The sequence below is a fragment of the Tepidisphaeraceae bacterium genome, assembly GCA_035998445.1.
Taxonomy (GTDB): domain Bacteria; phylum Planctomycetota; class Phycisphaerae; order Tepidisphaerales; family Tepidisphaeraceae; genus DASYHQ01.
In genome coordinates this window covers 1-57,671 of sequence record DASYHQ010000037.1, presented here as the reverse complement: position 1 = coordinate 57,671, position 57,671 = coordinate 1, and the positions used below count along the sequence as shown (strand labels likewise).

At 64.2% G+C, this 57,671-nt stretch carries 43 protein-coding genes; 23 read left to right on the top strand and 20 right to left on the bottom strand.

Annotated features, from left to right (window positions below):
* Positions 1-184: 184 nt before the first annotated feature.
* The 3 genes from VGN72_15160 to VGN72_15150 form a co-directional block, all read right to left on the bottom strand.
* Positions 185-1,513 carry a nucleotide sugar dehydrogenase gene (locus VGN72_15160; GenBank protein ID HEV7300703.1) on the bottom strand — a complete coding sequence of 443 codons (1,329 nt, stop codon included), beginning with the start codon at positions 1,511-1,513 and terminating at the stop codon, positions 185-187.
* 314 nt (positions 1,514-1,827) lie between these two features.
* Entirely contained in the window at positions 1,828-3,723 is a 1,896-nt protein-coding gene (locus VGN72_15155; GenBank protein ID HEV7300702.1) for an alpha-glucosidase/alpha-galactosidase, read from the bottom strand.
* A gap of 226 nt (positions 3,724-3,949) precedes the next feature.
* On the bottom strand, positions 3,950-5,485 hold the full coding sequence (locus tag VGN72_15150) for a hypothetical protein (protein ID HEV7300701.1): 1,536 nt from the start codon (positions 5,483-5,485) through the stop codon (positions 3,950-3,952).
* A gap of 139 nt (positions 5,486-5,624) precedes the next feature.
* On the opposite strand from VGN72_15150, the gene VGN72_15145 reads away from it, so the two are divergent.
* From VGN72_15145 to VGN72_15105, 9 genes are all read left to right on the top strand, one after another.
* Positions 5,625-6,506 (top strand): helix-turn-helix transcriptional regulator, encoded by an 882-nt coding sequence (locus VGN72_15145; protein HEV7300700.1) that lies wholly within the window; start codon positions 5,625-5,627, stop codon positions 6,504-6,506.
* A 223-nt stretch (positions 6,507-6,729) separates the two neighbouring features.
* Positions 6,730-7,161: a hypothetical protein gene (locus VGN72_15140; GenBank protein ID HEV7300699.1), complete on the top strand. Its 432-nt coding sequence runs from the start codon at positions 6,730-6,732 to the stop codon at positions 7,159-7,161.
* A gap of 101 nt (positions 7,162-7,262) precedes the next feature.
* Positions 7,263-7,529, top strand: a complete 267-nt coding sequence (locus tag VGN72_15135; protein ID HEV7300698.1) for a ribosomal protein L7/L12 — start codon at positions 7,263-7,265, stop codon at positions 7,527-7,529.
* An 85-nt stretch (positions 7,530-7,614) separates the two neighbouring features.
* The gene (locus VGN72_15130) at positions 7,615-8,592 is read left to right on the top strand and encodes an AEC family transporter (GenBank protein HEV7300697.1); all 978 of its coding nucleotides are present in this window, start codon (positions 7,615-7,617) and stop codon (positions 8,590-8,592) included.
* A gap of 423 nt (positions 8,593-9,015) precedes the next feature.
* Positions 9,016-10,944 carry a rhamnogalacturonan lyase gene (locus VGN72_15125; GenBank protein HEV7300696.1) on the top strand — a complete coding sequence of 643 codons (1,929 nt, stop codon included), beginning with the start codon at positions 9,016-9,018 and terminating at the stop codon, positions 10,942-10,944.
* A gap of 46 nt (positions 10,945-10,990) precedes the next feature.
* Positions 10,991-12,244: a rhamnogalacturonan acetylesterase gene (locus VGN72_15120; GenBank protein HEV7300695.1), complete on the top strand. Its 1,254-nt coding sequence runs from the start codon at positions 10,991-10,993 to the stop codon at positions 12,242-12,244.
* Between the two features lie 39 nt (positions 12,245-12,283).
* A complete protein-coding gene (locus VGN72_15115) occupies positions 12,284-13,129 on the top strand; it encodes a rhamnogalacturonan acetylesterase (protein ID HEV7300694.1) in 846 nt (281 codons plus the stop codon).
* A gap of 43 nt (positions 13,130-13,172) precedes the next feature.
* Entirely contained in the window at positions 13,173-14,213 is a 1,041-nt protein-coding gene (locus VGN72_15110) for a LacI family DNA-binding transcriptional regulator (protein HEV7300693.1), read from the top strand.
* A gap of 37 nt (positions 14,214-14,250) precedes the next feature.
* The gene (locus VGN72_15105; protein ID HEV7300692.1) at positions 14,251-16,074 is read left to right on the top strand and encodes a hypothetical protein; all 1,824 of its coding nucleotides are present in this window, start codon (positions 14,251-14,253) and stop codon (positions 16,072-16,074) included.
* Between the two features lie 19 nt (positions 16,075-16,093).
* Here the strand turns inward: VGN72_15105 and VGN72_15100 are convergent, their stop codons facing one another.
* From VGN72_15100 to VGN72_15090, 3 genes are all read right to left on the bottom strand, one after another.
* On the bottom strand, positions 16,094-17,029 hold the full coding sequence (locus VGN72_15100) for a glycoside hydrolase family 43 protein (protein ID HEV7300691.1): 936 nt from the start codon (positions 17,027-17,029) through the stop codon (positions 16,094-16,096).
* 139 nt (positions 17,030-17,168) lie between these two features.
* Positions 17,169-18,071: a prepilin-type N-terminal cleavage/methylation domain-containing protein gene (locus VGN72_15095; protein HEV7300690.1), complete on the bottom strand. Its 903-nt coding sequence runs from the start codon at positions 18,069-18,071 to the stop codon at positions 17,169-17,171.
* Positions 18,072-18,601: 530 nt separating this feature from the next.
* Complete coding sequence (locus VGN72_15090) at positions 18,602-19,696, bottom strand: LacI family DNA-binding transcriptional regulator (GenBank protein HEV7300689.1); 1,095 nt, start codon at positions 19,694-19,696, stop codon at positions 18,602-18,604.
* A gap of 246 nt (positions 19,697-19,942) precedes the next feature.
* Here VGN72_15090 and pelA point away from each other — a divergent pair, with 246 nt between their 5' ends.
* Entirely contained in the window at positions 19,943-21,064 is a 1,122-nt protein-coding gene (pelA, locus tag VGN72_15085; protein ID HEV7300688.1) for a pectate lyase, read from the top strand.
* A 10-nt stretch (positions 21,065-21,074) separates the two neighbouring features.
* Here pelA and VGN72_15080 read toward each other — a convergent pair whose 3' ends face one another.
* Both VGN72_15080 and VGN72_15075 read right to left on the bottom strand, forming a co-directional pair.
* A complete protein-coding gene (locus VGN72_15080; protein ID HEV7300687.1) occupies positions 21,075-21,353 on the bottom strand; it encodes a DUF6171 family protein in 279 nt (92 codons plus the stop codon).
* Positions 21,350-22,879, bottom strand: a complete 1,530-nt coding sequence (locus VGN72_15075) for an alpha-N-arabinofuranosidase (GenBank protein HEV7300686.1) — start codon at positions 22,877-22,879, stop codon at positions 21,350-21,352. The genes VGN72_15080 and VGN72_15075 overlap by 4 nt, the downstream gene beginning before the upstream one ends.
* 105 nt (positions 22,880-22,984) lie before the next feature.
* On the opposite strand from VGN72_15075, the gene VGN72_15070 reads away from it, so the two are divergent.
* Positions 22,985-23,821, top strand: a complete 837-nt coding sequence (locus VGN72_15070) for a helix-turn-helix transcriptional regulator (GenBank protein HEV7300685.1) — start codon at positions 22,985-22,987, stop codon at positions 23,819-23,821.
* A 91-nt stretch (positions 23,822-23,912) separates the two neighbouring features.
* The gene (locus VGN72_15065) at positions 23,913-24,770 is read left to right on the top strand and encodes an endonuclease/exonuclease/phosphatase family protein (protein ID HEV7300684.1); all 858 of its coding nucleotides are present in this window, start codon (positions 23,913-23,915) and stop codon (positions 24,768-24,770) included.
* An 11-nt stretch (positions 24,771-24,781) separates the two neighbouring features.
* Here the strand turns inward: VGN72_15065 and VGN72_15060 are convergent, their stop codons facing one another.
* From VGN72_15060 to VGN72_15020, 9 genes are all read right to left on the bottom strand, one after another.
* Positions 24,782-25,495: a cysteine hydrolase gene (locus tag VGN72_15060; protein ID HEV7300683.1), complete on the bottom strand. Its 714-nt coding sequence runs from the start codon at positions 25,493-25,495 to the stop codon at positions 24,782-24,784.
* A gap of 315 nt (positions 25,496-25,810) precedes the next feature.
* Positions 25,811-26,800 carry an ABC transporter substrate-binding protein gene (locus tag VGN72_15055; protein HEV7300682.1) on the bottom strand — a complete coding sequence of 330 codons (990 nt, stop codon included), beginning with the start codon at positions 26,798-26,800 and terminating at the stop codon, positions 25,811-25,813.
* Positions 26,801-26,954: 154 nt separating this feature from the next.
* On the bottom strand, positions 26,955-27,818 hold the full coding sequence (locus tag VGN72_15050) for an ABC transporter ATP-binding protein (protein HEV7300681.1): 864 nt from the start codon (positions 27,816-27,818) through the stop codon (positions 26,955-26,957).
* Positions 27,815-28,717 carry an ABC transporter permease gene (locus VGN72_15045; protein HEV7300680.1) on the bottom strand — a complete coding sequence of 301 codons (903 nt, stop codon included), beginning with the start codon at positions 28,715-28,717 and terminating at the stop codon, positions 27,815-27,817. Before VGN72_15045 ends, VGN72_15050 begins: the two co-directional genes overlap by 4 nt.
* A 5-nt stretch (positions 28,718-28,722) precedes the next feature.
* Entirely contained in the window at positions 28,723-29,211 is a 489-nt protein-coding gene (locus VGN72_15040; protein HEV7300679.1) for a nucleoside deaminase, read from the bottom strand.
* Between the two features lie 15 nt (positions 29,212-29,226).
* Complete coding sequence (locus VGN72_15035; GenBank protein HEV7300678.1) at positions 29,227-30,201, bottom strand: ABC transporter substrate-binding protein; 975 nt, start codon at positions 30,199-30,201, stop codon at positions 29,227-29,229.
* Positions 30,202-30,690: 489 nt separating this feature from the next.
* Positions 30,691-31,590, bottom strand: a complete 900-nt coding sequence (locus VGN72_15030) for a hypothetical protein (GenBank protein ID HEV7300677.1) — start codon at positions 31,588-31,590, stop codon at positions 30,691-30,693.
* Positions 31,591-31,688: 98 nt separating this feature from the next.
* Positions 31,689-33,839, bottom strand: a complete 2,151-nt coding sequence (locus VGN72_15025) for a response regulator (GenBank protein ID HEV7300676.1) — start codon at positions 33,837-33,839, stop codon at positions 31,689-31,691.
* A gap of 104 nt (positions 33,840-33,943) precedes the next feature.
* Positions 33,944-40,435 carry a HAMP domain-containing protein gene (locus VGN72_15020; protein HEV7300675.1) on the bottom strand — a complete coding sequence of 2,164 codons (6,492 nt, stop codon included), beginning with the start codon at positions 40,433-40,435 and terminating at the stop codon, positions 33,944-33,946.
* A gap of 305 nt (positions 40,436-40,740) precedes the next feature.
* Between VGN72_15020 and VGN72_15015 the strand changes: the two genes are divergently transcribed.
* From VGN72_15015 to VGN72_14990, 6 genes are all read left to right on the top strand, one after another.
* Positions 40,741-41,241: a hypothetical protein gene (locus VGN72_15015; GenBank protein HEV7300674.1), complete on the top strand. Its 501-nt coding sequence runs from the start codon at positions 40,741-40,743 to the stop codon at positions 41,239-41,241.
* A gap of 63 nt (positions 41,242-41,304) precedes the next feature.
* Positions 41,305-41,709 (top strand): hypothetical protein, encoded by a 405-nt coding sequence (locus tag VGN72_15010; protein ID HEV7300673.1) that lies wholly within the window; start codon positions 41,305-41,307, stop codon positions 41,707-41,709.
* Positions 41,702-41,962: a DUF5985 family protein gene (locus VGN72_15005; protein HEV7300672.1), complete on the top strand. Its 261-nt coding sequence runs from the start codon at positions 41,702-41,704 to the stop codon at positions 41,960-41,962. Before VGN72_15010 ends, VGN72_15005 begins: the two co-directional genes overlap by 8 nt.
* A gap of 39 nt (positions 41,963-42,001) precedes the next feature.
* The gene (locus VGN72_15000) at positions 42,002-42,271 is read left to right on the top strand and encodes a DUF5985 family protein (protein ID HEV7300671.1); all 270 of its coding nucleotides are present in this window, start codon (positions 42,002-42,004) and stop codon (positions 42,269-42,271) included.
* A 77-nt stretch (positions 42,272-42,348) separates the two neighbouring features.
* Positions 42,349-43,212: a dienelactone hydrolase family protein gene (locus tag VGN72_14995; protein ID HEV7300670.1), complete on the top strand. Its 864-nt coding sequence runs from the start codon at positions 42,349-42,351 to the stop codon at positions 43,210-43,212.
* Between the two features lie 198 nt (positions 43,213-43,410).
* A complete protein-coding gene (locus VGN72_14990) occupies positions 43,411-44,235 on the top strand; it encodes a GDSL-type esterase/lipase family protein (GenBank protein HEV7300669.1) in 825 nt (274 codons plus the stop codon).
* Positions 44,236-44,628: 393 nt separating this feature from the next.
* On the opposite strand, the gene VGN72_14985 is transcribed toward VGN72_14990, so the two are convergent.
* Positions 44,629-44,886, bottom strand: a complete 258-nt coding sequence (locus VGN72_14985; GenBank protein HEV7300668.1) for a hypothetical protein — start codon at positions 44,884-44,886, stop codon at positions 44,629-44,631.
* 40 nt (positions 44,887-44,926) lie between these two features.
* On the opposite strand from VGN72_14985, the gene VGN72_14980 reads away from it, so the two are divergent.
* Complete coding sequence (locus tag VGN72_14980) at positions 44,927-48,151, top strand: hypothetical protein (GenBank protein ID HEV7300667.1); 3,225 nt, start codon at positions 44,927-44,929, stop codon at positions 48,149-48,151.
* A gap of 65 nt (positions 48,152-48,216) precedes the next feature.
* On the opposite strand, the gene VGN72_14975 is transcribed toward VGN72_14980, so the two are convergent.
* Together VGN72_14975 and VGN72_14970 are read right to left on the bottom strand one after the other, a co-directional pair.
* Positions 48,217-49,008 (bottom strand): sugar phosphate isomerase/epimerase family protein, encoded by a 792-nt coding sequence (locus VGN72_14975; GenBank protein ID HEV7300666.1) that lies wholly within the window; start codon positions 49,006-49,008, stop codon positions 48,217-48,219.
* 154 nt (positions 49,009-49,162) lie between these two features.
* A complete protein-coding gene (locus VGN72_14970) occupies positions 49,163-52,969 on the bottom strand; it encodes a hypothetical protein (GenBank protein HEV7300665.1) in 3,807 nt (1,268 codons plus the stop codon).
* A 442-nt stretch (positions 52,970-53,411) separates the two neighbouring features.
* On the opposite strand from VGN72_14970, the gene VGN72_14965 reads away from it, so the two are divergent.
* The 4 genes from VGN72_14965 to VGN72_14950 form a co-directional block, all read left to right on the top strand.
* Positions 53,412-55,082 carry an alpha-amylase family protein gene (locus VGN72_14965; protein HEV7300664.1) on the top strand — a complete coding sequence of 557 codons (1,671 nt, stop codon included), beginning with the start codon at positions 53,412-53,414 and terminating at the stop codon, positions 55,080-55,082.
* Entirely contained in the window at positions 55,079-56,053 is a 975-nt protein-coding gene (locus VGN72_14960; protein ID HEV7300663.1) for a TIGR03885 family FMN-dependent LLM class oxidoreductase, read from the top strand. The genes VGN72_14965 and VGN72_14960 overlap by 4 nt, the downstream gene beginning before the upstream one ends.
* Positions 56,054-56,302: 249 nt before the next feature.
* On the top strand, positions 56,303-56,803 hold the full coding sequence (locus VGN72_14955) for a chemotaxis protein CheW (GenBank protein ID HEV7300662.1): 501 nt from the start codon (positions 56,303-56,305) through the stop codon (positions 56,801-56,803).
* Between the two features lie 52 nt (positions 56,804-56,855).
* Positions 56,856-57,671 (top strand): MCP four helix bundle domain-containing protein (locus VGN72_14950; protein ID HEV7300661.1); only part of this gene is annotated, 816 nt, incomplete at its 3' end.

The following is a 57,671-nucleotide window of genomic DNA, read 5'->3' as shown; positions in this document are numbered from 1 at the left end:
TCTCCAACCGTGGCATGGGCGTCTCGCCCATGCGTGTGGATTGAAAGGGAAGCTTCATTTAAGGGCAGACCGCTTCGACCCAGCAGCAGCGATGAAAAACATCCTATGGCCTCATTAAAAGCATGGGCGAGACGCCCATGCCACGGCCGGATTGGTCGTCTACGTAGCTTGGGGCAGTTCAGCACTACGCGGACACGATGTGATTCCGCCGGCCCTTTACGCCCGCCATGGCGTTGCGGGTATCGACAATCAGTCGCGAATGGTCAGCCACGAACTGCCAGTCATAAGCGGCGTGGTGCGTCGCGATCAGTACGCAGTCATAACTCGCCAGCGACTCGCTCGTCAGCGGTACGCTTTCCATCCGCAAGTCGTGATGCCGCATCTTGTGCGTCGCCGCGACGTGGGGGTCGTTGTAGTCCACCTCGGCGCCAAGGTCGATCAGCTTCTCGATCAACTCGAAGCTCGGGCTCTCTCGGACATCATCCACGTCGGGCTTGTACGCCAGCCCCAGCACCAGGATGCGGCTGCCCATGACGGCCTTGCCCTGGCCGTTCATCGCGAGCATCGTCCGCTGGACGACCCATTCGGGCATGGCGTGATTGATCTCGCCGGCCAGTTCGATGAAGCGCGTCGGCATGCCGACCTCGGCGGCCTTCCAGGTCAGGTAGAACGGGTCGATCGGGATGCAGTGCCCGCCGAGCCCGGGGCCGGGGTAGAACGCCTGAAACCCGAACGGCTTGGTGGCGGCGGCGCGGACGACCTCCCACACGTCGATGCCCATGGCGGTCAGCACCATCTTCATCTCGTTCACCAGCGCGATGTTCACCGCGCGGTAGATGTTCTCCAGCAGCTTGGCGGCCTCGGCGACCTCGGCATTGGCGACGGGGATGACCTGGGCGATCACCTTCTCGTACAGCGCCGTCGCCAGCACGCCGCTGCGCGACTCGATGCCGCCGACGAGCTTCGGAATGGTCTGCGTATTGAAGTCCTTGCGGCCGGGATCCTCCCGCTCGGGCGAATAGGCGAGGTAGAAGTCCTTGCCGCAAATCATGGGCTTGCCACCGGCCGTCTGGCGCGCCTCGAACTTCGGCAGCATGATCTCGCGCGTCGTGCGCGGGTACGTGCTGCTTTCCAACACGATCAACTGCCCCTCGCGCAGCGTCTTGGCGATGTCGACGGCGGTGTTCTCGATGTACGACAGATCCGGCTCGCGGTGCGTGCCGAGCGGTGTGGGAACGCAGACGATGATCGCGTCGCACTCGCCAAGGCGGGCCGCGTCCGTCGTCGCATCGAACCGCCCCGTGGCGACCATGTCGCTGACAAGCGCGTCGCCGAGATGCTTGAGATAGTTCCGGCCCGCCTTGAGCTGCTCGATCTTCTTCGGGTCCACGTCGAACCCGATGACCGGAAAGCCTCCCTTGCAGAACGCCGCCAGCAACGGCAGGCCCACGTACCCCAACCCGATCACCCCAACGACGGCCGTATTGTTATCGATCTTGTCACGCAAATTCATGGGACGTCGATTGTAACCGAGGGGCCAGCGTAAGTTGAGGAAAGCGCCCATAAATGGGCGACGGACACGGATGGGAGATCACGTACGACGATCATCCTCCGGCCCCTCTCCCGGTACTCCGGGAGAGGCTGGGTGAGGTGATTCGGGATCGTGAGCGACCAAGTCTGTACGGAAATCGATGCGAGCCGTGAATTGATATCCACAACTCATGATGGAACATGCAAGATCGACGATCGCTCGTCGTTCCAAATCACCCTCACCTAACCTCTCCCGGAATACCGGGAGAGGGACCAGGCAAGGCGCGTGCGGCCTGCCTAGAAGTTCGCCTTCGGCACCGCGACGCCGAAGCCCCAGCCGGCGGTGAGGTTGGTGATCTTCACCACGATCCGGTTGACGCCGGCCTTGAGGTAGATCGGGGCCTCGTCGGAGTTGGGGCTGTAGCCGCGCATGGCCTCCATCGAATGCACGACTTTGCCGTTCAGCCAGATCATGATGCCGTCGTCGCTGCCGCAGCGAAGCACGGTCTCGCGGGCGTGGATCGACTCGACCTCGGCCACCGCATAGGCGACGCAGTAATCGGTCGCGCCCAGCGCCCGGGCCAAGTCGACCAACCCGTTCTTGGTAGATGCTTGCACCGGCTTCCACTTCAGCGACGCGTCGCCGATCTTGTAGGCCGCCTTCAGGTCGATCGCGGCATCCGGTTGCTTGGTGAAGTCGTCCTCGAACGGCGTCTTCACGTCGAGGTTGACCTTGCCCTTCTCGGTTCCCTTGAACGGGCCGATGACGTGCCAATCGGTGATGTAATCCTGACCTGCCTTGGCCTGCGTGTCGTCCCAGCTCTTGCGCAGCACTTTGGGGTCCACCTTGCCGAACGACTGGCCGCTGGTCGGCACCAGCGTCTTCACGGTGTCCAGTTCCGGCAGGAAGCCGCCGTTTTTTTCGAAGCCGTGGGCGGCGATCAGTTCGTCGCACAGCTCGCGGATCTTGTCCATCGGCATGGTGGCCGCCGTCAGCGGGTCGAACATCGCCGCCTGGTAGATGTAATCGCGGCGGCCCTCCAGCGCGGCGCGGATGAACAGCTCGTGCTGCGTGACGTGCGGGTTCATGTACGCCACCAATTGCGGCGGCAGCTCGCCCACCGTGGTGAACTGCAGACCGCTGCGGTCGACGAGCGTCGGCACTTCCGCGATCGCGTTGCGCGGCAAGTTCGAGATCGCGCCGTTGTTGGGCATATTGCCGTAGACCACGCTGGGCGTGTTGGTGACGATGCTGTGGATGATCGTGCTGCCGTACTCGTGGCTGCGGTGCACGTTCATCGGCTCGTCGCTCTTGCTGAACGTCTTCATGCGCTCGAACTCGTCGACGATGCCGTCGCAGCGGCGCAGGTACTCGTCGATCGGCACGTCGTACTTCTGAATCACGTCCTTGCCATGCGGGATGAAGTGGGCGCTGTACTCGGCGTTGTGCTCCGAGCTTTCGGTGACGAAGTGGCCGAGCATCTTCATCATCTCGAAGCGCACCTTGTTGGTGTTGTAGACCTTGGGGTCGTTCATCGCCTCGAACAGGCGCGGGTAGAGGCTTTGGCCGTCCTTCTCCATCTTCAGGTAGAAGGCCATGTGGTTGATGCCGGCGCAGATGAAATTCGTGTCCTCGGGCTTCTCGTTGATGTAGCCCATGAGCTGGTTGTAGGTGCCCTGCACGCTGTGGCACAAACCGACCGCACGGATGTCGCTCGTGCGCGTGATCGTCTGCATGTTCATGCTCATCGGGTTGCTGTAGTTCAACAGCGTGGCCTTTGGGCAAACGGCCATCATGTCTGTCACGAGCCCTTTGAGCATCGGAAACGTGCGCAGCGCCCGGAAGAACCCGCCCGGCCCGGTGGTGTCGGCAATCGTGAAGTTCAGGCCGTACTTGCGGGGAATCTCGAAGTCGACCAAGGTCGAATCGAACCCGCCGATCTGCACCATGTTGATGACGAAGTCGGCCCCCTCCAGCGCCTTGCGGCGGTCGGTGGTCGCCTCGATCTTCGGGTTGGCCCCCAGCGCCTTGCCCACCTTGCGACACAGATCGGCGCCCACCTGCAGGCGCTCTTCATCGATGTCCATGTAGCTGAACGTGGCATCCTTGAACTCGGGGAACCCGAGGATGTCGCCGGTGAGGTTCTTGGAGAAGACCACGCTGCCGGCGCCGATCATTGCGACTTTAATCATGATTGCTGTCTCGTGTTAAGTTCGGGCTCGTTGCGACTCGTCGCGTTCCTGTTCATCGGAACAGGCCGCCATCATCCCCCGTCATCCCGATGGGAGCCTTGGCGACCTGAGGGATCTCGAATGGACTAACGATTCTCGTCCGGTCGAGATCCCTCCCGTCGCCTTAGGCTCCGCTCGGGATGACATCTATTTACCTTCGCGTCATCCGGACGCCATGATGCGTGGCTTACTTATACCCCGGCAGGAATTCCTTCTCCGCGTCGAACATCTCGTAAGTCATCTTGCGGATCTCGCGCGGGCTCAGGATCGCGCTCGTGAGCGGGTCGAGCAGCAGCGCGTGGACGGCCGCTTCCTTGCTGCGTTCGATGCAGGCGGTGGCGGCCAAATCAAAGTAGGCCATCTGGCTATGGCAGATGTGGGCCATCTGTGACGGCAGCGCGCCGTAGCGGGTGGGGTTGACGCCGTTGCGGTCGACCATGCACGACACTTCCACCGCGCCGTCGCCGGGCAGGTTGGTGATCAGCTTGCCACCCTCGCCGCTGCCGCGCTGGCCGGGGCGTTCGGCGTTGTTCATCACGTTGCCGTGGATGCGCACCGGCGTGTCCTTCTCGCGCGCCTCGATGATCCAGCTGGCGTATTCCCACGAGCGCTTCAGTTCGGTCTTGGTCTCGCCGCTGACGAGCTTGTTGCGATTCTCGTCGGCGTTCTTGCGCCAATCGGGCCAGTTGCTGGCGTAGAACCGGCTGCCACCCTCGTAGCCCAGGCGCAGCAGCTTGCGGCCTTCGTCGTTCTTGCGGTAGTACGGCAGGTATTCGGACAAATGGCCGCTGGACTCGGTGATGAACGCGCCGAACTGCACGCACATGTCCTTGCGGATCAGATCGCCCTGCTTCCAGGTCTTGTCCTTGCTGTCCTTGGACCAGTGCCACTTCTCATCGGTCTTGTACGGCGCCAGCCCCGCCTCGGCCTCGGCGACGCCTTCCTCGATTTGCTTGGCGAACTTCTCGTACAGCGTCTTCGTGTACAAATTCTCGCCGTTGTGCTTCAGCTTGGTGAACCACGCCAGGTGGTTTACGCCCGCGCATTCCCATTCCATCTCGTCGTACGGCACCTCGGCGTACTTGGCCAGCAGGTGACTGGTGCCCTGCACGCTATGACAAAGCCCCACCACCGGAATCTCCGGCACCGCGCGCCCCGCGGCCAGCACGAGCATGCTCATGGGGTTGGTGTAGTTCAGCATGATCGCCTGCGGCGCCAGCTCGCGCAAATCGCGCAGGATGTCGAGGAAGACCGGCACGGTGCGCAGGCCCTTGAAGAGCCCCCCAGGCCCGAGCGTGTCGCCGATGCACTGGTCGACGCCGTACTTCAGCGGGATGTCGTTGTCGAACGCCACGCAGGCCATGCCCGAAACTTCCACGCAGCAGATCGCGTAGTCGGTCCCCGGAATCACCTCACGGCGGTTGGTGGTCGAGCGCACGGTCCAACCATCGCTGCGGCCGGCGTCGGCGACCAGCTTCACGATCACCTGGTGCATCGTGGTCAACCGCTCGCGGTCAACGTCGACCAGGCGAAACTCGCCGCGCTCGGCGCCGGGCGTCAGCAGCACGTCCTTGCACAGCGTGGGGCAAAAGCCCGAGCCGGCGCCGAAGAACGTGACGTGGATCGGCCGGGTGAACTTGCCGCGCAGCCCCTCCTGCGAGTCGGCGGCCTTCGTGTGAGCGGCGTGGCCCTTGCTGGTCTCTTCGAGCGTCTCGGTTGCCATGTTTTGCGTCCTTTGTGGATGAGTGAACCATCGCGAGCGGGAACGTCTGCCCAACCGCGATAACCCTATGGTGAACAGGCTACCATCGCCTTCACAACTAGGAATAGCACGCCGCAGACTAATATAGTACATTTGTGATGTGGCCGAGCAGGATAAACCGATCGTGTTACCGGACGCGGCGATCGGTCACGCCGCCAGCCCGTGGACGCGCACGAACGAGCCGTTGATCTGGTTCCACGGCTGCGGTCACGAGACGCGCGGGCCCGAGTACGGCTTCAACGCCTTCACGCGCGACGACGCGGCCCACCTCGTGCTGCAGCTCACCCTGACGGGACGCAGCTTCTACCAGCCGCAGCGCGGCGAACGCATCGCGTTGCAACCGGGCGATGCGTTCATGGACGTCATCCCCGGGCCGTTCTCGTATGGCTACCAGTACCACCACGACGAGCCGTACGAGCTGATCTTCGTCTCCACCACCGGCCCGGTCGCGATGCGCTGGGCCAAGCGCATCGCCCGCAACTTCGGGCAGGTGTTGCGCTTCGGCGATGCGGCGCCGGTGTCGTTGATGCGGGAGATCGTCCGCCGATATGCCGAGGGCACGCTCGGCGACCGTTACGTGACGAGCGGGCTGCTGTACCAGTTGTACATGGCGGTCTTCAGCACGCTGTCGACGTCGCGCGTGGCGACCGACCCGCGCATCGGCCGGGCGATCGGGCTGATCGCCGCGCGGGCCACGCAGGCGGACTTCAACATTCTGGCGCTGGCCGAGGAGTTGGACTGCTCGCGCGAGTACCTGGCCCGCCGCTTCCACGCCGCCGTCGGCGTCACGCCCAGCGACTACCTCGCCCAGCACCGCCTGCGCCTGGCCGCCGGGGCGTTGCGCGCCAGCGACGACAAACTGGAAACGATCGCGAGGCGGTCGGGCTTCAGCAACGCCAACTACCTCTGCCGCATCTTCAAGAAACACACCGGCGTCACCCCTGCCACGTTCCGGGCGCGGCCGTGGATGGCGACGCCGTAGGGTGTTCATGGATCGAGCGAGGGGCTTCCGGTCCCTCTCCCGCGTGCGCCGGGAGAGGCCAGGTGAGGGTGCATTTTGAAATGCTGACGATTCCGGTAGATCAGATCACCCTCACCCTAACCCTCTCCCGGCGTACCGGGAAAGAGGATCAGATCCCTAGCGCCGTTTTGTTCAAATCCCCCGAAACCCGTCCCGCCGAGTCCGCTGCACCTAAGATGCGAACATGATCAGCCCCACCCGCCGCCGGCTCTATCAGAAGTGGTTCCTCGCAGCGGCGATCTACAACCTGGTTTGGGGCGTGCTGGTGATCCTCTTCCCGCGCGTGCCGTTCCGGCTGGCGGGCATTGAACTGCCGCAGCCGGACGCGCTGGCGGTTCAGTTCTGGCAGTGCATCGGCATGTTCGTGATGGTCTTCTCGATCGGTTACTGGTACCTGTCGCGCGATCCGGAACGTTACGCGCCGTTTGCGCTCATCGGCCTGCTCGGCAAGATCTTCGGGCCGATCGGCTTCCTCTGGGGCTGGTCGACCGGGCAAATGCCGGGCGTGGTCGGGCTGACGCTGCTGACCAACGACCTGCTCTGGTGGCCGGTGTTCGGCATGTTCGTTTACGAAGCCTTCGTGCGCGACGGCAACGCCTACCCCGCGGCGCGGTGACGGGCCTGCGCCGACGGCCGTCCCACTCTGTGTTAAGCTTTGCGCGCGGGTGGCCGTTGAACCGGTCGCCAAACGGTGCAGACCAAACATCGGGGACGCGAATGGGCGCAACACTGTCGGATGGCGATAGAGCAAAAATTCAGGCGTTGATCTTCGCCGGGCGCAAGATCCAGGCGATTAAGCTGTACCGCGGCGCCACGGGGCAGGGATTGAAGGAAGCGAAGGACGCCGTCGATGCGATGACGGCCGAGCTGCGAGCGAGCGACCCCGAGAAGTTTTCCGCGTCATCGTCAAAGTCCGGCTGCATGACGATGATCGCGATGCTGGTCGCCCCCCTCGCCGCCGCCGCCGCGTTCCGATGGCTTTGAACGATCAGTCCCGCACGATCATGCGACAGCTTGCCCAGCCACGCTAAGTTGCTTCGCCCGATGGCCGTCCGATCGCATCGCCCTCATGTTCACCTCAATCCTCCTCGACGTCTTCGCCCCGATCATGCTGATCATCGGCTTGGGCGTGCTCGTACGGCGGAAGTTCACGCTGGACATCAACACGCTGTCGAAGCTCAACATCTACTTTCTGGTCCCCGCGTTCATCTTCCACTACGTCTCCACCAGCACGCTGCCCTGGAGCGACATGGGCGGCATCGTGCTGGTAACAATGCTGCAGTGCATGACGCTGGGGCTGGTCGTCGTGGGCATCGGCCGCCTGCTGCACATCAGCCGGCCGACCCTGGCGGCGATCGCGCTGGCGACGATGTTCTATAACAGTGGCAACTACGGGTTGCCGCTGGCGGAGCTGGCCTACCCGGGCCGCGGTACGGTGGGGAACGGCGCTGCGGTGCAGGCGTTCGTGCTGATGACGATGAACTTGCTGAACTTCACCGTCGGCCTCTGGATCGCCGCCGCCGCCAAGCCGGTGTCGCTTTGGACGAACGTGAAGCGCATCGTGCGCTTACCGATGCTGCCGGCGCTGGCCGGCGGCATGCTCTGCAAGCTATACCTCGATGGCGACGCGTCGCGCACGCTGCCGATCGTCATCGCCAAGCCGGCCGCCTACATCGCGGGCGCGCTGGTGCCGGTGGCGCTGTTCACGCTGGGCGCGCAATTGGCCGCCCGCCCGCGGTGGCCGAGGTGGCGACCGGTGGGCATGGTGCTGTTTTTGCGGTTGATCTTCGGACCGATCCAGATGGCGGCGCTGCTGTACGCGTTGCACCGCACGGGTTACCGCAGCGTCGACCTCTGGGGCGAGAACGCCTGGCCGGCCGAGCTGCTGATCCTCACCGCGGCCGTGCCGACCGCGGTCAATACGCTGCTGATGACGCTGGAGCTCGACGGCGACGCCGACCTCGCCGCCGACTGCGTCTTCTGGACGACCGTCTTCTCCTGCGTCACGCTGCCGGTGTGGCTGCTGGTCATCCGCAGCGTGTTTTAGGACGCCACCATCAACGTCGCAGTGTCGAACTGCACGTCACTGTTCGCGATGTACTCGTCGCCCGGCCCGGCGAAGGTAAGGGAGGTCTCGCCCCAATTCTGGGCGGTGTTGCCAGCGACGTTCAGCAGACCTTAGGTCGCGAAGCGACCGGTGCGGAGCGTGTCGTTGCGAGTGCTGCCGGTCGTCTTCGTGAACACCAGCGTGGCCCCTTTGACGACCGCACCCGCAGGCAAGGTCGCGCGCGAATGGTCCCGTTTTTTGGTGCGGTCTGGATCACCGGCACTCGGCGCGCCGCAGTCGAGTGATTTTCACCTTTATCGCAATAATTACCACTCAAAATTGCATAAATTATTGCAAACCTCCTGTGGTGAGGTATTCTGTTGGAGGACTTCCACTCTTTCTGCTGACGATTGGAGGCATTTCTTGTTTCGTAAGCATCTATATACAATCGCTTTAACCGCAGGTCTGGCCTTGGCGACCACCGATGCGCTCGCCGAGCGCCTGATGGAGCGGCTGAACCGCGGTGCGGTCGTGGTTCGCTTGGAAGGTGGCCGAGTCTGGCTCAGTTGGCGGCTGCTGGGGACGGACGATTCCACGGTTGCTTTCAACGTTTACCGCGCCAATGCCAAGGGCGAGCCGAAGCGCCTGAACGCCCAGCCGATCACCGACGTGACGAACTTCATCGACGCCGCCCCACCAACGGGCTCGGCTGTGGCGTACACGGTGCGGGCGGTGGTGAACGGCGCCGAGATCGCCGACGCGCCCACGGCGCCTGCGCTGTCGATCGATTCGGCGGACAAGCCGTACCTGTCGTTGCCGCTGCAGTCGATCGACGGCTACTTGCCGAGCGATGCGTCGGCAGGCGACCTCGATGGAGACGGGCAATACGAGATCGTCCTCATGCAGAGCGGCGTAGCGAAGGACAACTCGCACTCCGGCGTCACCGACCCGCCGATCCTGCAGGCATACAAGCTCGACGGCACGCTGCTCTGGACGATCAACCTTGGCCGCAACATTCGCGCCGGCGCCCATTACACGCAGTTCCTCGTCTACGACTTCGACGGTGACGGCCGCTCCGAGTTGATCTGCAAAACCGCCGACGGCACGACCGACGGCAAGGGCAACGTCATCGGTGACGCCAACGCCAACTGGGTCAACGAGGCCGGTCACATCCTGGCGGGGCCCGAACTGCTGACCGCGTTCGATGGGCTCACCGGCGGCGCGATCGACACCGTGAAGTACACTCCCGCCCGCACGAACACCAATCCCGAGCAACCCGACCCGGCCGAGTACAAGGCGCTATGGCGCGACTCGTACGGCAACCGCTCCGAACGCTATCTGGCCACCGTGGCCTATTTGGATGGCAAGCGCCCCTCGGCCGTCATGTGCCGTGGCTATTACGAGCGCACTGCACTGAGCGCCTGGGACCTGAAGGACGGCAAGCTCGTTCAACGATGGTTGTTCGACACGGGCGCCGATCCGTCCAACCCGTACTTCGGCCAGGGCAATCACAACCTGTCGGTTGTCGACGTCGACGACGATGGCAAGGACGAAATCGTCTACGGCGGCTGCGTGATCGACGACGACGGCACGGGCCTGTTCTCCACCGCGTACGGCCATGGCGATTCGATGCACGTGGGCGATCTGGTGCCGTCGAACCCCGGCCTGGAGATGTTCCGCATTCAAGAACGCTTCGACGATGCCGGCGCGCACATGATCGCGCTGAAGACCGGCAAGACGCTGTGGAAGAAGCCCTCCGTCGCCAAGGCCAAGACGGGTGGCGACAAGAACGAAGGCCCGGGCCGCGGTGTCGCGTTCGATATCGACCCGCGCCACCCCGGCGCCGAAAGCTGGGTTGCGGGCGCCGGCATCGAAGGCGTGTGGGACGCCAACGGCAACGAGATCGGACAGACAAAGCCCGCCAGCTGCAACTTCCGCATCTACTGGGACGGCGACCTCTACGACGAGCTGCTCGATCGGAACCACGTGAGCAAGTGGAACGTGCAGTCGCAGACGACCGACCGCATCTTCACTGCAGAGGGGTGTACGAGCGTCAACGGCACCAAGGCCAACCCCAGCCTGTCGGCCGACCTTTTCGGCGATTGGCGCGAAGAGGTGATCTGGCCGACCACCGGTGGCAAGGAGCTGCGGATTTACACGACCACCATCCCAACGTCGCACCGGTTCTACACGTTGATGCACGACCCGCAGTACCGCCTGTCCATCGCGTGGCAGAACGTCAGCTACAACCAGCCGCCGCACGTGGGTTGGGACATGTCGACCGGCAAGCAGCCCAAGGCCGCCATCGTGGTGGCCGAACCGGCCGGTACGACGTCGTCACGTGCTGATTGATTTGAGGGAGCTTCCGTTGATCCGTACCTCGCTGCCCAATCTCACAATGATGATCATGACAAGCATTGGCATCTCCGCCTGCTCAGCAGCTTCCGTGGCAGCTGCGGCGCCGATGCGCTTTCAGCTCGCTGGTGACCCGACGAACGGCGATTACGTTCAGGTCGCGCCGGGCACAGGTTACGACGAGGCCGAGGGGTATGGTTACGAGCCCGATGCGTCCAACCAGTTTTCCGTGCGCGTACCGACAGAGGGCAACTATCGCGTGCGCGTGACGTTCGTCGAAACCCAAGCCACCGGCCTGACCATTAAAGCGGAAACCCGGCGGCTGATGGTCGAACGCGCGCAGGCAACCGCTGTCGAACCTGCCACGGCAACCTTCCTGGTCAACGTGCGCAGTCGGGCAATCGGTAGTGGTGGCGATGAGGTCCGGCTGGGCGAGCGCGACCGCGGATCGCTGAACTGGGACGACAAGCTCACGCTCGAGTTCCTTCCGAGCGTCACCCCCGTGCGTACCGTGGAGATCGTGCCCGCGACCGACGTCACTACCATCTACATCGCCGGCGACTCCACCGTTGCCGACCAGCGCGACGAACCCTACGTCGGCTGGGGCCAGATGCTGCCGCGGTTCTTCAACGACACCGTCGCCGTCGCCAACCATGCCGAGTCGGGGCGCGCGCTTCGCAGCTTTCGCGCGCAACGCCGCTTCGACAAGATCATCAGCCTCGCGCGGCCCGGCGACTACGTCTTCATCCAATTCGGTCACAACGACATGAAGGAGAAAGGTGAAGGCATCGGTGCGATGACGAGCTTCAAGGCCGACCTCGAATCCTACGTGCGCGAAGTCCAAGCAAAGGGCGCAACACCGGTGCTGGTGACGTCCATGTACCGCCGGCGGTTCTCGTCGGATGGCAAGTTGCAGGATTCGCTCGGCGACTACCCGCGCGCCACGCGGGCCGTTGCCGCAGAGCAGAACCTAACGCTGATCGACCTGCACGAAATGTCCGGCACGCTCTTCACCACGCTGGGCGAGGCGGACTCGAAGCGTGCGTTCCTGCATTACCCCGCCAACACGCTTCCCGGCCAGTCCGCCCCGCTGAAGGACGATTCGCACTTCAGCGCGTACGGCGGCTACGAGTTGGCACGCTGCGTCGTCGAAGGCATTCGCACCAGTGGCCTGAAGCTGGCCGATCAGCTGTCACGCGACGTGACCCCGTTCGACCCGGCCAAGCCCGACGACGTCGACGCCTTCAACCTGCCCGCCAGCGTCGCCCGATCGTCCGAGGTTCCAGAAGGACGCTAAGCCTGTACCGAACCGTTCATCCCGATTGGAGAGTTCAACATGTGGAAGTTCGACACGTTCTGCATCGCCGTCCTGCTGACCGCAACGCTCGCGGCCTACGTGAACGGCCAGGCCGCCCCCACCACAGCGCCGGCCGATTCCAAGGCAGACGCGGATGCACGGCCGACGCTTTGGATCATCGGCGACTCCACGGTGCGCAACAACACCAAGGGCCAGCGCGGCTGGGGCGACCCGATCAAGGAACTGTTCGACGAGTCGCGCATCAACGTCGTCAACCGCGCGATCGGTGGCCGGTCGAGCCGAACGTTTCGCACCGACGGCCGTTGGGAGCAGATTCTCAGCGAAGGCAAACCCGGCGACTTCGTGCTGATGCAGTTCGGCCACAACGACCCCGCCCCGCTGTCCGGTGACAACCGCGAGCGCGGCACGATTCGCGGCGTGGGCGATGAAAGCCAGGAGGTCACGCTGACGCTGAAGGAAGGCAAGAAGGAAGTCGTGCGCAGCTTCGGCTGGTACATGCGCGCCTACATCAACGAGGCAAAGGAAAAGGGCATGACCCCGATCGTCTGCTCGTACGTGCCCCGCGCCCCACGCGGCACGCCCGAGAAGCCGGCCGTCAGCCCGACGCCGACCGCTGAGCCCACTAGCTACGCGCTGTGGGCCAAGCAATCGGCCGCGGCCGCCGGCGCGACGTTCATTGATCTGCACAACCTGATCGTCACCAAGTATTCGCAGCACACGCCGACCGAGATCAAAGAGCGGTTCTTCAGCGAGGCCGACTACACGCACACGAACGACGCCGGCGCCGCGCTAAACGCCGCCTGCGTGGTCGAAGGCATTCGCGCGGGCGATTTGCCGTTGAAGGACTACCTGAAACGACCATAACGGCCGCGCTCGAAAGCGGTTGCCTCGCACCAAGGATGTACCTATGTCGATGAAGAAAGTGGCCGAGCTGGCCGGCGTGTCGATGTCGACGGTTTCGCGCGTCGTTAACGACCACCCCAGCATCTCTCCCAACACGGCACAGAACGTGCGCGCGGCGATGGCGACGTTGAACTTCCGCCCGGTCGTTCGGCGTAACCGGATCGATGGTGGCTCGGCGGCAAGCACGCTGCTCATCGCCTACGTCGTCTTCGGCGATTCGGGACGATCCACCGCGCCGGCGTTCGAACAGTTGATCGGTGGCGTGTCGGAGGTGGCCGACGGGCGGAACGTCGACCTGATCTTCAGCTTCGCATCCGACCTGGCGCACATCTCACCGCGCGTGCTGAACGGCGACGTCGACGGGCTGCTGCTGGGCGGTAACCGGCCGGGGCCCGAGATCCAGCGCCGGCTCGAACACCTGCCGAGCGTCTGGCTGATGGGCAACCGCCAGCGCCCGCTGTGGGGCCACCAGGTGATGCCCGACAACTCCGCGATCGGCAGCATCGCCGCCGACTATCTCGCCGATCGCAATCATGACCAGGTGGTCGGCATGACGGCCTCGAACAGTGGCTGGTCGCTGAAGTTTCGCGCTCTTGAGTTTGAAGAGGCATGCAAGGAGCGCGACATGCGCGTCACCCTGCTGAACGCGATCGAGCCCGAGGCCGCCGGGTCCTGGAGCCCCGCGCAACTGGCGATCACCGGGGCGCAGCTGGTCGACCAGATGCTATCGATGACGCCGCGCCCCACCGGCATCTTCATCTCTGAAGACCGCCTGGTGGCAGCCGTCGACGCGGCGCTGACGGCGCGGGGCGTGTCGCTCGGGCCCGACGGTTCGATCGACGTAATCTCGTGCAACAACGAGCGTCAGTATCTGGCCGGCCTGCAAATGCGGCCCGCGACGATCGACATCAACGCCGCCGCGATCGGGCGGCACGGCATGGAATTGCTGATCGACCTGATCCGCAACCCCTTTTCCGCCGGCCGCACGCGCGTGATGATTGCGCCGAAGCTAATCGAGCCGTCGCGCATCGCCTTGGCGGTGTGATACGTGATGCGCCTCGTGTTCCCTGAGATCAACATCCATGAAATCACGCCTCCCACTCGTTCCCCCGACCGAGCTGCGCGATTTCTCGTTGATCCCCTTCTGGTTCTGGAACGACGCGCTGGACGAGCAGGAGATCGTTCGCCAGATCCGCGACTTTCAGGCGCACGGCGTCCACGGGTTCCTGATCCACCCGCGCGTCGGCCTGCCGCGCGACATCGCGTTCATGAGCGACCGCTTCCTGCACTTCGTGCAGATCGCCGTCGCCGAAGCCGCACGATTGGACATGCGCGTCGTCCTGTACGACGAGGGCATGTACCCGTCCGGCTCGGCCAGCGGGCAGGTTGTCGCGACAAACGCCGCCTACCAGTGCCGCGGGCTGAGCGCGGCGGAATCTGACGACGCTGCGCTGCCGCTGCTGTCAGCGGGTCAGACGCACATCGCGACGGCGCGCCGCGCGAACGGGCGATGGCTGCACGTGATCGATCGGCCGGTGGATTCGGTCATTCGCGGGCTGCACTATCTCAACGACGCGCCGACCAGCACGCACAGCGACGCCGCCGAGGAAACGCCACCGGCCGCCGACCTGTTGAACGCCGCCGCGGTGCAGTGCTTCATCCGCCTCGTCTACGATCGGTTTTACGACGCGCTGCGGCCTTACTTCGGCAAGACGATCATCGGCCTCTTCACCGACGAGCCCGATTTGCTCGGCCGGCTGCGCGAACCGCGGGCGCTGGTGCGTCCCGGCACGTCGGACATTTTGGCCCACGTGAACGCCCATCTGGGTTACGACTTCGCGCCCCACTTGCCGGCGCTCTGGTTTGATGACGAGCCGGATGCCGCCCGGTATCGCGCCGACTATGCGCGGGCCGTGAATCATCGGTTGGAACAGACCTACTACGCCCCGCTGTCGCGATGGTGTGCGGCGCACGGCGTGTCCCTCATGGGCCATCCCGCACAGCCGGACGAGATCGGCCTGATGAAGTACTTCCACGTGCCCGGGCAAGACCTCGTGTGGCGGTGGGTGATGCCCGGCGAGGCGAACGCGCTCGAGGGACCGCAATCGACGCAGGCCAAGTGCTCGTCGTCGGCGATGATCCATTTGGGCCGCCGGCGGAACAGCAACGAGTTCTGCGGCGCGTACGGCCATGAACTGACCTTCCCGCAGATGAAGTGGCTGGCCGACTGGTGCCACATTCGCGGCGTCAACCAGCTGATCCCGCACGCGTTCTACTACAGCGTTCGCGGCCCGCGCCGCGACGAGCGCCCGCCGGATGTTGGGCCCAACAGCCCATGGTGGGACAGCGATTTCCCCGCGCTGGCCGACCACTGCGCCCGCCTGTGCTGGCTGAACACCGATTCGGTTCACCAGTGCGACGTCGCCATCCTCGGCTGGCCCGATCACCTGCCCTGGCGCGCCGCCAAGGCGTGCTTCGAGCGTCAGATCGATTTCAACTACTTGGACATGCAGGACATCATCGACGGCCGTGCGACTGTCGACGAACAGGGCGTCCACATCGGCGACATGCACTACAAGGCGATAGTGATAGACGCGCCCGACGACGCGCCCGCGGTCTGGCCTGGCGTGACGAAGATCCTTCAGACGGCTGACTTGGAACGGCGGTTGATCCACTATCGCGACGCGATTGATTGCGTGAGTTCGATCGATGCCATCGTCGAGCCAGACGTACTACTCGAACCCGCCCAACCCAGCATCCGCGTCCGCCACGTGGTGAAGGCGGGCCAACATTACCGCATGTTCTTCCACGAGGGGATGGAAGCGTCCGTGCAGTTCATCGCGCGCAGCCGTAATGGTTGGACGAGCGACGTGCGACTCAACCGGTGGGAACTGGCCGTTCTGTAAACTGCAGTCGCCGTCTTCGCTATCGGCCGACCAGCGGCACATCGAACAGCGGCGCGCCATCCTTTGACCAGATGATCGGTTGAACGCGCGTGTGCCGGTTCGGGTCGAATAGTGGTTCGCCTTCAATGTCACGATAGTCGCGCGCGTGGTAGACCAGCAGATCGGTCTGGCCATCTTCTGAAACCGTGAAGCTGTTGTGGCCGGGCCCGTACTCGCCCGCCGCCTCCGATGAGCACTTCACCGGCGTCGGCACTTTTTTCCAAGACGCAGGATCGAGCAGGTCGGCATCTTCAGCGGCCGTCAGCAGGCCCATGCAATAGTTCGCGTCGGTCGCGCTGGCGGAGAAGGTCATGAAGACTCGCCCGTTGCGCACCAGCACCGCAGGCCCTTCGTTCACGTGATGGCCGATTCGCTCCCACGCATGCGTGGGACGCGCGATCGCCACCTGCTGGCCGGCAATCTTCAACGGCCCGTCCATCGCCGCCAGGTAGATCGACGTGCCCGGCCCGATTGCCGGATCGTTCTGCGCCCAAGCCAAGTAGCGTGTGTTGCGATGCGTGAACGTGGTCGCGTCGAGCGCGAACGATTCCCAGCTGGTGCGAATCTGCCCGCACTCCCTCCACGCGCTGTCCAGCGGGTTGGCCGCGTCGCAGGCTAAGGCGTAGATGCGGATCTCAAACGCCCGCTCGGCATGACCGGCGGCGAAGTACACGAACCAGCGGCCGTCGATGACGTGCAGTTCGGGCGCCCAGATGTACCCGCCCATCGCTCCTTCGCTGTGCTTGCGCCAAACCACGACCGGCTCTGCCGTTGCCAGCGCAGCGATCGACCGGGCACGCCGAAGCTCGATGCGGTCGTACTCCGGTACGGACGCGGTGAAGTAATACCAGCCGTCCACGTGGCGGAGGACGAAGGGGTCGGCGCGTTGGAGGATGAGGGGCGCTGATCTGGACATCGCCGTTCCTTACCAGTGGACGCGGGCCGGCGGGTGCACTATCCGACCGTACCAACGAAAAACCGGCCGTGATCGGATGGGCCAATCATGGCCGGTTTGGACGGTCGCTACTACGTTGCGGTCGACATCGCCAGGCGATTCAGTACTGGTTGACCGAGATGTGGCCACCGGGGATGTCGCTGTAGTTGCGCCACAGGCGCCAGCGCCAGTAACCGGTGCCCGGGCTGGAGTTGCTGGGGGCGCGGCCGTCGGGTGCCTGCGTCGTGCGCTTCGGATCCTGACCGTTGGCGAGCGTCTCGAGGCGATCGCGGAAGTCGTCCATGCGTTCCTCGAAGTCGCCGATCGGGAACGACCGCAACGCGTTGACCAACGTGCGATCGGTGACGGAGGAGACGTGACCGTCGCTGTACGCCAGGTTAACCGTCGCCACGCCGTTGCGGAGGTGCGAGAGCGAACCGACATCGGTCAGCAGATCCATGACGAGCGTCTTGGTCTTGGGCATGTGGACGAGCTTCTTGTACGCCGTCACCGTGGGCCAGCCACCGTTGTAGAAGGCCCAATGGGGGTTGAAGGCGTACGTGCTGTTCATGAACGCCCAGTGGTTTGAGGCCTGCGTCGGTTCCTGTCCCGGGCAGAAACGAACCATGTAGACGGGCTTGTACTCTCCGTACCAGTAGAAGTCGTAAAGCGGGGCCTTCTTCCCGAGGTACCCAGTGATGATGAGCCGACCGATGTTCGCACCGGGATCGGTGGCCGGTGCGGTGGTGCCACCGCCTAACGTTACGTACGACGCCATCGACGCCCGATCGAAAGGGGTTGCCAGATCACCGTCGCCTTGCCGCTGCGGCAGGTATCCCTTGTTGTCACCGGCGTACATGATCGACGCCATGGCGATCTGGCGCAGGTTCGACGAGCAGGCGACGATCTGCGCCTGATGACGGGCCTTGGACAGCGACGGGAGCAGGATCGAGATCAACAACGCGATGATGCCGATGACGACCAGCAGTTCGACCAGCGTGAATCCAGTTCGTTTCTGACGCATGACGTGCCTCCGAAAAGACGCAGAGGGGACCAGAACGAGTGTTCCAAAGTGCGAGTGGCGACGGCCACCGCAGCCTGAGTTCGATGTGAGAGACAGCCATGGTTCCGGCCACAAGGCCCGCCATGCTTTCTCGTACGTTTACACTATGACACAAGTTTTATGAGAGGCAATGAAAATTCATGATAATAATCACGGTAATTTTCATCTAGAGGTTTCCCCGCATGCGGAGGCCCACATAGGCCAGCTTGGCGAATAGCCAAAAATAGGCTTAAATCGTAGATTTAGGGCCTGAAATAGCACCAACAGAACGCAGATGAAACTATCGCACAACTTGATGAGTTATGAGCATCAAGGCAGGCGGGCAGAACCCCTGTGTGGGCCAAGGACGTGTCAGCCCGAAGGGAGGCTTGCCGCCCTGACACCTCTCCCAAGGCCCGAGAACCGTCCGTCGATTGAGATCCCTCAGGTCGCTTAGGCTCCCATCGGGATGACACGTGCGTGCGAGGCGACAAGGGTTTGTCCGTTAGCCTTTAGGCCATGCCGGCCATGGCCGAGCGCGTACGACCATGCTTGGCCGTGGGATCGGTGGGGGAAGCGGCTGGTGCGGGCACCAGCGAGGGCTCGACCATGCAGGTGATGCGCTCGGGGGCGTCGGGGTTGGCCATGCGCCAGACGAGTTGCTCGACCCCCTTGCGACCGATGGCGGCCACCTGGATGTCGATGGTCGCGGGCTTGGGGGCGAGGCCGGCCAGGTAGGGTTGCTCGTCGTTGCAGGAAATGACCTCGACACCGCCCGGCCCGATCACGACGCCCTGCGCCTGCAGTTCAGGCTGCAATAGAGCCGCCTGCATGTCGTCGGCCACGAACAGGCCGGTCGGCCGATCAGGCAGCGCCAGGTATTGCTGGACGACGGACCGGATCACCTCCGGGTCGTGCGTGCGCCAGTACGCGCCGGACTCCTCGCTCACCGCCCGTTCGACCACCTGCACCTCACCGCCACCTTCAGCGGCCGTCATGTTGAAGGCGTGCGCGGAAACCTTGAAGGGCCAATGACCTGCGTTCACGTTCAGAAATGCCAGCTTGCGATGGCCCCGCTTCAGCAGGTATCGGGCCGCCACCTCGCCCACGACGTAACTGTCGGGCATCACCTTATCCCCAAAGGTCGGCCGATGCCGATTGCCCATCAGCCATACGGTCGGCAGACGGCTCAGGCGATCGCAGATCGCCTGCGAGGGCGCCGCCCCGTGCAACAGCACCCCATTGATGCCCTGCTCAGCGATGCGTGCCGGCAGGCGGGTGGGATCGGGCACGTGACTAAAGACAAGGTTCAGGTTGGCCTGTGACGCCGCCAGCGACACCCCGTACAACAACCCTTCAAACGCCGGCGTCGCCCGGGCTTCCGACGTGCCGAACACCAGGAAGCCGATCGTCGGCATCGCGCCCGACCCGTTCCGCTGGGGCTTTGGACCGGGCCGTCGTTCCGACGGTGCATAGTTGAGCTTGGCCATCGCATCGCGCACCGCCTGCATGGTTTCCGGGGCCACGCGTGGTTGATTGTTCATCACCCGCGAAACCGTCGAAACCGAAACTTTCGCCAAAGCGGCTACTTCGTTGATCGATGCCATAAGAGATGTCCTATGCGAACCATTATCGAAAGCCGCAGCAGCATGGTCAATGAAATTTTCACAAACTCGACCGCCAGCAATGTTACAGCCTGAATCCCCTTAAACGTATTCCAGCGATAACCTTACGAAACTACCGAATTCCTCCTCGTGAAGAATGATGGAGGCACCGCCTGCTAATTTTCCTTTCAGTTGCAGCCGTAGATTATGATCGTGCAGCCAACTCATTTCTGAACGGCGAGGCAGCCCATGAGATTGAAACTGCGCGTAAACCTGCGTTTGCTAGGCATTGCGGTCGCCTTGCTCTGCATCACCTATTCACAGGCTGTCGCCATATCGGTTCAGGCATTGTCCGGCCGTTCCGATGCGTGGCTGGCGTCTGAGGAAGGCCGCCGCGTGATTGGGAACATCATCACATGGCAAATCGCAACGGGTGGATGGGCCAAAGGTTATGACGCCAGCCGTGCGCGCAGCGACAACGAGCCGCACGGCGATTGGAAAGGCGTCGCGACAATCGACAACGGCTCAACCTACAGCGAACTGCGCCTGCTCGGGCGGTCCCTCCGGCTGAAGCACGACCCGCACGTGCTAACAGCATTCAACCGCGGGTTGGACGCCCTCCTGAAAGCTCAGTACGCCAACGGTGGCTGGCCGCAGCGGTTCCCACCGCCCGCGAAGGGGTATGGACGGTACATCACCTTCAACGATGGCGCGATGGTCGCGGTGCTACGGTTGATGCGCGATGTCGCGACGACCGATTCATTCGGGTTCGTCGACCCCGGCCGCAGGTCCAACGCGCAGGCCGCGTTTGATCGCGGCATCGACTGCATCCTCCGCTGTCAGGTCATCATCGACGGCCGCCCCACCGGCTGGTGCGCCCAGCACGACCCCGACACATTTGAACCGATGGGCGCGCGGGCGTACGAGCTGCCCTCGCTCAGCGGCTTCGAAGGGGCCGGCGTGGCATTGCTGCTGATGGAACTGGACGCCCCCGACGCCCGCATGCGCGCCGCGATCACCGGGGCGGCGGAATGGTTTGCCGTCGTCGCCGTGAAGGGCAAGCGTCTGGAAGAGCGCAAGAACCCTGGCGGATCGCGGAACCTATTGCTGGTGGATGATCGGAATTCGACGATCTGGGCACGCTTTTACGATCTGAAGACCAACCGCCCGCTCTTTGCCAATCGCGACGGGCAGGCGTTGCAGGATTACGACCAACTGCCGGCAGAGCGTCGCGACGGTTACCGCTGGTTCGGCCCCTGGGGACAGCGCGTCGCAGATAGCTTCGCGACGTGGAAAGCAAAGCATCCAACCGACGAATCGAAGGCGTCCGCAGCCGCGCCGCACAAACAGTGGGACGTGACCGCCGACTGAAAAGGCCGTTTCACGCCGAGTTCCATACCGGCATCACCGCGGGGCATGCCTTGCCCGCCAGTTTGGCGCGAACGGCCACCAGGCACCCGCAGTGGCGGCAGGTCGTGCCGTACTTCAGGTCGGGGCAAGTGCCGCACGCGTTCATGCGATGCGCGTACGTCGCGTCGTCCACGATGGTCGCCGCGGGGTTGGCCGACAGGTAATCCGCCAGCAACCGCTGCACTTCGCCGGCGGCCAGGCGTACGGTCGCACTGCAGCCGCGGCAGGAATCGTCGGTGGTGGCGTTCATCGCACCTCCAGCACCGCAACCGAGCGCGCCGGCAGCATGCCGGAGATCGTCGACCCGCTGAGCTTCAGGCTATCGAACGCGGTCGGCTTGACGGCGTCCGGCGAGTCGAACGTGTTCAACGCGTTCATCGCCGGCGCCGTCAACACCCGCCCGCGGACGCTGGTGACGCCCACGCCGCGAAAGTCGATCGCGATCTCCGCGGCGTCCTGCTCGTGTAAGTTGCACAACGACACGTGGATGCGCCCCTGCTCGTCGCGCGATGCCGATGCGCTGACCTGCGCCACCGCCGACAGCATGTCATAACCGCCAGCCCCGGCCGTTCCGGTCACCCGCGCTGCGGGCAGGTAGCCGGCGGCGGCCTGTACGGTCGTCGGCAGCAGCGTCGCGTCCTGGTGCACCTTGTACATCTCGAACACGTGATAGGTCGGCGTGAGCAGCATCTTCCGGCCTTCCGTCAGGATCATCGCCTGCATCACGTTCACGGTCTGCGCGATGTTGGCCACCTGCATGCGGTCGGCGTGGTTGTTGAACACATTGAGGCTGAGCCCCGCTACCACGGCGTCGCGAATCGTGTTCTGCTGGTACAGAAAGCCGGGGTTGGTGCCAGGTTCGACGTCGAACCAAGTGCCCCACTCGTCCATCACGATGCCGACGCGCTTCTGCGGGTCGTAACGGTCCATAATGGCCGACGTGCCGCGGATGAACGTCTCAATGTTCGCCGCCTTCTGGATCGTCACACGCCAGGCGTTGGTGTCGAAATCCGTCGCCGAGCCTTTCTTGGCCCAATCGCCGGGCACGGTGTAGTAGTGGACGCTGAGCCCATCCATGAACCGGCCAGCGTCGCGCATCAGGATGTCGTTCCATTCGTCGGTCAGGCCGCACGCCACCTTGTACAGCTTGCCCTGCGGCGTGAAGTGCCGGCAGTAGCTGGCGTACTGGCGATACAGGTCGGCGTAGTACTGCGGGCGCATGTTGCCGCCGCAGCCCCAGTTCTCGTTGCCCACGCCCCAGAAGCGCATCGGCCAGGGCTGCTCGCGCCCGTTGCTGCGCCGCAGCGACGCCATCGGGCTTTCGCCGGGCATGGTGATGTATTCGAGCCACTCGGCCATCTCGCGCACGGTGCCACTGCCCACGTTACCGGCGATGTACGGCTCACACGGCGCGCCGGGCAGCGACAGCTGCTCGCACAGGTCCATGAACTCGTGCGTGCCGCAGGCGTTGCTTTCGGTGACGCCGCCCCAGTGCACGTTGACGATGCTCGGCCGCTTCTCGTGCGGACCAATGCCATCCATCCAGTGGTACGTGTCAGCAAAGCACCCGCCGGGCCATCGCAGGTTGGGAATGCGCAGTTGCTTCAGCGCCGCGACCACATCGTTGCGGAACCCGCGCGTGTTGGCGATCGGTGAATCTTCGCCCACCCACAGCCCTTCGTAGATGCACCGCCCGAGGTGCTCGGCGAAGTGGCCGTACAGGTGCCGCGAGATCTTCTGCTGTCCCAAGTCCGCGTTGATCGTGATCTTGTTCATCGTGCGCCTCGTTCACTACATCTGAAGCCGCCGACACGTGCCCACCAAGGCACGCGGCCAACGCTGTTCATTGTGATGCACAGCGGGCGTGATAACATCTGCGGAGTGTACAAAATCATTCGCCAGATCCACTCGGTCGGCAGCGACACGCCCGAGCGCATCGTCGCCGACAACGTCTGTCCGGGCATGCGGGCACGCGGACTGAGCGTGGTCGGCCTGACCGACGCCGGCCGCGGCTACGACATGCAGCGGCCGCGGCCACCATCGGGGCATCTGCTGGCGTGCTACGGTGGGAATGGCGAGGTCTGGGTGGATGGCGAGTGGCAGCCCTGCGCCGCGGGGCAGGCGTACGTCGCCCCGCCACTGGCGCCGATGGCGTTTCGGGCGATCCGGGGCGATCGCTGGCAGTTCGCGTGGGTCTTCATGGCCGCGCCCGACGATGCGCCGTCACCCATCACTGGCAACGCAGCGCGGCTGGTGCAAGCCGACCCGCGACAAATCGTCAACTCGATTGAAGGCCTCTACCTGGAATCGGGCGCAATGGCTCAGGTCGAGCGAATGAATGCCTACGCGGACCTCATCAGCAGCTACGCGCGGTCTATCACCATGGGCAGCGGCACGGTCGACCCGCTGTGGCGGCTGTGGGCGACGGTCGACGCATCGCTGAACGAACCGTGGACGCTCGACCGCTTGGCGGCCCGTGCCGACATACGCCCCGAGGCCCTTCGGCGGCTCTGCCTGCGCAGCACCGGCGTGAGCCCGATGCGGCACGTCACGGCACTGCGCATGCGCCGCGCCGACGCCTTGCTGCGGTCCACGAACGACAAACTCTTCGGCGTTGCGCGACAGGTGGGGTATCAGAACACCTTCGCGTTCTCCACCGCCTTCCGCCGATGGGCTGGGCGGTCGCCGAAGGACCATCGAAAACGACAAAGCACATGAAGGCCGATCGGCCTTCTCGCGGCAGGCGGGTACAGCGATTCGGTCGTGCGCGTTATGATGCTGCTTTACCCCCGGATCGGTGCTGCCCCCTATGTCCTTCGATACGAGAAACAACGCATCGGACTCGTCTGCAACGACCGCGATGGACCTGACGGTGGTCTCGTTTAACATCCGCCTCGCCACGTTGAATGACGGGCCGCACTACTGGCCGTTACGACGGCAGGTGTTCTTCGACGTGACGCGCAAGCTGTCGCCCGACCTGCTGGGCCTTCAGGAGGTAACCTCACCGCAACTGGACGACCTGACGGCTGCGTTCCCTGACTACGACGTGGTCTCCACCGGTCGCGACGACGGCCAGCGCAATGGCGAGGCCTGCAGCATCTTCTTCCGCAAGTCGCGCTTCGGCCTGCGCGACAGCGGTACGTTTTGGCTGAGCGAGACGCCGGAGGTGATCGCGTCGAAAAGTTGGGATGCCGGCCTGACGCGCATCTGCACCTGGGCAAAGCTGCAAGACCGCGCCGCCGGGCGGGAAATCTTGTTCTTGAATGCCCACCTGGACTATGCGGGCGATATGGCCAGAACGCACAGCGGCGCATTAATCGCGCGGCGGGTGGCGGCGATGCGCCAGGGTGAGGCGGTAATCCTAACGGGTGACTTCAACACCAACGAGGGTTCCCAGACGTATCAAGCACTAACGCACCCGACGGAGCCGGCCGCCATTGCGCTGATCGACGCTTACCGCACCGTGCACCCAATCCGACGGGCGGACGAGGCGAGCTTCAACGGCTTTCAAGGCACCGTGGACGGCTCACGCATCGATTGGATCCTGCACTCGCCGGACCTGATTGCGCGCAACGCCATGATCGATCGGTCGAAGGGGGAGAACGGCCTATTTCCGTCGGACCACTGTGCGGTGACCGCCACCCTGCATTATGCCGATCGCCGATGAACCAGCGGCCGTTAACGTTGCGCCGCGACCGACCGCACCGCGGCCATCGCGGCGATCAGGGGCTGGCTTGAACTGACCCACCCAAACAGGCCACCTTCGGTTTCCACCGCGTCCACGGCCGCCTTCTGCACGTCGGGGTCGAACGCGGCCGTACAGTCTTCCAACAGCAAGCACCAATAACCGCGGTCGACCGCCTCGCGTAGCGTGGAGTGGACGCAGCACTGCGTGGTCACGCCGGTGAAGATCAGATGCGTTACGCCGCGCCGCTCGAGCGTCGGGCCGAGGTCGGTCTGGTAGAAGGCGCCAAAGCCGGGCTTATCGATGACGCGTTCGCCTGCGATGGGTTGCAGTTCATCGACGAAGTCATGGCCGTACTCCCCTCGGATCAGCAATCGCCCCAGTGGCCCTTCTGCGCCGATCTCGGCACCTGCCGTCTTGCTGCGGAAGGCCTTGGCGGGGGTAAGGTCGGACAGGTCAGGCTTGTGTCCCTCGCGCGTGTGGACGATCGTCAGCCCGGCCGCCCGCGCGGCGTCGAGCACCGCCCGCACGCGCGGGATGATCTTACGCGTCTCGCCGACGTCCTCCCCGCCCACGCCCGAATAACCGTCGGGTGCCAGGAAGTCCCGCTGCATGTCGATCAACACCAGCGCCGTCTTCGCCCCGAGCGGAAACAGAAACGGCCGTCCATCGCGGGCGATCAGGTTTATGATTGGTTCTTCGTTCACGGGTAGAGTTCCAACAAGTTGAGGAAGTTCTTCTCCGGTCCCTCTCCCGGTACGCCGGGAGAGGTTAGGTGAGGGTGTTTTCGTTCTTGCTCAAGAACGTCCGGGACTAGCGATAATCGCAACAGCTACCAACCTCGTCATCCTGAGGTACTCCGAAGGATCTCCCCCGTATTCGTACGCGGAACGGAAGCGAACCTTCGGAGTACCTCAGGATGACGAGGTTGCGCAGGACGATATAATCGCCAAAGCGCGAGCGGTTCGAATCACCCTCACCTGTCCCTCTCCCATGAATACATGGGAGAGGGACAAGCCCCTTTATTTCGCTTCCATCACGAACTTCGGCTCGATCATCTTCGACACCTCGGGCTTACCCTGAATGACGTCGTGCGCCACCATGAAATCGGCCAGCTTCTGCATGACGGCGTACTGCGGGCCGGGAGCGTCGGGCGTGCCGAAAAGCCGCTTGTTGTCGGCGATCGTGAAGAGCTTCACGCCGCTCAACATATCTTTCGCCTCGGCCGGCTTGATGTCGAGGTACTTGGCGGCCACGTCGAGCCCCTCAGTCTCGTTGGCGGCGAGGTAGGCAACGCCCTCGTCCATCGCGGCGATGAAGGCCGTCACCACCTCGGGCCGGTCGGTCGTGGTCTTGCGCGTGGCGACAATGCAGTCGCCCAGCACGCCGGGGGCGTCGTTGCTGCTGAATAGCACGTGGCCGTTCGCCTCGGTGGCCTTCGTCAGCCACGGTTCCCACGTCGCGGCCGCGTCGAGCGTGCCGGCGATGAAGGCTGCGCCGGCGTCGTCGGCATTCATGTTCACCACCTCCACGTCGCTCTCCTTCAGGCCGCCCTTCTCCAGCGTCATCAGCATCAGTAGATGATTGACCGCGCCGATCGTCGCGGCCACCTTCTTGCCCTCCAGGTCGGCGGGCGTCTTGATCTCCTTCTTGGCCACGATGCCATCGGCGCCGGCGCTGGTGTCGATCTGATAGACGCTGACGAGCGCGTCGCTCTGCCCGCCGTGCAGCAGCACGACGTTGTCAGGGCAGCTTAGCGCGAAGTCGACGTGCCCGGCCAATACCGGTGGCAGCGAATCACCCGGCCCGGCGAACGCGACGAACTCCACGTCCAGTCCGTGCTTGGCAAAGATGCCCTTTTCCTTAGCCACGTAGGCGGGCGCGAACCCGATCCACAAGTTATGCGCCACCTTCACCGGTGTGGCGGCCTCGGCGAACGTCGCGGAACCGACCAAACCGGCCGCGACGAGCGCGCCGACGACCATACGGGTGAGATTCTTGGCAATTTTCATGACGTTGCATCTCCAGAAAAGAACGTTCCCCTTCAATATTCCATCGTGGCCCGACCGTGCTTTGTACGCTGTGCCACCGGCGGCTTGTCCGCCCGTGTCCTTGTGGGAAAAACAGAACACGGGCGGGCAAGCCGCCGGTGGCACCCTGCGCGCCTTATCCGACCATCGCCGCCAGCGCAGTCTCCGACAGCGACCGCCGCTGGCGCGTGTAGAGCGAACCGAGCACCTCGGCGCGCACCTTCGCGAACGCCGGCTCCAGCCGCATCTCCAGCGTGCGTGGCCGGGGCAGGTCGACGCGCACCTCTTTGGCGATTCGCCCGGGATGCGCCGCCAGCACTAGGATGCGGTCGGCGAGCAGCACGGCCTCCTCCACGTCATGCGTGACGAAGAGGGTGGTCGTGCCCTGCCGTTCCGACAGTCGCGCGAGCATCTCCTGCATCTCCTCGCGCGTCTGCGCATCCAGCGCACCGAACGGCTCATCCATCAGCAGCACCTCAGGCTGATTGGCCAGCGCGCGGGCCAATGCCGCCCGCTGTCGCATGCCGCCCGACAGTTCGTGCGGGTACGCACCTGCGAACTGCTTCAGGCCGACGATGTCGATCAACTGTTCGCAGCGCGCCTCGAACGTCCGCCGGCGGTCGCCTTGCAGCGCGCGGCGGATGCTCTTCAGGCGGCGGCTGAAGCGAACGTTTTCGCGCACCGTAAGCCAAGGGAACAAATTGTCGCGTTGAAACACCATCCCGCGGTCCGGCCCCGGTTCGGTGATGACGTTTCCCGCCAGCGCGATGCGCCCGCTGGTGGCGCTCTCCAGCCCCGCCACGATCGACAGCAACGTGCTCTTGCCGCACCCGCTCGGTCCCACCAGCGCCACAAACTCGCCGCGCGCGACGGAGAAGCTGACCTCCTTCAGCGCGTTCACCGGGCCTGACCGACCGTTGAAGGTCTTCGTCACCCCCCACACGAACAGCAATGGCGCCGCGGCGTTGGTTGCTTCGTTGATGTCAGTGCGATCGTTCACTTGGACCTCATCCGTTGTCGCGCCCATGGGAACAGCAGCCGCCCCACCAGCTTGAATAGTTGATCGGACATTACGCCCAGCAGGCCGATGATGAAGATGTAGAGGAAGATCACGTCGGTCTGCAGGAACCGCTGCGCTTTCAGAATGCGATACCCGAGCCCCGTGTTGGCAGCCACCAGTTCGGCCACGACCAGGTAGGTCCACGCCCAGCCGAGGTTCAGCCGGCATACATCGACAATGCCCGGCAGGCTGTTGGGCCAGATGACCTTCGTGAACGATTCCCATCGACTCGCCCCCAGTACCTGGGCCGCCCGCAGCAGGTCGGATTGGGTCTGCTTCGTCACGTCGGCGACCATCACGATCATCTGCACGACCGTGCCGATGAAGATCACTAGGATCTTGGGCGTCTCGCCGATGCCCGCGTACAGCATCAACAGCGGGATGAACGCCGGCACCGGCATGTATCGCACGAAGCCCAGGAACGGTTCGAGCAGCGCCTCAACCGCCCGCAAGTTGCCCACCAGCATGCCAAGCGGGATCGCGACGACGGCCGCCAGTGCGAAGCCCGACAGGATGCGCATGTTGCTCATCCACAGGTCCTGCGCGAGCAGGCCCGACTCCCACAGCTTCCCCGCCGCCGCCGCGACGGCGGTGGGCGTGGGGAGGAAGATCGGCGACACGAGCTTCGAGTAGCTCATGATGCACCACGCGGCCCCCAGCAGCAGGAACGACGTCACCGCGAGCGTGATGTAGAGCTTGCGCGGGATTTCCGTGCGCAACCCCAGGTACTGCGCGCGTGGCGGCGCCGATGGTGGCATCGCCCCGGTCCCGGCCATCTCGTTGCCGCCGCCAGGTCGTGTCATCGAGGCGGCGGGATTGGAGATCATTGGTACGCTCATGTCTGTCATGCCCGCTGTTCCCCAACTGTCGCCATCACCTGCGAGAACAGCGCCAGGCACTCATCGCGCAGCACGCCACCTTGAATCGCCACCTGTTGGCCGCCCAGGTCGCTCATATGCTCCGTCGGCACCGCCAGTTCACGGACGGCGTTGCCCGTCAGGTCTGCGACCTCTTTCATGGTGGCGCCCCACACGATTCGGTCGACGCGAGCCAGCCAGCTGGTCGTGAAACACATGGGGCACGGCGCCACCGTCGTGTACAGCGTGCAGCCAGACAGATCGCGCCGGCCGGTCGCCTTGCAGGCGATCTTCACCAGCATCGTCTCGGCATGGCTGGTGAAGTCGTTGTCGCGCTCCACCGTGTCGTAATTGGCCGCCACCACCTCGCCCTCGCTGCCGATCAGGACCGCGCCGAACGGAAACTCGCCCCGGCTCATGCCGAGCTCAGCCTGGGCCAGTGCCAGGCGCATGTAATGGGCATCATCGTATGACATCGCGTGCGGCGCTCCTTACTTCACAAAGGTGTTGTCGACGAGCGACGCGACGTCAGGCTTCGACTTGATCAACTCGCGATCGCTCAGGAACGTGGTGATGTTCCGCATGAGCGCGCCGATCGTGCCGCTCTGCACGTCGCCCAGCAGCGTGGCGTTGTCGGCGATGCTGTAGATCTTGTCGCCGGCCAGCATGCCCTTGCAGTCCTCGGGGCTTGCCTCAAGCTTCTTCGCGACGATCTCCATGCCCTCGTCCGGATGGTCCTTCAGGTACTGCACGCCGCGATCGACCGCCTGCACGAAGGCGCGCACGTCATCCGGCCGGGTCTGCAGCGTCTTCTCAGTCGCCACGATTGCGTTGATGATGAGGTCGGGGAGGTCCTTCGACGAGTACAACACCTTGCCGCCGCCGGTGGTCGCCTTGCTCAGCCAGGGTTCCCACGTCACGGCCGCATCCACATTGCCGGCCAGAAACGCCGCGCCGGCGTCGTCGGCGCTCACGTTGATCGGCTGGATGTCGGTCATCTTCAGGCCGGCCTTCTCCAGCGCGGTGATGAGGAAGAATTCATTGGCCTCACCCACGGTGACGGCCACCTTCTTGCCCTTCAGGTCAGCTACGCGGTTGATGCTGGTCTTGCTCACGATGCCGTCGGCGCCGTTGGAACTGTCGATGAGGTAAACCGTCTTCAGGTTGACGCCCGGGTCGTTGCCCGCCACCAGCACGAGGTTGTGCAGCGTCGTCAGCACCACATCCAGATGCCCCGCGATCAGCGCCGGTGGCGAGTCGCCGGGCCCGGGGAAGCGCTTCAGTTCGACCTCAATGCCAGCCTCTTTGAAGAAGCCCTTGGCGTCGGCGATGAAGACGCCCGAATAGCCGATCCACGAGTCGTGCCCCACCACGAGCTTCCCGCCCGCCGACGCTGGCGACGCCACGATCGATAGCGACGCCAGCACGATCGCCATGCATAAGGTAAATGCGGTCTTGAAGAACATCGGCGGAACCTTTCTTTGTCTTGCCCAAACCAACCGCCGACGCGCACTCGCCCTGCCTGGGCCAATCGCGGTTCTGCGCACAGCGGCTGCGCGACCACCGCCGAACGGTTAGGCCGCGGGGGTCGATGCTCGGGTTTTATGTGGTTTGGCCGTCAGCTTCTGAAGTGCGACAGCGGCAATAGCAAACGTCATTGATCGGACGGTCCAACCTCGATCGAACGAGGTCGAAAGCCGAAACTCGGATCACGATCGGGCCGAAAGCCCGCGATCGTGCTCCTACGCCGTGCGGCGGGATCAACTTGTCTATCGGGACAATGCAAATCTGGTGCCGCTTCACGGGCACCGGCTTACGGTGGGTTTCAGACGCATCACGACGCTTTAGCATCCGCCCCGTTGCCGCCAGCAGCGCACTAATTAAGCACGAGTGGAACGGCCGTCGCGCAAATGTGCATCGGAGTTCGTAAGGCTGCGTACTTCAACGCATCCGCATTAGCGTCGACCGAGCATCGTGAACGTGCGAGACCACATCAATTGCTTGCCCGGCAGCACGTCGATCTGGACGAACGCCTCCGGACAAATCACCTTACGCGTGCCGTACAGGCACAGCTTCGACCACGGCAGGCTCGTTTGCTCCTGAATCGACAGGCCGCTCTGCGCATCTTCCAGTTGCCAGGACTGCGCATCGGAATCGATGGCCGTATCGCGCCCGAACGTGACGTGGAACCGACTGCTGGGCGTTCGCGTGAGCTGGGCGACGCCCGGCTCGATCGCCAGCGACGCCTTACCGGTCTCGGCAGCCCCCGTAACCCACGGTGTACGCAGCCGCACGTGCCCGTCGATCGGCCGGCCGTTGAACGCGACGAAGTTGTGGTTGTACTCGGCGATCGCGATGGGCCGCGTGCCCTCATTGCGCATCGTCGTCGTCACGTCCAGCACGTTCTCGCGAACGCTGAACCGCCGCGTCAGCTTCAACGCGTACCCGTTGCACGCGCGGGGCAGCGCGGCCAGCTCGACCGCGCTGTCGCTAAGGCGCTCCACGACGAACTCGAACAACTCGTACGGATAGTCCTCATCAAATGCGTACGGCCGATCATCCGCGCGCCGCAGGATGCCCACGCCCGGCTTTACGAACGCCCCGCCGTCGCCCGCTTCGCGATAGCCCAGCGCCGTGCTGATGCCGAACTCACAGCAGAGCCCCGCGCCGTTCGATCCACCCGCGTCCTCGTCGGCGCAGAACGTCTGCTGGCCGTCCAGCGTCACCTGGCGCACGAAGCTCGTGCGATCGAACCGAATCTGCTTGCCCAACGACGCCGGCCGCGCGATCTCCACCCGTAGCCGATCACTGCTGATCTCGATCGCCTCGTCCGTGGGCCCCTCGTGCTTCGTCATCCCCCCATGATACGCCAAACCCCCGCTCGCCTCGCGGAAGAAACTCGCACGACGCATCTCGCGCCCGAGCGATGGCAGCGGGGTCCAACCGAGGCAGGCTAGCTGGCGGCGCAGCGTTGGCTGGCGAGGCGGGCGACGGTGGAGACGACTGCGCCTTGGTCGACGGGTTTCACCAGGTGCGCGTTGAAGCCGGCGGCGAGCGTGCGGGCTTGGTCTTCGGCGCGGGCGTAGGCGGTGAGCGCGATGACCGGGAGCGTGGCGAAGCGGCCGGCGCCGGTCTCGCGCAACTGGCGGATCAGCGCGAAGCCGTCGGCGACGGGCATCGCGATGTCGCTGATGACGACGGCAGGGTCGCAGATGCGCATCAGGTCCATGGCCTCGTCGACGCCACTGGCGACCGTGACGCGGGCGCCCACGCGGCGGAGCATCTCGGCGACCATGTCGCGGGCGTCGGCCTCGTCGTCGACCACCAGCACGGTGACGTCGGTGAGTTCGATCTCATCAATCGCATCGATGGCATGCGCGTCGACGGCATTCGCGTCGGCGGTGTTCGCATCCATGTTGGGGTCGTTCGATAGCAGGTTGGCCTTCGGTTCATCAACCGACGATGCGGGGAACAGGACCGGGATGCGGACGGTGAAGGTGGCGCCCTGGCCGGCGCCGGGCGAGCGGGCCTCGACCGTGCCGCCGTGCAGTTCGACGATGTGGCGCACGATCGTCAGGCCGATGCCTAATCCGCCGAACGAGCGCGTGCTGGTGCTGTCGGCCTGGCGGAAGCGGTCGAAGACGTAGGGCAGGAACTGCGGTTCGATGCCGGCGCCGCTGTCGATGACGTCCAGGTTCACCCACCCGCCCGCGACCGTCGCGGAGACGGCGATGCGCCCGCCGGAGGGCGTGAACTTGATGGCGTTCGTGATCAGGTTCCACACCACCTGCTGCAGGCGGTCGGGGTCGCCGTGGACGGGGGCGGTCGGGGCGGCGCCGGCGTCGATCGTGAGTGCGATACGCTTCGCGTCAGCGTTGGGGCAAAGCGTTTCGGTGACGGCATCGACGATGGCGCGCAGGTCGGTCTCCTGCAGCTTCAGCCGCAGCTTGCCGGTGGTGATGCGGCTGACGTCCAGCAGGTCCTCGATCAGCTTGGCCTGGCTCTTGGCGTTGCGGTCGATCACCTCCAAGCCGTGCATCGTCTCGGTGGGCAGCGATTCCATCTGCAACAGCTGCGTCCAACCGACGATGGCGTTGAGCGGCGTGCGCAGCTCGTGGCTGAGCGTGGCGAGGAACTCGTCCTTGATGCGGTTGGCTTCGCGTTCCTTGGAGTAGATGAAGTTCTCGATCGCGACCGACGCCATCTGCGTGAGCTGGACGAGGATGGCCTCGTCGTTGGCGCTGAACTGGGCATCGTCGAAGCGATCGGTGATGGCGACGAGGCCGAAGCGGCGCCCGTCGCGCCCCAGCAGCGGCGCGGCAAGCAGCCCGCGGATGGGCGGCAGCGTGAGGCGTTGCACGAGCGGCCAGTCGGGGTGCCGGTGCAGCTCGTCCTGCGTTAGCCGCACCGGCACCTGCGTGCGGCCGACCTGCGTGCGGGCGCACTCGTTCAGGTCGAGCTTGCGGTCGGCCCACTCGTGGTACTTGCTGGAGAAGGAGGCGAGCGTGTGGACGGTCTGCTCGTCGCCGGCGCGGGGGCCGTCCTTCAGGTGAAGCGTGAAGGCCTGGTGGGCCTCGACGATGTCGCGGGCGGCGTCGGTGACGGCCTGCAGCATCTGTTCCATGGTGGACGCCGCGTTGATCGCCAGCGACGCCGCCGCCAGCTTCTGCAACTGGCCGGCGCGGCGTTCGAGGCTGTCGGCCTGCCGGCGGACCTGCTCGGTCTTCTTGAACAGGTCGACGAAGACCGCCACCTTCGTGCGCAGCACGTCGGGCAGCACGGGCGCGAGGATGTAATCCACCGCGCCCAGCTGATAGCCGCGGGCGGCGTGCATCTCGTCGCCGAACGAGGTGATAAAGATGATCGGCGTATGCTGCGACCGCAGCCGCTGGCGGATCAGGCTGGCGGTTTCGAAGCCGTCCATGCCCGGCATGTTCACGTCGAGCAAGATGACGGCGAAGTCGGTCGAGAGCACGTGCCGCAGCGCCTCGCGGCCGGAGCGGGCGGTGACGAGCGTCTCGCCCAGGTCTTCCAACACCGCCTCGAGCGACAGGAGTTTTTCGGCCCTGTCGTCGACGATGAGGATGTTGGCCTTGGGTTCCATAACAGTGTGACGAGCGGCGCGCGGCCAGGACGACGGTTATCGTACAGGGCATCCCGTTCCGCAATGCGATTGCACCAACCCCCTGTTCCCGCTCGCCGCCGCCTCTACCGGTACAGCCACACGCGCAGCAGCGACAGCAGCTGTTCCGGGTCGACCGGCTTGCTGATGTAGTCGCTGGCGCCGGCCTCGATGCACTTCTCGCGGTCGCCCTTCATGGCCTTGGCGGTCAGGGCGATGATCGGCAGCGACCGGAACTTGCTGAGCCGGCGAATGGCGCGCATCGTGTCGTAGCCGTCCATGTCGGGCATCATGATGTCCATCAGCACCACGTCGACCTCCGGCGTGTTCTGCAGGATCTCGATGGCACCGCGGCCGGTCTCGCTCGACAGCAGGTCCATCTTGTGCGGTTCCAGCAGGCTGGTCATCGCGAAGATGTTGCGGATGTCGTCGTCGACGATCAGCACCTTCTTGCCCGCCAGCACGGCGGCGGTGTCGTGCAGCGCGCGCAGCATCTGCTGCTTGTCGTCGGGCAACCCGCTGACCGGGCGATGCAGGAACAGCGCGATCTCGTCCATCAGCCGCTGCGGCGAACGCACGTCCTTCAGCACCATCGTTTGCGCCAGGCGCTTCAGGTGCGTCTCCTCCTTCTTGCCCAAATCGCGGGCCGAGTGCAGGAAGATCGGCGTCTCGGCGAAGCCGTCGATCTCGCGCAGATCGTCGATCAGCTCGAAGCTGTTGCGGTCGGGCAGGTCGATGCTGGTGACGACCAGGTCGAACGAACGCCCCTTGGCGGCGTTCAGGGCCGCTTCGGCGGTGTCGAAGAGGGTCAGGGTGACGTCGTCGCCCTGCACGAGGTCGACCAGCCGGGCCTGCATGTTCGCGTCGGGCTCGACCATCAGCACCGAGCGCGCCTGGCGCTCGAGCGTCTGATTGATCCGGCCGAACGCCTCATCCAGCGCCTCGCGGTTGCGCAGCGGCTTGGTGAGCACGCCCATGGCGCCCATGCGCAGGCCGCGGCCACGTTCCTCTTCGGTGGTGATGATCTGGACGGGGATGTGGCGCGTGTCCAGGTCTTCCTTCAACCGGTCCAGCACGCGCCAGCCGTCGATGTCGGGCAGGTTGATGTCGAGCGTGATCGCGTGCGGTTTCAGCTCGCGCGCCATCTGCAGCGCCAGCGACCCACGGCCGGCCAGCACGCCCTTGAAGCCGTTCTCGCGGGCCAGGTCGAGCAGGTAGCGGGAGAAGTGCGCGTCGTTCTCAACGATCAGCACGACGCGGTCGTCGGTGCCGATGTCGTGGCTGTCGTCGGTGAAGTTGTTGACGACCGGCGCGCCGTCCACCTCCGGCGCCGGCAGCGAGAGCCCGCGGCCGAAGGATGACGCCATCTCCGGCGCCGCGAGCATCGGCGTCGGCTCGTTGGTGATCGCCTGCCGCCGGGCCGGCCGGGTGGAGAAGCTGTGCGGCAGGAACAGCGTAAACGTGCTGCCGCGCCCCGACTCGCTCGACAACCGAATCTCGCCACCGAGCAGCTTGGCGATCTCGCGGCTGATGGCCAGGCCCAGGCCCGTGCCGCCGTACTTGCGGTTGGTGGAACCATCGGCCTGCTGGAAGGCCTCGAAGATGATCTGCTGCTTCTCGGGCGGAATGCCGATGCCCGTGTCGGAAACGCTGATCGCGATCACGGTGCGGGCGCGGTTCAGCATCTCGTTGTCCGGGCTCCAGCCGCCGTCGGCCACCTTCACGTCCATCGAGACGTAACCGCGCTCGGTGAACTTGAACGCGTTGGACAGCAGATTCTTGATGATCTGCTGCAAACGCTTCGCATCGGTCTGCACCGACCGCGGCACTTCCGCCGCCACGTCGATGCCGAACTCGAGCTTCTTGCCATCGGCGATGTGGCGGAACGTGCGGTCGACGTAGTCGGACAGATCGCGGAACGGCACCTCGCCAACATCGAGGATGACCGTGCCCGATTCAATCTTCGACAGATCGAGGATGTCGTTGATCAGCGTCAGCAGATCGTTACCCGACGAGTGAATCGTGCGGGCGAACTCGACCTGCCGGCCGGTAAGGTTGCCCTCGCCGTTCTTGCTGAGCTGGTCGGACAGGATGAGCAAACTGTTGAGCGGCGTGCGCAGCTCGTGCGACATGTTCGCGAGGAACTCGGACTTGTACTTCGACGTTAGCGCCAGCTGCTTGGCCTTTTCCTCCAGCGCCTGGCGGGCCTGTTCCACTTCCTTGTTCTTGCGTTCCACTTCGACGTTCTGGTCGGCCAGCAGCTTGGCCTTGTCCTCCAGTTCGGCGTTGGTCTGCTGCAGCTCTTCCTGCTGGCTCTGCAGTTCGCGGGCGAGCGACTGCGACTGCTTCAGCAGGTCTTCCGTACGCATGTTCGCTTCGATCGTGTTCAGCACGATGCCGATCGATTCGGTCAGCTGGTCAAGGAACGTCTCGTGCGTCGCGCTGAAGCGGTCGAAGCTGGCCAGTTCCAGCACGGCCTTCACCTGCTGCTCGAAGACGACCGGCATCACGATGATGTTCAGCGGCTTGGCCTCGCCGAGGCCGGAGGTGATCTTGATGTACTCGGTGGGCACGTCGGTCAGAAGGATCTTCTCCTTTTCCAAAGCGCATTGCCCGACCAGGCCTTCGCCCAGCCGGAACTTGTTGTCGATGTTCTTGCGTTCCTTGTAGGCGTAGCTGGCGAGCAACTTCAGGGCTGGCTCGTCGGCCTTGGTGGAATCCATGATGTAGAAGACGCCCTGCTGCGCGCTGACCACGGGGGCCAGTTCCGACAGGATGAGCCGGCCGACCGTCAGCAGGTCCTTCTGGCCCTGCAGCATGCGGCTGAACTTGGCCAAGTTGGTCTTCAGCCAGTCCTGCTCGGCGTTCTTCAAGGTCGTCTCGCGGAGATTGCGGATCATCTCGTTGATGTTGTCCTTGAGCGCGGCCACCTCGCCCTGCGCGGCGACGGCGATCGAACGCGTCAAATCGCCCTTGGTGACGGCGGTAGCCACCTCGGCGATGGCGCGCACCTGGGTCGTCAGGTTGGCGGCGAGCTGGTTCACGTTGTCGGTCAGATCCTTCCACGTGCCGGCGGCGCCGGGCACGTTGGCCTGACCGCCGAGCTTGCCTTCCACGCCCACCTCGCGGGCCACGGTGGTCACCTGGTCGGCGAACGTGGCGAGCGTGTCGATCATGCCGTTGATCGTGTCGGCCAGCGCGGCGATCTCGCCCTTGGCGTCCACGGTCAACTTGCGCTTCAGGTCACCGTTGGCGACCGACGTCACGACCTTCGCGATGCCGCGCACCTGGTTCGTCAGGTTACCGGCCATGAAGTTCACGTTGTCAGTAAGGTCCTTCCACGTGCCGGCGACGCCGCGCACTTCGGCCTGGCCGCCCAGCTTCCCTTCGGTGCCCACCTCGCGGGCCACGCGCGTCACTTCCGACGCGAAGCTGTTCAACTGGTCCACCATCGTGTTGATGGTGTCTTTCAGTTCGAGAATTTCGCCGCGCACGTCGACGGTGATCTTCTTGGACAAGTCACCGTTCGCCACGGCGGTCGTCACCGCCGCGATGTTACGCACCTGACCGGTCAGGTTACCGGCCATCGAGTTCACCGAGTCGGTCAAGTCCTTCCATGTGCCGGCCACGCCGCGCACGTCGGCCTGACCGCCCAGCTTCCCTTCCGTACCTACTTCACGCGCCACGCGCGTCACTTCGGCGGCGAACGAGCGCAACTGGTCCACCATGGTGTTGATGGTGTCCTTCAGTTCGAGAATTTCCCCGCGCACGTCCACGGTGATCTTCTTGGACAAGTCGCCGTTGGCGACGGCCGTCGTCACGGCAGCGATGTTACGCACCTGCGACGTCAGGTTACCGGCCATGGAGTTCACCGAATCGGTGAGATCCTTCCACGTACCGGCGACTCCCTTCACTTCGGCCTGACCGCCGAGCTTCCCTTCCGTACCCACTTCACGGGCCACGCGCGTCACTTCCGACGCGAAGGACGAGAGCTGGTCCACCATCGTGTTGATCGTGTTCTTCAGCTCGAGGATTTCCCCCTTCGTTTCGACGGTGATCTTCTTCGAAAGGTCACCATTGGCCACGGCGGTCGTCACGGCGGCGATGTTACGCACCTGTGACGTCAGATTACCGGCCATGAAGTTCACGTTGTCCGTGAGGTCCTTCCACGTGCCGGCGACGCCCTTCACTTCGGCCTGACCGCCCAGCTTGCCTTCGGTGCCCACCTCGCGGGCGACGCGCGTCACTTCCGACGCGAAGCTGTTCAACTGGTCCACCATCGTGTTGATGGTGTTCTTCAGTTCGAGAATTTCCCCCTTCACCGGCACCGTGATCTTCTTCGACAAGTCACCGTTGGCCACGGCCGTCGTCACGGCGGCGATGTTGCGGACCTGGCCGGTCAGGTTACCGGCCATCGAATTCACGGAGTCGGTCAAGTCCTTCCACGTGCCAGCCACACCGCGCACGTCGGCCTGGCCGCCCAGTTCTCCTTCGGTGCCCACTTCGCGGGCCACGCGCGTCACTTCGGACGCGAACGAGCCGAGCTGGTCCACCATGATGTTGATCACGTTCTTGATCTGCAGGATTTCGCCGCGCACGTCGACGGTGATCTTCTGCGTCAAGTCGCCGTTGGCGATGGCGGTGGCGACCTTCGACACGTCGCGCAGCTGAACCGTCAGGTTCGACGCCATGAGGTTCACGTTGTCGGTCAAATCCTTCCACACGCCCGCGACGCCGCGCACGTCGGCCTGGCCACCCAGTCGACCTTCCGTACCCACTTCGCGGGCCACGCGCGTCACTTCCGCGGCGAACGACGACAACTGGTCCACCATGGTGTTCACGGTGTTCTTCAGTTCCAAGATTTCACCCTTCACGTCCACCGTGATCTTGCGCGACAGATCACCGGCGGCCACGGCCTTGGTCACGTCGGCGATGTTACGCACCTGCGACGTGAGGTTGCCGGCCATCAAATTGACGTTGTCGGTAAGGTCCTTCCACGTACCGGCGACGCCGCGCACGTCGGCCTGACCGCCCAGCTTCCCTTCCGTACCCACTTCACGCGCCACGCGCGTCACTTCGGCGGCGAACGAGGACAGCTGGTCCACCATCGTGTTGATGGTGTTCTTCAGCTCTAGAATCTCCCCCTTCACGTCCACGGTGATCTTCTTCGATAGATCACCACGCGCCACCGCGGTCGTCACGGCGGCGATGTTACGCACCTGGCCGGTCAGGTTACCGGCCATGCTGTTCACGCTATCCGTCAAGTCCTTCCACGTACCAGCGACGCCCTTCACTTCGGCCTGACCGCCCAGTTTGCCTTCGGTACCTACCTCGCGGGCCACGCGGGTCACTTCCGACGCGAAGCTGTTCAGCTGGTCCACCATGATGTTGATGGTGTTCTTCAGCTCGGCGATTTCCCCCTTCACGTCCACGGTGATCTTCTTCGACAAGTCGCCGTTGGCGACGGCGGTCGTCACGGCGGCGATGTTACGCACCTGACCCGTCAGGTTACCGGCCATCAGGTTCACGCTGTCCGTCAAGTCCTTCCACGTACCGGCGACGCCCTTCACGTCGGCCTGGCCGCCCAGCTTTCCTTCGGTGCCCACCTCGCGGGCCACACGCGTCACTTCCGAGGCGAACGAGCGCAGCTGGTCCACCATCGTGTTGATCGTGTTCTTAAGTTCCAGGATTTCGCCGCGCACGTCGACGGTGATCTTCTTCGACAAGTCACCGTTCGCCACCGCGGTCGTCACGGCGGCGATATTGCGGACCTGACCCGTCAGGTTCGCCGCCATGCTGTTCACGCTGTCGGTCAGATCCTTCCACGTGCCGGCGACGCCCTTCACCTTCGCCTGACCGCCCAGCTTGCCTTCCGTGCCCACCTCGCGGGCCACGCGGGTCACTTCCGACGCGAACGAGCCGAGCTGGTCCACCATGGTGTTCACGGTGCGGGCGGTGCGCAGGAACTCGCCGGCCAACGGACGCCCTTCCACCTCCAGCGCCATGGCCTGCGCCAGATCACCTTTGGCGACGGCGCCGATCACGCGCGACGTTTCGGAAATCGGGTGCACCAGGTCGCTCACGAGCGCGTTGACCGACTCGATCTGGTTCTCCCATGCCCCCTGCACCTCTCCGATGTCGGCCCGCTGCGATATCTTGCCTTCCTTACCCACCACGCGGCTCATGCGGCCGAGCTCGTCGCTCATGCGCTCGTTCATCTCGATGACGTCGTTGAACGCATCGGCGATTTTGCCGTCCAAGCCTTCCAGGTCGACCGGCAGGCGCACGCTGAAGTCCCCCTTCTTGAACGCGCGCAGCGCCGTCAGCAACTGACCTTGGTCGAGTTCCTTCCGCCTGCGCCCGTCCGACGCCACCGGCGGCATGACGATCTCGACGCGCGGCTGATCCTTCAGCGGGTCCACCGTAGCGCGGCCGCTCCCGTTGCCCTTGGGCTTGCTCGAATGACCGTTGCGGCTCGACTGCCCGTTGCCGTTGCCGTTCACATGACCATTGCTGGCCTGGGGCTTGGCGGACTGCTTGGACTTGGAACGGGTCGCGGGAGACTGTTTGCTCTTCATAGGAAGCATCCCTTACGGCAGGCACTGTTTGCAGCTGTTGGGCACATGGAGATGGCGGGCAACTGAGGACGGATCGATCGCGGGTTGTACCGCCTTGACGTGCGGAACAACGAAACCGATAACCGAGCCCAGCTGTACATATTGATCTCAGAGTCGAATTTAGAATAGGTTCAAATTTTTTCAATGCGCAATGGCAGCCGTTCGCAATGAATTTTGCTCGGGAGCCGGGAAATGCGCGCCAGCGGCATTGACGGACCCTGCGCCCGTTCTCTACAACAGTCCCGGTACACGTCATCGGGAGCGCAATGCAATCGTTTCTCGTGGCAGACCTCGACGCGCGCGGCGACCTCTTGATGCGGGAGCCGTACACGTACGACCTGCTCGAACGCGTGCCCGGTGCCGTCGAGATCATCGCGCAGTCCGCCGGTGCGATCTACCGATCACCGGAGGAGTTCGAGCTTCGGTTGGACGGGTCGAACCTGCACCTGCGATGGCGGGCGGTGTCGGAATCGTCGGGTATCGCGACGCTGCGGATCGGTCAGGAACTGGGATCGCTCAGCCTGCTGGTGTGCGGGCGGGATGCCGAGACCGACGCCTCGACATTGGTGGCCTGTCAGAAGCACCTGCTGGCCGAGCTGCGGGACACCGGGTACGAACCGGGGTTCGGGCTGGTGGAGGTGCTGGAGCGGCCGCTGCTGGCGACGATCAACGTGCAGTCGCCGCAGGACGTGCCCGACCGCATGCGGCTGGCGTTGGCCGATCGCTGCTTTGCCGCCGCATATTTTCGGAGCCAGGGACTGGCCTAGGGCGGGCGAGATGCGACGGCCGAGAGAATGGGGGTTACGAACGAAGGGTCGAACTGCGATTTCGTGGAAAACGGACTGTCATCACAAGTTCGCGGGTTGATCATCGACCGGATCAGCTCGGTCGTGCAGCTGGAGGTGCTGCTGCTGTTGCACGCGCACGCCGACCGCCTCTGGACCGCTGCCGATGTTGCGACGAACCTGCGCATCGACCCCACCTGGGCCGAGGCCCAGCTTGCCGAATTAACCGACCACGGTCTAGCCGCGCCCCACAACGACGGCCCGGTAACGGCGTACCAGTATCGTCCGGCCACCGATGAGCTTGGCCGCACCGTTGACGAGCTGAGCAAGGCGTACGCTGACATGCGGGTGTCGGTCATCAGCCTGATTTACTCCAAGCCGTCCGACACGCTCAAGACGTTCGCCGACGCGTTCCGCATTCGCAAGGAGAAGGACCGGTCCGATGGGTGAAGCCGTCTACATCCTCTGCGCCCTCACCAGCATCGCCTGCGCGATTATGCTGGCCCGCGGGTACATGCGTTCGCGTGCTCGGCTGTTGTTGTGGAGCAGCCTCTGTTTCGTCGGCTTTGCCGCCAACAACGCGATGCTCTACATCGACAAGGTCCTGCTGCCCACGCAGGTTGACCTCTCGATCTGGCGCACCCTCGCGGCGCTGGTGGGCCTGCTCATCCTGCTCTACGGCCTTATTTGGGACGCCGAATAAGGTGGCTCGCCAGCGCGCCGTGAACCTCTGGAGGACCCGATGAACGATCCGCTTAACCAGTTCATGCTCGGCACCTTGGTCATCGCGTGCCTGGTCGTCGGCCTCTACTTCCTGCGCTTCTGGCGCAAGACCAACGACCGCCTGTTCGCGATCTTCGCCGTCGCGTTTTGGACGATGGGCCTCAACTGGATGCTGCTTGCCTTCATCCAGCAGGACGAGGTCCGCACAGCGCTCTACCTGCTGCGCCTGGGCGCGTTCGTCCTGATCCTGATCGGCATCATCGACAAGAACCGCACCCGCAGCGCCTGATCGTTCTGCAGTTCGATCTCCTTTGCAGCCAGAACGGCACTTGCCTGAATGTTGCGACCCGCACAACAATGGATCGCATGAGGCTTTCACTTGCGATCATCGCGCTCTGTGCCATCCTGCCATTCACTCTTCCTCCCGTAGCCGCTCAAGACTCGGCAAAGTCGGCGACGGCGCCCGTTCCGCCTGGCGGTGAGAACGCGACGAAGGCATTGACCGACTCGCCGCGCCACGGCGAGTGGCAGGACGTTGCCGTGCCCGGTCGTGACGCGAAGATCCGCACGTGGGTCAGTTATCCGGAGCGCAAGGATGGGGCACCGGTGGTGATCGTGATCCACGAGATCTTCGGCCTGACCGACTGGGTGCGTTCGGTCGCCGACCAACTTGCGGCCGAGGGCTTCGTCGCGGTCGCGCCGGACCTGCTGTCGGGCAAGGGCCCGGGTGGTGGCGGGACGGAATCGTTCGAGGGAGATCAAGTTCGTGCCGCGATTCGCGGCCTGAGCGCCACCGAGGTCGACGCCGGTTTGAACGCCGTCCGCGACTGGGCGGTCGCGCTTCCGTCGACTACCGACCAGACGGCCACCATCGGCTTCTGCTGGGGCGGCAGCGCCAGCATCGCCTACGCGTCCCGCGAGCCCGAACTGGACGCGGCGGTCGTCTACTACGGCACCGGCCCGCGCGATGTGGGGGACTTCAAGAACCTTCAAGCGCCCGTTCTTGGCCTCTACGGTGGAGACGACGCCCGCGTCACCAGCACGGTCGAAGGCACCGCGACGGCGATGAAGGAAGCGGGCAAGTTCTTCACCCAACACGTCTACGACGGCGCCGGCCACGGCTTCCTTCGCCAGCAATCCGCCCGCGAGGGTAAGAATCAGCGCGCCGCCGAGGCGGCATGGCAGGAGACGATCACGTTCTTGAAGCAGCACTTGGAGCCGCGGAACTGAAGCGTATTATGCACTTTCGGAGTCAGTAATGCAGGCATGACGGCGCTGGGTGCCAGTTTCTGAACTTGAAAATGCATAGCACGCTTTAGCTCATCAGGTGGAGCCAGCCATCCGACCCGCGCGTCCCGCCAACGGCCTCAAAATACAACTGTTGGAATTGATGTGATATATTGGGATGCGCTTACCCATAAGGAGCTTATGAATTATCCCGCGTTCGCGGTTCTGTTGGCGATGACGATCGTCGGCCCGGTACTGGCACAGCCGACCACAAGCCCGGCCACCACGCGGGCGAACCCCAACCCCGGCTGGGGCATGATGGACCGGCAGGACCCCGCCCGTCCGGCAATGCGGCTTAATCGCGACGGTAGCGAGAGCCAGGGGTTCGTGCGGGCCCACGAGCGCCATCTGCAGCGCGCAAGCGAAGGGCCGGTCGATCTGCTGTTCATCGGCGACTCGATCACCGAACGCTGGGGTCGCGAGGGCAACCGCGAGATCTTCGACGAGTTCTTCGGGCAGTATAAGTCCGCGAACTTCGGGATCGGCGGCGACCACACGCAGCACGTGCTCTGGCGCATCGAACACGGCGCGCTGGACAACATCGACCCGAAGGTCGTCGTGCTGCTGATCGGCACGAACAACCACGCCCGCAACGCCCAGGGCATGACCGATGGAGTGACGGCCGTCGTGAGCGCGATTCAGAAGAAGCTGCCGCGCACGCGCATCCTGCTGATCGGCATCCTGCCCCGCGGTTCGGACATGACGAACCCCACGGTGCGTGCCCGGCGCGAGAAGATCGCCGCCGTCAACCTTGAATTGGCGAAGCTGGACGACGACGAGCGGGTGGAGTTCGTGGACGTCGGCGACGCGTTCATCGACGACGCCGGCCTGCTGCCGAAACAGCTGATGCCCGACCTGCTGCACCCGTCGGCCGACGGCTACCGGGTGATGGCCGAGCAGATCAAGCCCCACGTCGACCGCATGATGCAGGCGCAACCCTTGCCAGAGCGACCGGCGGCCAACTAATTGCAGGCGCACAACGTTCGGGGCAGGCGAAGCCTTTGGCCTCCCCGATTCGGTCCGCTGGCGATATTGCTGCGAAACCCCGCATCGCTAGAGAGTGGGCCATGCGCCCAACCGTCCCTATGGAGAGGGAATGACCCCAACGCTCACCTCGCGCCCGGTCTTACGATTGGTCTGCTGCACGCGGCTTGGGCGCCGGCGTCCCAATCGAGGGATTGAATCGAATTGCGAGGGGGGCGCGCGGCGCGGCTAGAACAGCGGACGTATTCCTGTAGCGGCTTGTCCTTCGGGTGCCACGCTTTGGTACTCCAAGCCGTGTCGGCTGTGTCTACGCTACAGCACGGCTCGGAGTACCAACCCGTGGCACCCAAACGGGACGGCAAGGTGCGCCATCCTCTAGTACTCGCTGAACGTGATGGTCATCTGGTTGTTGTTGTCGCCGAGGTTGCCCCGCAGGATATCCTGGCCGTAGAGGTAGATCTGCTTCTTCGGCACCGCCACGTGGCCGTCGACGAAGACCGTCGGGCGGCCCCACTTGCACTTGGGGCCGTGCCACGAGTTGTTGTCGCTAAGGCCGAGAGCCGCTGTGCCGTGTCGTAGGCAGATGTAGCCTACTACCTTTCGCTCCGCAGTTTCCACGAGCACCCACAACACCAACGCAACTGTTGAGTATAAGGACCTACTGGAGGATCGCTTGGTATCACAACATCATTCGCGTCTCGCGTTGGCCGTCGCCGTTTCACTCTGCACGTCGTCGCTTTGGGCGCAGCAGGAATCGGTCGTGCCGGCCGACAGTTTGGTTGGTGGGGGCAAGGGCGAAGGATCGGTGCTGCTCATCAGTCCTCTGGCTTCACCGGCCGGCATCACGCCGGCGGGTTGGAAGATGGACAAGCTGACGGTTGGCAAGACCGCCGATGCCAAGCTGGGTGCCGCGGGCGTGAAGCTTGGTGGCAACGCCAGCTCCGGTGGCGCTAAAGGGGACTTCACGGTCGCCGGTGGCGTCGGCGGGCAGCTGACGGCGCTGGGCGCGTGGATGCACCTGGCCGACGATGCGAACGTCGACCGCGTGGGCTTCCAGTTTGCCGATAAGGACGGCGAAGCGTTTCTCGTCACACGACCGGCCGACTGGACCGGCTGGCAATGGGTGGAGTTCGACCTGACCGCCGCCGACATTGCGCAGGCGTATAAGCAGGACGACAAGAACAAGACGATCGACTATCCCTTACGCGGCGTGAACGTCACATGGTTTGCCAAGGCCGCCGGCCCGAGCGCCGTCGGCGCAAACGTACTGGCCGCTGCGACCACCGAACCGGTTCCCAGCGCGCCCAGCCTGATCGTCGCCGACGATTTGCCACCCGGGCAGACGTTGTCGCTGCCGATCGTCCTCACCCACACCGGCGATCAGTCCGCGACCGCGAAGGTGCGCCTGGAGTTACAGCGCGACCCGTCGCTGGCCTACATCGCAACGCCCGAACCCACCCGCGGCACCGACCACGCCGCCGGCGCCGCCAGTTGGACCTTGGTGGGTGATGAGCGCATCGAATCAGGTTCGCTGACCGACCTGAAGCCCCGCACCGCCGCCCGCATCAGCCGCGAGAAGGCGCCGTTCACCGAAGCGCATCAAATTATCGAACTGCTGCAGGCGCGCACGATCACGGAGTTGTTCTACGAATCGCAGGACGGCAATTCGATCTGGAAGCTGGACGTTGCGTCGTCGCCCGACGGCCAAGCCTGGACCGACGTGCCCGGCCTGACCAACGTCGACCTGAACAAGAAGTGGGGCCGGCAGTCGCTGAAGGTCGAGTCGCCGTTCGAGGCCAAGTTCCTGCGGCTGCGCTATCACAAGGATGGCGAGCCGATGAAGGCCCTCGCGCTGCTCGGCCGCCTGAGCGTTTACGATGGCATCGCCGACGAAACGTGGGACCTGCCAACGGTGGGCGAGACGATCATCGGTAAGGACCTCACGGTCGCGCTGAAGCCCCAGTCGATCGAATCGGTCGCCATCGAGACCGACGCCTCGCTGCCCACCGGCGCGTACCTTGCCAGCGCGCGCGTCACGCAAGGCGACCGCACCGACATCGTCACGCAGCGACTGTTCGTCGCGCCAGCGCCCATCGAGGGCAAGCTGGAGGAACGCGTCGGCCTGAACACGTCCGACTACACGATGGCGCCGCTGCACCGCGACCTTGGTATCGGGCGCATTCGCTTTGAGAACATGAAGTGGCGCATGACCTCGCCCGGCCCGGGCGTCTACAAGTTCGACGGCCTGCTGCCATGGGGCGTGAACAACGATTTGCTGACGCAGACGATGACCGAGCACGGCATCGACGTGCTGCCCTACCTGTTCATGTCGCCGGAATGGGCCAGTTCCGGGCCGGCCGAGTCGAAGCACCGCGCGCACTATCCTCCGACCGACCTAAGCCACTACGGCGACTTCGTCTTCCAGACCGTTGCGCGATACGGCAGCAAAAAGCACGACCCGACGACGCTGAAGACTGACGACAAGAAGAGCGGCGCCGGCACCGTGAACACCTACGAGATCTGGAACGAGCCAAACCTGAACGACCCCAACTGGGGCCACTTCGTCGGCACGATGGCGGAGTACTTCGAGATGTTCCGCGTGGGCGCTGAGGCTGTGAAGAAGGCCGACCCCGACGCGCGGGTCGCCAACGGTGGATTCGCGGGCATCACGCTCGACCTCGTCGATCAGTTGCGGACGTTCAAGTACCCCGACGGCAAGTCGCCGCTGGACTTCGTGGACGTGCTGAGCGTACACACCTACACCGGCGCTACGCCGACCGAACGCGCCAGCAAGGACACCAACGTCGACCGCTCGGCCGGCGAACAAGGTAGCAGCGTGACGCAGGAGGAGACGCTGCGCCGCCTTGATGCGTGGCGCGACCAGCATCGCCCGAATATGCCGATCTGGATGTCTGAGACCGGCTTCGACACCGGTGGACCACGTGCCGTCAGCGAGCGTGACCAAGCGGCGTACAGCGTGCGCAACACGCTGATCATGCTTGGCAGCGGCATCGATGCGGTCCAGATTTACCGCGACACCGGTTCGTCCGATGGCCTCTACGCCGCCTCGGGCCTGTGGCGCAACGACAAGTCACGCAAGCCCTCGTACTACTCGATGGCAACGCTCATCCGCCAGATCCATGGCGGCGGGGAAATCACCCGCCTGCCGCACAGCGATCCGGAGGTTTACTTGTACGGCTGGCAGCGCGACGGCGCATGGATCGTGGCCGCTTGGTCGATCGGTGGCGATAAGCCACTTGCGCTGCCCTGGGGCGCCGCGACCGTGGTCGACTCGTTCGGATCGCAGATCAAGATCGACGACGCCGCCACGCTCGTGCTGACCGACATGCCGGTCTACCTCAACGGCATCGCTCAGACCGACGCCATCACCAGCGCCGTGGATGCCGGCAAGGCGCAGTTGGAGCAGTGGAAGCAACAGCGGACGGCCCTGTCCAACACCAAGACCTATCTGTTCGACTTCGGCACGGACGCCTTCGTCGGCAGCGCCGACATCGGTGGACCGCGGCCGTACACGGTCGTGGACGCCAGCGACGTCTACAACGCCGAGCGCGGCTACGGCTTCGAATCGAAGCCCGCCGTCCGTAACGACGACGCCAAGTGGATCAAGGACCGCGCCGAGCGCGACAGTGCCCGCGTGCAGCCCGGCACGACCTTCCGCGCGGACGTTGAGCCCGGTCGGTACCACCTGCAGATCTGCTATGGTCCCGCGTCACAAAAAGAGACGCTGGCCATCGAAGCCGGTGGCGAGCCGAAGACCATCGAGTTCACGCGCGACGACAAAAAGCAAAGCCTGCCGATCGAGGTGACGTCGGGTTCGCTCATCGTGCGATTCCCCTCGCACGGCAACATTTCCTACGTGACGCTGGTCGCGGAGTAACGCCGCCGGGCGCGGACGCACCACCAGCAGGCCGACCGGAACGGCAACAGTGAATCGCTGTCGTTCTAGTCGGCCTTCACGCCGAGGCTCGTGAGCGCGCGTCGGACGGCCGCCAGCTGATACTCGACCTCGCGGTACTCGTTTTGGGCCGAGTGGTGTTCCACGCCCCAGTAGCCGCGATACCCAGCATCATGGAGCGTCTGCACCATCTCGGGCAGACGCTCGTCGGTCGTCTTGGCGTCGATGTGGGTGTGCATGGCGTACGGCGCGAGCCGGCGGTCCATCTCGATGGCAGGACCGTCGGCGGCGTCCTTGCTGTGCAGCAGGATGCCGAACCATGGCGAGTCGACCGCCTTGGCCAGCCGCTCCATCTCGCCTATCGACAGTTCAGTTCCCCAATGCACCTCCGGCCCCACACGGCAGCCGAATTGCTCGCCGATCGCTACATACTCGCGCATTCGGCTGACGATGAGGTCAAACTGCTCGTTCGTCCAGGCGGGCAGGCGCCCACCGGTGTCTACGCGGAACGTCTTGGCCCCCAGCGTCTTGGCCGCCGACAGGTAGCGCAGCGCCAGCGCATGTTGACGCTGGCGCACATCGGCGTCGTCCTCCCACGGGTGGCACCCGTCGGCGTGGAAGTTACAGCAGACCAGGTCCCGCTCGTCCATCGCCTCGCGCACGGCCTTTAACAGTGCAGGGTCGAGTTGTTGATCAACCGTCTTGCCGAGCAGACCGTTCCACAGGTCGGCCGAGTTCAGGTGGTACCGGTACCGGCACGATTCCAGGTACCCGAAGACGTCCATCCGCCTGGCCGTGATTAGCCCATTAAATGAATACGAGGCAATCGAAATGCGCATGACCGAATAGATTGACCATAAGTGGCACGCGGTCAAGCGGAGTGGCAGCGAAACGCGCCGAGCCCCACGGCAACTGCCGTGGGGCTCGGTGAGAGATGGTTAGCTCCTAAGATCGATCACGATGGGTTCGACGCAAAAGGCTGGTTACGCCGGCCTATGCGCCGCCCTCGTAGATGCGGATGTCGCTGAACGTGACGTTGCCCGAGCCGTTGCCGTCGTCGTCTGCGAACAGGCCAAGGTTGGTAATGTTGAAACTGCCGTTCAGGTACGCGCCGATGTTGATCACGAACGTGCGCGTCCCGGAGCCGGCGACGTAGGCAGGCGTCATCTTGTAACTCCAGTTCGCCGTGTTCGACGAAGCGGGTTCGCCGTCGTGGAACGTGAACGCCCGCTTGGGGGTATTGTTCGGACTGGTGTCGTTGTCGAGCGAGATACCGACGATCTCACCGACGTCGTTCGAGTTCACCTTCACTTCCAGCATGGTCTGGGAGGTAGCGGTGTAGTTGAACCCCCACCGCTTCCAGGCGTTGTTCCAGAGCTGGGCAGACCTGCCGTTGTTGTCGATCTTCAACTGCGAGATCGAGGAGTCCTGCGTGCTGTACGCCTGCGCCTGACCGAGGTACTGCGTCGTTCCGTTCACCTCGACGGCCAGCGGCGAATACTCCAGCAGTTGGATGTTGCTGAACTCGGCCCATCCCGAATTATCGAGCGTGTCGCGAGCGATCAACCCAAGGTTGTTGACCGCGCCGGTGAAGTACGATCCAACGGGAATCACGTAGGTCTTCTCACCGCTGCCCTCGGTATAGTCCGGGCGTCGCCAGCTGAATTGGTCCCAGTTGGACTGTGCGACTTGAGAGCCAGCGAAGCGGAAGCCGTTGCGGGAGACGGTGGGGTTGCTGTCCGGATCCAGTTCGACGGCGATCAGCTGGCCGACGTCGTCGCTCTTCACGGTGAACATTAGATGCGTGTTGGCCGTCACGTTGTAGTTGAGCGCCCACCGCTTGGCGGCATTGGCGCCGATGCGCACCGTTCCACCCGGCAGCACGCCGACGGCCGCGTTACTGCTGTCCAGGCTGCCGTATGAGGCAGGCGTGCCAAGGTTCACGGTCGAACCGTTAACCTTCGCAGTCAAACCGACGTTCTCGAACAGCTTGATGTTGCTGAACGTCAGGTTTGCCTGCGGATTGGCAACGTCCTGGTCGACGACGAGGCCCAGATAGCGGACCGACAGTCCACTCATGCTGCTGATCGTGCTGGCGACGTTCACCGTATAGGTGATCGGGCCGCTACCAGCGACGTACGCCGGTGAAAGCGTCGGGCTCGCGAACCCGGCACTGCTGGTCTGCGATCCGCCAACGCGGAACGTGCGTTGGTTGTTGAGCGGGTCGTTGTCGTTATCCAAGGCCACGCCGATCACTTCACCGTTGTTGGTGCCGTCGACCGTGAACTGGAGCGTGGTGTTGGGCGTGACCGTGTAGTTGCCGAAGTCGAACTTCTTCCAGGCATTGCCGACCAGCGTGGCGGCGGAACCGTCGCTCCTGGCGTGGTAGTTGACCGGGTCGACGTCCTGACTGCCGTAGGGCGTGGGCTCGCCGAGGTCGACGACGGCGCCGTTGAGCTGCATCGAGAAGTCCAAGGGCCCCGGCGACGGGGTGTGGGCCAGCGAGTAGCTGGTGGTGGGGATCTGGCGATAGCCGGACGACAGTTGCGTGACGTCGGCGCGGTAGATCGGGTCCTGCATCAACGTCACCCGGCGCGCCGCCCCGACGGTCGTGGTGGAGTAGATGCGCAGCTCGTTGCCGTAGGTGGTGATGATCTCCTCGCGCCAGTCGCCGTACAGGTCGGCGGTGCCGATGATGTCGCCTTGGACGGTGTTCTTGTAGCGGGTGCTGTCGGGCTCTTGAACGAGCGTGGCATTGGTGAGGTACGTGCCGGTGGCCTCGCCGAGGTTTAGCGCGCGATGTCCTAACCACCGCATGCGCACGGACGTGACCCCGGTCGGCACGGTGAAGCCACCGGCGAGCGTGGTGGTGTCGGGCGTTACGCCGGTGCTGAGGGCGCCGTTCAGCAGGTCGGTGCTCACCACCTGCCCGGCGGCGTTGTAACCCACGGCACGCAGGTGGACCGTGTCGCCGGCGAAGTGCCGGAGCTTGCCGGAGGCAAAGTAGCGCTCGCCCGCCTGCACGGCAGTGGCGGCGTCCTGCGTGAACCGCCATTCGCTGTTCTGGCTCTGCCGGATCACCAGCACGTTCGGGTTCGTGCGCGTCGCCGCGGTGGCCTGACCGTTGTCGCTGGCGATCGTCCAGCCACTGGCGCCGGTGGCGAAGCTGGTATCGCTCTTCAGCGTCACGCCGCTCGATCGGTAGTCGGCGATGTGGTTGCGCACGATGATCTCGCGCTGCGCATCGTTGTCCCAGTAAACGGCCTCGTACTGGTGGGCGTTATCGTAGAACGCGCCCTTGCTCATCGGCTGGCCGTAGGCATCCAGCAGGTACGAGTTGGCGTTGTTCTTCTCGCGACCCCACGATTCGGCACCCGGGCGCGAGGCATCGATGTCGGATACCAAGCCCTCGCTGTGGATGTCGACGCTGCTGGTCTCCAGGCGCCAGAGCTGGTTGCCTGTGGCAGCATCGACCATGGTGATGCCCTCGCGGGACCTCGTGCGTTCGAGGCCATAGCGAATCTCCAGCCCCGGCCGGTCGGGTTGAAGGTCGCCGATGTAGACGGAATCGACGTGGCCCTGCCCGGTGGTCCAGAAGCCCGTGCCGTCGCTGCCGAGCACGCTGCTGCCGATGACGACCTCGTCGTTACCGTCGCCGTTCAGGTCGACCGAGCGAATGTCGTGGGCGCCGGTGCCGTTCCAAATGCCACCGTTGAAGTTAGTGTTGCTAGTCCAGGGACCGGTGAACTGGGTGACAGTCGTCTCGGTGGTGCTGTCCCAGTCCTGCGCCCAGGCGCGGGTCATGTCGTTCGGCCCGTTGTAGTTCCACGCGGCCACCCGGATGCGCTGGTAGGTGCCGCGTTCCATGATGATCGACGGCCGCTGACCATCGAGGTAGGCGATCGCCAGCTGATTGCGCGACGAGAGGTTGTAGTCGGTGTCGTTGGTGCTCAGCTTGTACCCGTCGCGCTGCAGCCAGTCGGTCTGCGCCAACTGGACGCCGCTGCCACTGAACACGGTCAGGTATTCGGGACCCGAGATGACCCGCCCGGTGCCGCCCTCGCGATAGTTGGGGCTAAGGGGCGCCGTCTTGGCGATCACCTCGGCCGCGCCGTCGCCGTTCAAGTCGTGGACGACGAACGGCGAATACCAGACGCCCCCTTCGATGTTCGTTCCCAGATCGATGTTGAACGCGTTCGACCCATCGTGCAGGAACCCGCGAAGCCAGTAACGCTTATTGCTACTGCTCGTGCTCCAGCTGCTGGGGTCCATCGACCCCTCCGGCGTGCGGACGACGTAGTCGAGGTTGCCGTCACCATTGAGGTCACCAATGCCAACCATGCCGCCCGAGGTGCCGATGTCCAACGTCCGGTAGTTTGCCGCGGTGCTGGTGCTGACCGTGGACGTACCGGGTTCCAACGTCGAGACGCCGCCAATCACCTTCTGCACCTGATAGGTCAGCGTGGCGCCCGCGGGGACATTGGTAAGGGGGTCGACAAAGTCGGTGGTATGCGTGATCGGCGTGGCGTTCACCTTCGTGGCCGTTGCGCCGTTGACGCTGCGCATGACGTTGAAGCCGATCTGATGGGGGTCGGTATTCAAGAGGCGCCAGTTCACGTAAACGTTCGACCCCGTGTAGGCCGCGTTTACCCCGCGGTTCAGGTTGTCGACGTTCGTGATGGCGCTGGTGCTGAGCGCCATCGCTAAGGCACTGGGCTCGTTGGCCAAGCCGATGCTGTCGGTCGTGGAAGACAGCAGGACGCGTTGTTCGAGAAATTCGACTAGGCGAGAGTGGGCCATGAAGGTTCCTCGTGGAGGGTGAGGTGAAATGTGCGCACGGGACTCCGCTGCCGCTGAATTAGCCGCCGAACCCGTCTCACACATTCACTTTACATGTGTTGTATTGATACATACAACAGTTGTATGAAGTGGTCAAATTTTTCCTTTGGATTTGTTTGGGAAGATTGGGTGATATGGGCTGTCCCCCTTCACCTTCAAATGCTGATCGGGGTCCGTCACCCAATGCGTCGCCGCCGCGGTCTCGCGTGAACGTCCGCCAGCGTTGGGCCTTGCGTACGGTCCATGCACCGACGACAGAGGTGCCCGCACGTCCTTCCCGCACATCGAGGGCTTCGGATCAATCTTGATTTTGCGGGCGGTCAAGACACGTAGTTTGTGGATTACGCACATCTTGTGACCGGGTTATAGTCGCGCCGCCCCGGCCGAACCGTGGGGCCACGGCATGAGCACCGAAGCAACCAGCGACCTGTGGTGGAAGAACGCGATCCTCTATTGCGTGGACACGCAGGCATTTCTGGATACCAACGGCGACGGCGTCGGTGACCTGTACGGGCTCACGCGGCGAATGGACTACCTGGCGAACCTTGGCGTGACGTGCCTCTGGCTCATGCCCATCTACCCCTCGCCAGAGCAGGACCACGGTTACGACGTCGCCGATTACTTCAACGTCGCGTCGAAGTACGGCACGCTTGGCGACCTCGTCGAACTCGTACGCACCGCGCGCGACCGCGGCATCCGCGTCATCGCCGACCTCGTCGTCAACCACACCTCCAGCGACCACCCGTGGTTCCAGATCGCGCGGCGCGACCGCGACAGCATCTACCACGACTTCTACGTCTGGGCCGACGCCAAACCTGAGGACGCCGACGAGGGCATCATCTTTCCTGGCCAGCAAAGCTCCACCTGGTCGTACGACCGCGTGGCCAAACGCTGGTACATGCACCGCTTCTACCCGCACCAGCCCGACCTGAACATCAACAACCCGCTCGTGCGCAACGAGATCCACAAGGTGATCGGGTTCTGGCTGGAACTGGGCCTTTCCGGCTTCCGCGTCGACGCGGTCCCGTTCCTGATCGAACAGGTCGGTGCAGAGAACCCGGCCGTACGCGACCCGCACGACTACCTGCGCGACATACGATCGTTCCTGTCCCGGCGGCGCGGTGATGCCATGTTGCTGGCGGAAGCGAACGAGCCGGCCAACAAGCTCGCGAAGTATTTCGGTGAGCGTGGAGAACAGATGCACATGCTGTTCAACTTCCTGCTCAACCAGGCCCTGCACCTGGCGCTGGCCCGTGGCGACGCGCGGCCGGCGATCAAGGTGATGCGGAAGCTGCCCAAGATCCCGCCGGCGTCGCAGTGGGCGAACTTCGTTAAGAACCACGACGAGGCGTCGTTCGACAAGCTCACCGACCGCGAGCGTGAAGAGGTCTTCGTCGCATTCGGACCGAAGAAATCGATGCAGCTCTTCGACCGCGGCCTGCGCAGGCGCTTTCCGCCCATGGTCAACGGTGACCGGCGTCGCATGGAACTGATGTACAGCCTGATGTACAGCCTGCCCGGCACGCCGGTGTTGTTCTACGGCGAGGAGATCGGGCTTGGCGACGACCAGCGCGCCCGCGGTCGCGAGGCGGTGCGCCTGCCCATGCAATGGTCCGACGCCCCAGGGGGTGGGTTCACCACCGCCGACGAGTCGAGCGCACCACGCCGCCCGCTGCGCGACGGGCCATTCGGTTACCTGCAGGTGAACGTGCAGGCGCAGCAAAAGGACGATCGGTCGTTCCTCCACTGGACCACGCGCGCCATCCGAACGCGCAAGGCGTGGCCCGAGTTCGGCTGGGGCACTTGGCAGGTGCTGGCGACGCGCCGCAATGAAGTGATGGCGCACCTGTCGACCTGGGACGGCGGCGCAGCCATGGCGCTGCACAACTTCGCCGATCGCCCCGTCTCCGTCACGTTGCAGTTGCCTCGCGCCGTTCGTCAAGGCGCCGTCTGGCGGCATTTGTTCGGCGACCGTCGCGGCGAGGCGCCCGCCCCACCGTCGGCCGACGGACGGTTGACGATCAAGCTGGAACCGTACGGATATCACTGGTTCGGACGCCGGGAGGGCTTATGACAGCGCAGCGACCGCGTTCGATTGGCTTTCATGCCAGCCATGAGCAGTTCCCGCCCGACCGATTGCTCCGCCTCGTGCAGCAGGCCGAGCGTGCGGGCTTCGATTCAGCCATGTGCTCGGACCACTTCGCCCCGTTCGGCGAGTCGCAAGGCCAGAGCGGGTTCGCATGGTCGTGGCTCGGCGCGGCGATGGCGACGACGTCGCTGCCGTTCGGCGTCGTGAACGCGCCGGGGCAGCGCTACCACCCCGCGATCATCGCGCAGGCGGCCGCGACGATCGAGGTCATGTTCCCCGGACGGTTCTGGATCGCGGTTGGCTCGGGACAGCTGATCAACGAACACATCACCGGCGATCGCTGGCCGACGAAGCATGAACGCAACGACCGCCTGCGCGAGTCGGTCGAGGTCATCCGCCAACTTTGGTCCGGCCAAACCGTCACGCACCGCGGTCACGTGACGGTTTCAGAAGCGCAGCTGTGGACGCGCCCGGCGCGCCCGCCGGAATTGGTTGGCGCCGCGGTAACGCCGACGACGGCCGCCTGGGTGGCGACGTGGGCCGATGCGCTGATCACTGTGGTGCAGCCCGACGAGCAGTTGGACAAGGTGGTGGCGGCGTTCCGCGACAACGGCGGGGCCGGCAAGCCGATGTACCTCCAGGCGCACGTCGCCTACGCCCCCACCGATGCCGAGGCGCGTGGCGCCGCGTTCGATGAGTGGCGCACGAACGCGCTGCCCAGCAGCGTGACGACCGACCTGCGGCACCCCGCGCAGCTCGCCGCCGCGGCCGAGCATGTACGTCCCGAGGACATGGACAAGTCGGTCCGCATCTCGTCCGACCTCGACCGCCACGCCGAGTGGATCCGCAACGACTTCGCCCGCGGGTTCGACGCGATCTACCTGCACGAGGTCGGGCCGGAACAAGAGCGCTTCATCGAAACGTTCGGCCGCGAAGTCCTGCGTCGGGTTCGGTAGCTTCAAACACGCACCCGCCTGCGAACGCCGGATTGTTCACCCTCACTCCGCGATAGGTCGAAGGTTCAAGCGCGGACGCGCTTCCGGGATAGCACGCACTTAAGTTAGTGCCCTGACTACAACTTACACACGCGTCCAATAAATTTCGGACTTCAAGAAAAACTGCTGCGGCTCAAGAAACATATCTTTTACGACGAATATAACTGCAGCGTAATCTAGGCAACCGATCACTTCCAAGGACCGTCTCGCATGTCAGAACCAATCGAAACGCATAGCCAGTCCGCCCATGCGGGCAAGTACCTCACCTTCGGCCTCGGGAACGAGGGTTACGGCCTCGAGATCCTCAAGGTCCGCGAGATCATCGGCTACATGGACATCACGGCCGTCCCACGCACGCCCTGCTACGTTCGCGGCGTGATCAATTTGCGCGGGCAGGTGATCAGCATCGTCGACCTGCGCGCCAAGTTCGGCATGCCGACGGTCGAGCGGACCGAGGAGACGTGCATCATCGTCGTCGAGATCACGCAGGACGGGCGCAAGTTCAGCACCGGCATCGTGGTCGATCGCGTCGCTGAAGTGTTGAACATCGCCGCCGGTCAGATCGAACCGGCGCCGACCTTTGGCTCTGCGGTCCCCACCGACTTCATCCTCGGCATGGGCAAGGTCGGCCAGGCAGTGAAGATCCTGCTCGACATCGACCGTGTCCTCGTCAGCGACACGCTCGCCGGTACGCTCGGCGCCGCTGCGTAGCGTCGCTCATCTCATTGGTAATTCTTCAAACATCTTTTCTCGGGAGTTCGTCATGTCCATGACCATTGGCAAGCGCGTCATTCTAGGCTTTACCGGCGCCACGCTCGTCGCGACCGTGCTCGGCGCGTTCGCGTTTTACCAGCTCGTCACGATCGGGTCGGCGTCCGACCGCATGTCGGCCGACGCGTTGCCCGGCACGTTCCTCTCCGGCCGCATGGTGGCGCTGATGCAGCAGAACCGCGGGCTGCTGCTGAAGCACGTGATCGCCCAGGACGCGCAGGAAATCACGCTGGTCGAAGCGGAGATGGCCAAGACGAAGGCGGATCTCGACGACGTCAGCAAACAGTACGACGCCACGATCGCGCTGGACGTGGACCGCAAGATGTTCGACGCCATCGCTGCGGCACGGCGCGAATGGCTGACGGCCATGGGCACGGTGGTGAAGTTCAGCCATGACCTGAAGTCCAAAGAAGCGATGGAAGCGTACCACACCGCGGCACACCCGGCTTTCGAGAAGGCCCAGAAGGCGATGGACGAAATCGCGGAGTGGAACCGCAAGAACGGTGAGACGATCAGCGCCGAGGCGCATGCCGCGGTCGCGGCGGGCAAGACCGGCGTCGGCATTGGTGTGGGTTGCGCGATCGCCGTCTCAATCGCGATGGGCTTCTTCATCGTGCGGAGCTTGAACTCGGTACTGTCGCGCATGGCCAACACGCTGTCGGCCGGGGCCGAGCAGACGTCGTCGGCGGCCGGGCAGGTCTCCAGCAGCAGCCAGTCGCTCGCCCAGGGTGCGTCCGAGCAGGCGGCGGCCTTGGAGGAGACCAGCAGCAGCCTGGAGGAGATGAGCTCCATGACCAAGAAGAACGCC

Bases quoted from the DNA above. Each gene is read 5' to 3' on its own strand.
- VGN72_15135 (HEV7300698.1), top strand. From the start codon at position 7,263: ATGGGCGCAACACTGTCGGATGGCGATAGAGCAAAAATTCAGGCGTTG.
- VGN72_15005 (HEV7300672.1), top strand. From the start codon at position 41,702: ATGGGTGAAGCCGTCTACATCCTCTGCGCCCTCACCAGCATCGCCTGC.
- VGN72_15130 (HEV7300697.1), top strand. From the start codon at position 7,615: ATGTTCACCTCAATCCTCCTCGACGTCTTCGCCCCGATCATGCTGATC.
- VGN72_15090 (HEV7300689.1), bottom strand. From the start codon at position 19,696: ATGGCATCGATCAACGAAGTAGCCGCTTTGGCGAAAGTTTCGGTTTCG.
- VGN72_14965 (HEV7300664.1), top strand. From the start codon at position 53,412: ATGAGCACCGAAGCAACCAGCGACCTGTGGTGGAAGAACGCGATCCTC.
- VGN72_15150 (HEV7300701.1), bottom strand. From the start codon at position 5,485: ATGGCAACCGAGACGCTCGAAGAGACCAGCAAGGGCCACGCCGCTCAC.
- VGN72_15030 (HEV7300677.1), bottom strand. From the start codon at position 31,590: ATGACGAAGCACGAGGGGCCCACGGACGAGGCGATCGAGATCAGCAGT.
- VGN72_14975 (HEV7300666.1), bottom strand. From the start codon at position 49,008: ATGCGCATTTCGATTGCCTCGTATTCATTTAATGGGCTAATCACGGCC.
- VGN72_15160 (HEV7300703.1), bottom strand. From the start codon at position 1,513: ATGAATTTGCGTGACAAGATCGATAACAATACGGCCGTCGTTGGGGTG.
- VGN72_15065 (HEV7300684.1), top strand. From the start codon at position 23,913: ATGTCCTTCGATACGAGAAACAACGCATCGGACTCGTCTGCAACGACC.
- VGN72_15020 (HEV7300675.1), bottom strand. From the start codon at position 40,435: ATGAAGAGCAAACAGTCTCCCGCGACCCGTTCCAAGTCCAAGCAGTCC.
- VGN72_14955 (HEV7300662.1), top strand. From the start codon at position 56,303: ATGTCAGAACCAATCGAAACGCATAGCCAGTCCGCCCATGCGGGCAAG.
- VGN72_14970 (HEV7300665.1), bottom strand. From the start codon at position 52,969: ATGGCCCACTCTCGCCTAGTCGAATTTCTCGAACAACGCGTCCTGCTG.
- VGN72_15040 (HEV7300679.1), bottom strand. From the start codon at position 29,211: ATGTCATACGATGATGCCCATTACATGCGCCTGGCACTGGCCCAGGCT.
- VGN72_15055 (HEV7300682.1), bottom strand. From the start codon at position 26,800: ATGAAAATTGCCAAGAATCTCACCCGTATGGTCGTCGGCGCGCTCGTC.
- VGN72_15115 (HEV7300694.1), top strand. From the start codon at position 12,284: ATGTGGAAGTTCGACACGTTCTGCATCGCCGTCCTGCTGACCGCAACG.
- VGN72_15075 (HEV7300686.1), bottom strand. From the start codon at position 22,879: ATGAACAAGATCACGATCAACGCGGACTTGGGACAGCAGAAGATCTCG.
- VGN72_15015 (HEV7300674.1), top strand. From the start codon at position 40,741: ATGCAATCGTTTCTCGTGGCAGACCTCGACGCGCGCGGCGACCTCTTG.
- VGN72_15095 (HEV7300690.1), bottom strand. From the start codon at position 18,071: ATGCGTCAGAAACGAACTGGATTCACGCTGGTCGAACTGCTGGTCGTC.
- VGN72_15000 (HEV7300671.1), top strand. From the start codon at position 42,002: ATGAACGATCCGCTTAACCAGTTCATGCTCGGCACCTTGGTCATCGCG.
- VGN72_15100 (HEV7300691.1), bottom strand. From the start codon at position 17,029: ATGTCCAGATCAGCGCCCCTCATCCTCCAACGCGCCGACCCCTTCGTC.
- VGN72_15140 (HEV7300699.1), top strand. From the start codon at position 6,730: ATGATCAGCCCCACCCGCCGCCGGCTCTATCAGAAGTGGTTCCTCGCA.
- VGN72_15105 (HEV7300692.1), top strand. From the start codon at position 14,251: ATGAAATCACGCCTCCCACTCGTTCCCCCGACCGAGCTGCGCGATTTC.
- VGN72_14995 (HEV7300670.1), top strand. From the start codon at position 42,349: ATGAGGCTTTCACTTGCGATCATCGCGCTCTGTGCCATCCTGCCATTC.
- VGN72_15155 (HEV7300702.1), bottom strand. From the start codon at position 3,723: ATGATTAAAGTCGCAATGATCGGCGCCGGCAGCGTGGTCTTCTCCAAG.
- pelA (HEV7300688.1), top strand. From the start codon at position 19,943: ATGAGATTGAAACTGCGCGTAAACCTGCGTTTGCTAGGCATTGCGGTC.
- VGN72_14990 (HEV7300669.1), top strand. From the start codon at position 43,411: ATGAATTATCCCGCGTTCGCGGTTCTGTTGGCGATGACGATCGTCGGC.
- VGN72_15080 (HEV7300687.1), bottom strand. From the start codon at position 21,353: ATGAACGCCACCACCGACGATTCCTGCCGCGGCTGCAGTGCGACCGTA.
- VGN72_15035 (HEV7300678.1), bottom strand. From the start codon at position 30,201: ATGTTCTTCAAGACCGCATTTACCTTATGCATGGCGATCGTGCTGGCG.
- VGN72_15025 (HEV7300676.1), bottom strand. From the start codon at position 33,839: ATGGAACCCAAGGCCAACATCCTCATCGTCGACGACAGGGCCGAAAAA.
- VGN72_14960 (HEV7300663.1), top strand. From the start codon at position 55,079: ATGACAGCGCAGCGACCGCGTTCGATTGGCTTTCATGCCAGCCATGAG.
- VGN72_15045 (HEV7300680.1), bottom strand. From the start codon at position 28,717: ATGAGCGTACCAATGATCTCCAATCCCGCCGCCTCGATGACACGACCT.
- VGN72_15120 (HEV7300695.1), top strand. From the start codon at position 10,991: ATGATGATCATGACAAGCATTGGCATCTCCGCCTGCTCAGCAGCTTCC.
- VGN72_15110 (HEV7300693.1), top strand. From the start codon at position 13,173: ATGTCGATGAAGAAAGTGGCCGAGCTGGCCGGCGTGTCGATGTCGACG.